We start from the raw sequence: 57,057 nt of genomic DNA, 5'->3' as shown, positions 1-57,057 counted from the left end.
GCCGGTTTCATGACGGTTTCCTGATTGTTGTAGGGTTTCCGTCGGCATGGAGCCGGTTCATGCGCGATGCGTGAACGCCGCCCGCTCGAGCGGGCGCGCGTCACGACACCGGTCAGCGCGGCCGCACGCCGACCGATGGTCGCGAATGCTTCCTTATCGGGTATATCGGCCGGGATGTCCCGGCCTTGAGGGTGGCGCGCGCCGCAGCGCGCTCACTTCACAGGAAATTCCTTGTGGCCGCCGAAGCCGAAACGCATCGCCGACAGCATGCGCTCGGGGAACGCCGCCGCATCGCGCGAGCGGAAGCGCGTGTAGAGCGCCGCCGACAGCACCTGTGCGGGCACCGCTTCCTCGATCGCGGCTTCGATGGTCCAGCGCCCTTCTCCGCTGTCCGCGACCTCGGTCGAGAAATGCTGCAGCGAGTTGTCCTGCGCGAGCGCGCCAGCGGTCAGATCGAGCAGCCACGACGACACCACGCTGCCGCGCCGCCAGACTTCCGCGACGTCCGCCAGATCGATCTGAAACCGCTGGTCTTCCGGCAGTTCGGCCATGTTCTTGTGTTCGAGAATATGAAAGCCTTCGGCATACGCCTGCATCAGCCCGTACTCGATGCCGTTGTGGACCATCTTCACGAAATGCCCGGAGCCGACCGGGCCGACGTGCATATAGCCGTTTTCGACACGCGCATCGCGTCCGCCGCGATCCGGCGTGGCGGGGATATCGCCGCGGCCCGGCGCCAGCACCGACAGGATCGGATCGATGCGCCGCACAATCTCGTCGTCGCCGCCGATCATCATGCAATAGCCGCGCTCGAGCCCCCAGATGCCGCCCGACGTGCCGACGTCCACATAGTGCAGGCCCTGTTCGCGAAGCTGCGCGGCACGGCGGATATCGTCCTTGTAAAAGGTGTTGCCGCCGTCGATCACCACGTCGCCCTTGCCAAGCAGCTTGCGCAGATCGGCAAGCGTGTCCTCGGTGATCTTGCCGGCAGGCAGCATCAGCCAGACCACGCGCGGCGCCGTCAGCTTCGCGACGAGATCGGCCAGATCTTTCGCAGGCGTCGCGCCTTCCTTCGCCAGGGTGTCGGTCGCCTGAGGATTGTGATCGTAAGCGACGCACTGATGCCCGCCGCGCATGAGGCGCCGTCCGATATTGCCGCCCATGCGTCCCAAACCGATGATTCCGATCTGCATGATGTGTCACTCCTTGCCGTTGGATTTCACTCGCTCGATCTGTTTTTTCGCTTCATCGACGACACGCTCCGGCGTAAAGCCGAACTTCGTTCTCAGCGCCTTCAATGGCGCGGAAGCACCGAACGTATGCATGACGATTTGCGAGCCGAGACGGCCGACGTAGCGGTCCCAACCCAGCGTGGCCGCCTGCTCGACCGCGACGCGCGCATGCACGTCGGGCGGCAGGACCGAGTCCTTGTACGCGTGATCCTGCTTTTCGAAAATCTCCCAGGACGGCATCGACACGACGCGCGCCGCAATGCCTTCCGCCTTGAGTTTCTCGTAAGCCTCGACACACAGCGACACTTCGCTGCCGGTGGCGAGCAGCAGCACCTGCGGCTTCTTGCCGCCGTCCGCATCCGCGAGCACGTAGGCGCCGCGCCGCACGCCTTCGGCGGCGCCATATTTCTTGCGATCGAAAGTCGGCAGCGCCTGGCGCGTCAACACGATGCAAGCCGGCTCGTGCGGACGGGACAGCGCGACCCGCCATGCCTCGGCGACTTCGTTCGCGTCCCCCGGACGCAGCGTCGTGAGCCCGGGCACGCCGCGCAGCGACGCGAGCTGCTCGATCGGCTGGTGCGTCGGACCGTCCTCGCCGAGGCCGATCGAATCATGCGTAAACACATAGATGACCGGCACTTCCATGATCGACGACAGGCGGATCGGCGGCTTCATGTAGTCGCTGAAAATCAGGAACGTCGACGCATACGGCCGCAGGCCGGACAGCGCGAGGCCGTTCGCCACCGCGCCCATCCCATGTTCGCGAATGCCGAAGTGCAGATTGCGCCCGCCGTAGCTGCCGTGCTCGAAGCTGCCCGCGCCTTCGAACTTGAGGTTGGTCTTGGTCGACGGCGACAGATCGGCCGCACCGCCGATCAGCCATGGAATGCGCTGCGCGAGCGCATTGAGCACCTTGCCTGACGATTCCCGCGTCGCGACGCCTTTCGGGTCCGCGTCGAAGGTCGGAATATCCGCGTCCCAGTTATCGGGCAGCTTCGCTTCGAGCATCAGGCGGAATTCTTTCGCGAGTGCCGGATATTGCTTGCCGTATGCGTCAAACCGCTTCGCCCATTCGCCATGCGCGGTCTTGCCGCGCGCGCCCATGCCCTGCGCGAGGTGCTGCATCACGCCGTCGGGCACGAGGAACTGCGCATCTTCCGGCCAGCCGTAAGCGCGCTTGGCGAGCTTGATCTCCTCCACGCCGAGCGGCTCGCCATGCGCGGCCGAACTGTCCTGCTTGTGCGGCGCGCCCCAGCCGATCACGCTCTTCACGATGATGATGGTCGGCCGGTCGGTGGTCGCTTTCGCTGTCGTCAACGCCGCTTCGAACGCGGCGCCATCGTTCGCGTCGTCCACGTGCAGCGCGTTCCAGTTGTAGCCTTGAAAGCGCGCGGCCACGTCGTCGCTGTATGCGAGATCGGTATGACCTTCGATCGTCACGCGGTTGCTGTCGTAGATCCAGATGAGATTGGACAGCTTCAGATGGCCGGCGAGCGACGCCGCCTCGTGCGACACTCCTTCCATCAGATCGCCGTCGCCGCACAGCGCATACACGCGGTAATCGAATAGCGGCGCATCGGCCTGATTGAAATGCGCCTCCTTCCAGCGCGCCGCCATCGCCATGCCGACGCTATTGCCGAGCCCCTGGCCGAGCGGACCGGTGGTGGTCTCGACGCCGGTGGTCATGCCGTATTCGGGGTGACCCGGCGTCTTGCTGTCGAGCTGCCGGAACTGCTTGATGTCGTCGAGGGAAACGGCGGGCTTGCCGGTCGGCTTGCCGTTCGCATCCACTTCCTTTACGCCAAACAGGTGCAGCAGCGAATAAAGCAGCATCGACGCGTGCCCGACCGACAGCACGAACCGGTCGCGGTTCGGCCAGTCCGGTGCGTCCGGATCGTAACGCAGGTGGTTCTGCCACAGATGAAACGCGATTGGGGCAAGCGCCATCGGCGTGCCGGGGTGGCCCGAATCGGCCTTCTGCACGGCGTCCATCGATAGTGTGCGGATGGTATCGATGGCGAGGCGATCGAGATTGGGTGCTGAGGACATGAGCAACGACTCCTTTTCAGAGTACGCTGCGGCACACTAGCATGCCGCAACGGGCAACCAGGTCGATTCACAAGTGTAGTGCCTTCACGCGGTCACTGCAGTCCTGATAGTCTGCGCCGCGCCCACTGTGGATGCGAGGACATGCCGCACCGTAATCGCGGTTGCGTCGACGATTCGCCGGTATGCGGTGTAAGCGCTCTAAGCGGCGCAAGCGGCCGCTTACGGGAAAAATTACCCGCGCAATGGTCACCGGGCGACGCACGACGCCGCGAAATACGCATTCAGGCATGGGCACAGCGGCATTTCAGGCAACGCGATGACGGCACGCGACGCACACTTCATATGGACCGCCGCTCGCGCGGTGTGTTCGCACTTGCTGCTAACATTTGGCGAATTGAATCTCGCATGGGACGTCCACATCGTGGCATCGGGCGGCATCGACGCACCGGCGGGCGCCGGTTGGCGGACGGGAAAATAGGGACATTAATGGAAATGAAACGGGAATTCACCGGATCCACCGGTGCGCGAGCGGAACTGCTGTGCTTTCTCGTCGCGATCGCGGCGGCATCGTATGCGCTCACGCAGGAGTGGCGCGTCGACCATGTGGTCGAGTGCTGCCGCCAGTGGCTGCGCAAGAACGAGATGAAGATGCACTGGCTCGACCGCGTGCGTACCGGTCAACTCGCGCTGAAGATCGCCACGCACGACCTGGAAGACGCCGGCATTGCCGTGCGGCTGTCGAGCGTGTCCGCCCTCTTCACCGACGAAATGGAACTGAACGAAGCAAGCACGATGGTGCAAAGAATGATGACGCTGTGTCACGATGCGCTTTGACTCACGTCGTCGAGACGCGCGGCCGGGAGCATCACGAAGAGGATGAAGGCGGCGCAGCGAGCAGGTTCATGCAAGCAGGTCGACGGAAAATTCAGACGTCACAATAAATCGCCTTCGGGGTAGGCCATGCATAAAGTTGCGCTTTTTACCGTAGCGGTGTCGGTTCTGCTGAGTGGCTGCAACCGTCACACCGACGATGCCAGAAATTGTGTCGCGGGCAACACGCAGTCGATGAATGTGGCTCAGGCCATGGCGGTGCTGAAGGCGGCGGGTTACGAAGTCAGGCAAGCGGGGGACGCGCCGGCCCCCACTGCGCAAACGGCTGTCCCGCCTCAAATCGCGGTCGCGCCGCCAATCCCGCCGCAAATCGCGCCTGCCCCGCAAACCGAAGCACCGGCGCAAACATCGGCACGACGCCAGTTCTCGCTCGTGTGCAATACGACGCTGCAAGGCCAGCGCGTTTCGCAGAATCTGTCGGTCGATCTCGATGCGGATACCGTCAACGGCACGAAAGCTCAGGTGTCGGACGCTGAAATCAAATGGAAGACCGACGCGCATGACCAGAACGGCACGGCGTTCAGCGGTGAAGTCCATACGCTGAACCGGTTGACCGGCGACTACCGCTTCTACGATGAAAGTGCGTTGTATTCGTCGGTGCCGGTCTGGCAGTGCGCGCCCGCGGCGACGCGCCTCTTCTGATAGTTCACCGGCCCACGGGTGCGCGCCGCCTGGTGCAAACACCCGATGGCGGATGCCGGCTAGTGCGGATGCCGGTGATGAACGTCCGGAAAATGCCCATGGGAATGCGTAATCGGCGGATGCACGTGCGCATGGGTATGCGGTTCGTCGCCGGAATACGGAAAATCATGCTCGTGCTGATGATGCGCATCGTGCGTGTGCCGATGCGTGTGTTCCAGCCATTCATGCGTATGTTCATGCTCGTGGCGCTCGCGAACATGCAGCACGATACCGAGCGTCATCAGCGCGGCCGCGACCCAGAACGCGACGCTCGGCCATTCCGGCCATAGCATGAACGACAGCGCGACGCCGATCAACGGCGCAAGCGCAAAGTACGCGCCGGTGCGCGCGGTGCCGAGTTCGCGCAGCGCGGCGACATACAGCACGAGACTCACGCCATAGCCGACGAGCCCCGTCAGCATCGCGGCGCCGATCGTGGGCGCATCGTGCCACGAGTGCGCCGCGAACCCGCCGGTAGCGAATGCAATCGCAAGGTTCACCGGCCCGGCGGTTAGCCCCTTCACGCACGCAATCATCATCGCGTCGTTGGCCGACACCTTGCGCGTCAGGTTGTTGTCGATCGCCCAGCACAGGCACGCACCGATGATCAACAGCGCGCCGAGCGACATGCCTATGTCGTCGGGGCGCCACGACAGCACCACGCTGCCCGCGACGATCGCCACCATGCCGAGAAACACCTGCACGTCGACATTCTCGCGAAACACGACCCACGCGATTACCGCGCTCAACACGCCTTCGAGATTGAGCAGCAGCGAACTGGCCGAGGCCGGCGTGATCGATAGCCCGAGCATCAGCAACGCGGGGCCCGCGACGCCGCCCGCGGCGATCGCGCCGATCAGCCATGGCAATTCGTCCCGGCTGATCCGGTGAGGCCGGCGTGTCGCAGCAGGTGTGCGCAGCCGCCGGATAATCATCGCGATGCCGAGCCCGAGTCCGCTGCCGAGATAGAAGAGCCCCGCCACCATGAATGGCGACATGTCGTCGAGCAGAGCCTTCGCGAGCGGGGTGGCGGCGCCGAACAGCGCAGCCGCGGCAAGCGCCGTCACTATCCCGCCGAATCGTGGGTTCATTGCAGAAACGTTCGCGCGACGCGGATCCAAAGCGACAGTGTATCGGCCACTGCCCAACAGATTCCCAACAACCTCCCTTTCGCAAGGGTGGAATGTCGAGATCACGCAACGGCGATCACTCGCGCACGGACTCGCACGCACGCGGGGCGCGGTTGGCGCGGCGCCGCTGCGCGAATTCGCGCGGCGTCACGCCATGATGGTCCTTGAACGCGCGGCTGAAGTGCGCGGCGTTCAGAAAACCGCACTGGTCCGCGACATGGCGAATCATCAGGTCCGGCGCCTCCGACAGCAGCCGGCCCGCGTGCGCGATCCGCAGCGCGTAGGCATAGCGCATCACCGACAGACCTTCCGCCTTGAACGCACGCGACAGCCCACTTGGCGAAACGTTGACGTCTGCCGCGAGGCTCGGCACATCGAGCGACGCGTCGCCGATGCGCCGTGCGATCGCCTGTCTGGCGAGCCAGACGATGGTCGCGCCCGAGCGGCGCGCAAACGCTGCATGGCTCGGCTTCAGCAGCACGTCCATCAGATCGATACATTGCGCGCTCATACGCTTGAGCAGCGATTCGCTCGCGCGGCCGACCTGCGCGGTCAGGTTCAGCACCAGTTCGCGCACCGCGCTCACGTCCGCGCCGATCGGCACCGGCTCGCACCCGCTATGAAGCCGATGCGCGAGGCCGCGCGCACGCAGCGAGGTCTTCGTCATCCGTACGATCGACAGCGCGGTCGGTTCGCGAAACGACTCCTCGAATTCGAACGACGGGTCGGTCAGCACGATATCGCCCGGACCGGCGCGCAGCGATCGCCCCTTCTGTTCGACCGACATGCTGCCCGAGCGGACGATGAGCAGACGAATTTCGTCGACTGCCCGGTATCCGGGCGCACGCAGATTCGGCGAGACGGTCTGCCCGGCGAGTTCGAAACGGCCGATCAGCATTTCTCCCGCATGCAGATAGGACGCCGTCGACTGGCCGGAATGCGACGCATCGAAGCGACAGGACAAGCCGATCGTCGACATCGCGTCGATCCAGCCTCCGCGGTCGACCGGCGTACCGCACCATGAATGCTGCCCAACCTGTAAGTCCATTGCAACGCTCCCTCCTTCACATGTGGTGCAGCTTCAGCAGTGCTCCGGCGGCCGGCCGGTGTGGGCAGGCGCGCCCGCGGGTTCTCCGGTGCGCCGGCACTTTTGCGTAGTGCAGACGATTCCGGTCGTCGCCGCCGCGCGGCAATCCTCATTCGACGTTGAGCCTCGTCGATATTACGGATCGTCATCGGGTGTCGACAGAATGTCAGCCATGTTAAATATTCGGCCGTTCGCTGAACAGTCGCCAGAATGGGATGCATTCGTGCAGATCTGGAATGATCGATCGTGCGATGGCGAGGTGGCGCAGCCCGCGTTGGCGGCGCGAAAGCGCGCCGCCTCGTCGCGGCGATCCGGTCGTGCCGCCCCGTGCCAAAGCGAATCGCCCGATTCACGCTGCCGCGACAGTGGCAACATACCGGTACGCATCGTTCGTTGCCGCACTCACCATCGTTTGCCTTCACCCTCATCGTTCGCCTTCGCCATGCCGCCTACGCCCAAGCCCACTGCCCTCGCCGACCCGGGACCACCGGCCCTGCGGATTCACGGCCCACGCCACACATTCGGCAACGCGGCGATCGCATTGCGCTGGGAGGTGAACGACGAGCGGCTCAACGGATTCACGTTGATCGATCATGTTCATGCGCGCACGCTGCGGATCACCACGCCGTTTGCGCTGACGTTTGCCGACGGCCGCACGCTGCAGGTTGCCGATCTTTTGCTCGACGCGCCATTGCATACCGAGACGCTCGCCGCGCGGGCGAGCGCGCCGCGCCGCGCGGAAACGGTGGCAGGCGTGCGTATCGTGGCGGCGCTGCACGACGCGCAGCGCAGCGTGCGCATTGTGTGGAGTGTCGAACAATGCGAAGGCGCACCGTATTTGCGCATCGCACTGGCGATAACCGCGCTGCAGAATGCGCTGCACGTCGTGGCCGTTTCGCTGCTCGACACACAGGCGATGGGTGCGCGCGCAACCGGTTCGCTCGATGGCCTGCCCGTGAGCGCGGGCAACGTCTATTTCGGCTGCGAACACCCGCTCGCGCAAATCGAATGGCGCCGCGCGTCGAACACCGTATGCTTCACCGTCAAGCGCGCGTTGCCTGTCGAACCGGGCAAGACGGTTGTCTCGTCGGCCGTCGCCGGCATCGCGCGCGATGGCCAGTTGCGCCGCGACTTCGCGTTCTATCTCGAGCGCGAACGCGCGCACCCGTCGCGCGCGTTTCTGCACTACAACTCGTGGTACGACATCGGCTACCTGACGCGCTATACGCAAGCCCAGGCGCTCGAGCGGATCGATGCGATCGGTCGCGCGTTGCACGACACGCGCGGCGTGCAACTGGATGGCTATCTGTTCGACGACGGCTGGGACGATTACAGCGGCCACTGGCGTTTCAGCGACGCGTTTCCGGACGGTTTCGAGCCGCTGCGCGACGCGGCCGCGCGCTACGGTGCGGCGCCGGGCATCTGGCTCTCGCCATGGGGCGGCTACGGGCCGCCACGCGAGGAGCGCGTCGCGCGTGGCGCAGCGGCCGGGTACGAGACGGTGGACAACGGTTTCGCGCTGTCCGGCGCGAACTACTATCGCCGTTTTCATCAGGTGACGCTCGACCTGTTGCGCCGGCATGGCATCGGTCATTTCAAATTCGACGGCACCGGCAATGCGGACCGCGTGGTCCCGGGCAGCCGCTTCGACAGCGACTGGGAAGCCGCCATCGAACTGATCGCCGATATCCGCCGCGAAGCGCCGCACGTGCTGATCAACCTGTCGACCGGCACGTTGCCGTCGCCGTTCTGGCTGCGCCATGCGGATACGATCTGGCGCGGCGGCGCCGACCACGGCTTTGCGGGCGCGGGCAGCGACCGCGAGCGCTGGATCACGTATCGCGATGCGCAGGTCTATCGCAACGTGGTGGCGCCGAGCCCGCTCTTTCCGCTGAATTCGCTGATGCTGCACGGCGTGATCTGCGCGCAGGAAGTCCCGCGGCTGCAAGCAAGCGGCGGCGATGATTTCATTCACGAAGTGCGCTCGTTTTTCGGCGGCGGCACGCAATTGCAGGAGCTCTACCTCACACCGTCGCTGCTCGGCGCGCGCGCGTGGGACACGCTTGCCGCCGCGGCGAACTGGGCGCGCGGCGCGGCGAGCGTGCTGCGCGACAGTCATTGGATAGGCGGCGCGCCGGACGAACTCGACGTCTACGGCTGGGCGGCGTGGTCGCCAAAGCAGGCGATCATCACGCTGCGCAATCCCGATCACCGCGCGCGCCGTGCGGTGATCGACCTGCGTACGCAGCTGGAATTGCCCACCGCCGCGACGGCGCGTTTCGCGGTCCATACGCGGTGGGCCGACCGCGCCCGTTCGCCCGCAATCACGCAGCTCGACGCTGACCAGCCGCAAACCCTCGAGCTTGCGCCATTCGAAGTGTTGACGCTGGAGTTGCAGCCGATAAATGCGGCCGCCCGATGAGCCTCGCCATCCTGACGGCTCATACCGTTTCAGATTCCAACGCGGATTTCAAACCAGCGTGCGCACCAGTTCGACAGGTTGCGGATCGGTCTGGTGCAGATCGAAGATCGTCACGACATTCTCGCCGACGTTGAGCCACGGCGCCGGGCAAAACAGCCGGAACTGCGGTCCGATCTGCCAGTAGCGCCCGAGATTGCGGCCATTGACCCAGACCATGCCTTTGGTCCAGCCGCGCATGTCGAGATAGGTGTCGCCGCTTGTGTCGAGTTGAAAATGCGCACGGAAGAACAGGCCGCTTCGATGCGGATTCGAGCAGACGCCGCGCAGATTCGCGATAAACGCTTCGTCCATCGGCAGCGGAAAAACGTCCCAGCCGGCGAGCGTGCGTCGCGTGCCGGCTGCGTCGCGCAGCACGACATCGCCGACGATGCCCTTGCGGTCGAGCATCGCATCGCCGGCCCCGTAGTTGACGCGCCCCATTCCCTCCACGAGGATGTCCAGCACCACGTCGGCGTCCGCGCTGGAAGCTGCTGCCGCGCGCGGGGCCGACGGCATCAACGGCAGCGGCACGCGATGCGCGACGTTCAACGGCTGCGCAAGCCGGGCGGGCACGGGTGCGCGCGACACAGCGCCCACGTAATGCTCGTCGACAAACACCGTCGCGTAGTCGCGCACGCAATCGGGCTCGAGCGCGGCATCGAGCAGGCCGCGCGGATCGGCGCCGCGCACCGTATGCCGGTAAAGCGCGAAACCGAACGCCTGCCCGGCCTGTTCGAAGGTCGGCGGGTCGACGCTTCGCGTAGCCGGCCCCGCCGCGGGCAGATTGTCCCAGATCGAAGCGAACACGCGCGGCTGCAACGCGGCGCGCCCGCGGCGTTCGATGGTCGGCGGCGGCGGCGGAATCTCGGGCAATGGCGCCGGCAGATAGCGCGCGATGATGTTCCGATACCGGATGAACTTCGACGTTGCGACGCCCTGTTCGCTGATCGGCGCCGCATAGTCGTAGCTCGTGATATCGGGCTGGTAATCGCCGCTTGCCGGATCGAGGTTCGCGCCCGCATGAAAGCCGAAGCTCGTGCCGCCGTGCGCAACGTACAGGTTGAACGACAGCGCGCGCTGCATCAGCGCGTCGAGCGTGCCGGACAGGTCGACCGCCGTGCCTTGCAGCGCGGCGTCGCCCCAATGCGTGAGCCACCCCGGATACACTTCGCCGGCCAGCACCGGCACGCCGGGAAATTCGCGCCGCGCCGCATCGATCTGCGCGGCGTCGCCGTTGCTGAGCGCAATTGCACCGCCCGCGACGGTGGTCCGGTTCTGCCGCAACTGCGCGAGCCCGTCTTCGGTATAAAACGGCCCGGTAATGCCGCACGCGAGCCACACCTGACGAATCTCCTCGAGATAAGCGGGGTTGCATGCATACGAGCCGAACTCGTTTTCGATCTGGATCATCAGAATCGGGCCGCCCTCGGCAGCCATCAGCGGTGCGACGCGCGTGGCGAGCGCGCGAATATAGCGAGTCGCGGCCGCCATGTAGCGCGGCTCGCTTGCCGAGTCGGTACGCAGTCGCATGTCCGGCTCGCAGAGCAGGTATGACGGCAAGCCGCCGAGATCCCATTCGGCGCACACGTAGGGCCCCGGCCGCAGCAGCACCCATAGGCGCTCCGCTGCGCAGGCGCGGATGAACGCTGCGATGTCGCGATTGCCGCTATGGAAATCGAAAACAGCGTCGAAGGCGGCGTCGGAATCAGCATTGAAAGCCCCCCCGCCCGTCTCGTGATAATTCCACATCACGTATAGCGCGATCGTATTCATGCCCATCGCTTTCGCCATGCGGATGCGATGCGTCCAGTATTGCGCCGGGATGCGCGCGGGATGCATCTCCGCGCTGCGGATCTGAAACGGCTGCCCGTCGAGCAGAAATTGCGCGCCGTCGGCAGAGAATGAAAAGATCGGCATCGGATCCTCGCTATGCGTTTTGCATGACAGCCGTGAGCCATGCAACCAACTGAATGCGAATGATCGATAAAGCCGAGTCGCATCGTTCGATGCCGACGCGGTCGCGTCGCGCGCGCCTTTTCACCGTCGGCTGAATGCAGCGTGGGCCGAACCCTATTCTGCGGCCGTTGACACAACGTGTGTGCAGCCTTCGAGCCACGTTCGCCGCACTGTGCCTGGCTGCGGGTAACCCGCGCTTGACTGTGCGTTGCCTGTCGCAGCGCACGGACAGGCCCCGGAATAAGCCCGCGCACTCCGGTGTTTTCCGAAACACGCTAATGACGATTCAAGCGCAAACGCAATCCGGATCCGGAGGAGCACACGCCATGTCGGAACTCATTCATCGCACCGTCAACGCGAACGGTATCAACATTCACGTCGTCGAGCAGGGCGACGGGCCAGCCGTGCTGCTTTGCCACGGCTTTCCGGAAAGCTGGTATTCGTGGCGGCATCAGATTCCCGTACTCGCGCAAGAAGGCTTTCGCGCGATTGCCGTCGATATGCGCGGCTACGGCCGCACGGATCGTCCGCATGAAATCGAGCAGTACACGATGCTGCATCTGGTCGGCGACATGATCGGCGTGCTCGACGCGCTCGACGTCGGCAAGGCGGTGATCGTCGGGCACGACTGGGGCGCGCCGGTCGCATGGCATGCGGCACTGCTGCGGCCGGACCGTTTCTCGGGCGTGGTCGCGCTGAGCGTGCCGTTCCGGCCGCGCGCGAAGGTGCATCCGTCGACACGGTTTCCGCGCAACGATGACGCGATGTTCTATCAGTTGTACTTCCAGCAGCCGGGCGTCGCGGAGGGCGAGCTCGAACGCGACGTGCGCCGCTTCGTGCGTAACGTGCTGTGCACGCTGAGCGGCGACAAGCAGGAAACGCCTGGCGACAGCGGCAAGCCGCTGCGCTTCGACATGGTGCCCCGCGTGGGCGGTCTCGCGGCAGTGCTACCGGACCCGCCCAGACTGCCGCCGTGGCTCAGCGAAGAGGACATCGACTACTACGCCGAGCAGTTTTCGCATACCGGCTTTCGCGGCGGCCTGAACTGGTACCGGAACATCGATCGCAATCAGGAGCTGCTCGCGCCGTTCGACGGCTTGCAGATCACCGTGCCGGCGCTCTTTATCGCGGGCGAGCGCGACCTCGTGCTGCACTTCGACGGCATGAGCGAAGTGCTCGTGACGCTCGCGCAGCGCGTGCCGCTGCTGCGCCGTTCGCTGATCCTGCCCGGCTGCGGCCACTGGACCCAGCAGGAGCGGCCCAACCAGGTGAACGCGGCGTTGATCGAGTTTCTCGACGAGCTCGGCTGAGCACGCGCGACACGCATCACGCAACAGCCACTGCACCACGCATTGCGCAGGTTGCCGGAGCCGCCCGCGTCGGGCTCCGGCATGTTCTCGTTTTATCCGACGCCAGCCACCCGCAACGAGGAGTCATACGATGCCGCTCATCACCGTCAAAGGAATCGAAGGCGTGTTTTCGCCTGAACAGAAGCGTCTGCTGATCAAAAAACTGACCGATGCGATGGTCGAAGTCGAAGGCGAAAAGATGCGGCCGATCACGTGGGTGATTTTCGAGGACGTGAAGTCCGGCGACTGGGGCATGGCCGGCAATGCACTCACGCTCGAGGACGCGCGCGCTGTGCAATCAGGCGCCGTCGCGGTGCGCGACGCGATCGGCGCGTAAAGGCCTGGTGTGAAGGCCTGATGAACACCACGTGATCAGATAATCAGCCGGGAAATTTTCGAGCCTTCGAGCGATACGCCGGCCATCAGGCCGGCGTTCGTCATCACGATCGCCTCGACCGGGCTCATTGCCGTCGACGTATCGACATTGCCGTTCGCGCCGATCTTCACCAGCGCGACCGTCGCATCGACGCCGGCGGCCCAGCCCTGACTGTGAACGAAATCGTCGAGCGCGGCTTGCGTCATGAAGAGCAGGATCACCGCTTTCGACTGCGCGCCGATCTGCAGGCCGAACGACGCGGCCGCGATGCTGTAGTAGCCGTTCGTCTGCGTGCCGACGCGCAATGCGCCTTGCCCGTACTGGCCGCCGATCCAGAAGCCGGCCGCGATGACCGACGGGAACACGAGCACGCCTTGCGCCTTGCCGACCAGCTCGCGCGAGCCATGCACGGTCTCGTACAGCCGGGTCATGGTCGCGTCGATATCCGCGTCGATGGTCCGGCGCCGCCCGGCGTTCGCGTCGGGTGAACCTTCCGATGAAGGCGGCGTGGTCGTGCATGCAGCAAGCGCGAGCGCGCCCGATGCGGCAAGCACAGGAGTGACAGCGATAAACCGACGACGATGCATGCGCCCTTTCCTCCGATGACACGGATTAACCGGCAGCCCGCTGGTCGTGCCGACTGCTGATCAAAGACCAGCTCGCGGGCGCCGGGTTCAAATTACCGTGCACGTTACTTGAAGGGCGTCGTTCAAAGCAAGCTTTACTATGCGTGGCGCCGTCGTCATGCTTCGACGTCCCGACGCCGCACACAGTCGCCTTTAGCCGGTCGGCATGGCCACGCGCTGCTGCCGGACACTGTTGTCAGGCGCAGTTTTCAGGCGCAGTTTTCAGGCGCAGTTTTCAAACGCAGTTGTCAAAATCACGCGTCCCATTCGGGCGCGCAGGGCGGCGACACATAGCGCTGGTCTTTCGGCAGCGCGGCGATCGCGCGCCGGTCTTCGTCATCGAGGCGAACCTTCAGCGCGCCGAGATTCGACTGCTGACTCTCCTTGCGCCGCGCTTTCGGGATCGCCATGACGCCGTCCTGATCGAGCAGCCACGCGAGCGCGATTTGCGCGGCGCTCGCGTCATGCTTTGCGCCGATCTTCGCGAGCACCGGGTCGCTGGCCGCGCGGCCCTGCGCGAGCGGCGCGTAGGCGACAAGCGGAATGCCCTTGGGCCGCAGGTAGCCGAGCAGGCCGGCCTGCGACAGGAACGGGTGATATTCGACCTGCACGCACGCGAGCGGCGCGCGTACGTCGTCGAGCGCAGTCTTCAGCATCGGCAGCGTGAAGTTGCAGACGCCGATCGCACGCGTGCGCCCTTCTTCCCGCAGCTTCTGCATCGTTTCGAGCAACGCGGGCAGGTTCATGTCCGGCGCCGGCCAGTGCACCATAAACAGATCGACGTAATCGAGCCGCAAGCGTTGCAGGCTGCTGTCGAACGAGCGTCGCAGCGCGTCCGGCTGCAGGCTGTCGTGCCACGCCTTGGTGGTGATATGCAGCGTGTCGCGCGCGAGGCCCGCGCTCGCGAGCGCGGCGCCGACCGCCTCTTCGTTCTGATACATCGTCGCGGTGTCGATATGGCGGTAGCCGAGCGCGAGCGCGCTTTCGACGACCGGCTGGCAGTCGGCGCCCGGCATGCGGAACGTGCCGAAGCCCAGACGCGGAATGCGGATGCCTTGTGTCTCGATCGTTTCGATTGTGTCGATGGTGTCCATCGCTGCTCCTTCAGGGTGTCGGAAGCGCGGCACGGCCCGCGCGCTGCGCCCGCATGCGAAGGCGCTGCGCCGTGTGCATCGCAATTCGATACACCGCTGCGGGGCCGGACCGCGGCTTGCGTCACTGTCGCACTTCAGCACCGTTGAATAAAGTACGTACGCTTCATATCAGCGATGATTAAAATCACGAATGCGCATGAAGAGGGCAAACCGTATATGGGATTCGATGGAAAACTGCTGTCGGGGGTGACGGTGCTCGCCGCCGTGGCGGAGACCGGCAGCTTCGTGCGCGCGGGCGATACGCTGGGGCTATCGCCGTCCGGCGTGAGCCGGGCGATCGCGCGGCTCGAGAAACGCATCGGCGTGCGGGTGCTCGACCGCACCACCCGCTCGCAAACCCTGACCGACGAAGGCCGGCGGCTCTATGAAGCGGCCGGCCCGCATCTGATCGGTATCGAGGAAGCGGCAATTGCGGCGTCCGGCGCGGCGAACGCGGTGCGCGGCAAGCTGCGCGTCAATATCGATCCGTTCTTTTCGCGCACGGTGCTGGCCGCGCGCTTGCCGGAGCTGCTGCGCCGTTATCCGGAGCTGTCGCTCGACCTGATCATGCGCGATGCGGCCGGTGATCTGGTCGCGGACGGTTTCGACCTCGCGATCCGTTTCGGACCGCCGCCCACGGGCACGTTAGTCGCGCGCAAGCTGCTCGATACGCGCGTGCTCACGGTTGCGGCGCCCGCTTATCTGGCCCGGCGCGGCGTGCCGGAACGCCCTGAAGAAGTCGAACAGCACGAGCGGATTCTGTTCTACAACCCGGTGACCGCCAAGCCGTTCGAATGGATGTTCCAGCGCAACCGGCAAGTGATCGAGATACCGGCAACCGGGCGCCTGCTGGTGTCGGATGTCGATACGATGCTCGGCAGTTGCACGGCCGGCGCCGGCATCGCGCAGATCATGGACCTCGGTGTCGAACATCTGATGTCGGCGGGTGCGCTTGCCGAGATTCTGACCGACTGGCAGGACGAGCGCTTTCCGTTGTACGCGCTCTATCCGTCAAGGCGTCATCAGGCGGCGAAGGTCAGTGCGTTTATCGACTTCTGCCTGGAAATGCTGGCGCCCGCTCTTGCGCCGCGCACGCGTGTGCGCAAGGATGCACCGCGGCCGGCGGCGGTGGCGTCACGCAAGCGCTGAAGATGGTTGCTTGGGCAACGAGTGACGGATGTTGAAGCGGAGCGAAAGGCCGTTCGTTGTGACGCGGGGCCGTTGGGTGCAGCGAAGCGGAATGGCGAAAGGGTCAGCGGCGGCTTGCGACCGGCAGGGGCCGCTCAAGGATGAGGCGGGGAATGCGGTGATGCGGTAACTCGCACACCATCAAACCGACGCGGTCTCTTTCTTCTTCTGAGCGCCCGCGTGTTGGGTTTCGGTCTTGCCATCCGCCGCGACGGGCGCATGTGCCCGTTCGCGCAGATCCTGCTCGACGCCGGCACGAATCTCCGCTTCGACGAGCGGCGCCTGCGCGACACGCAGTTCCTGCTCGGCCAGCACCGCGGCACGCCGCTGTGCTTCTTCATCGACATGCGTATCGCCGCCTGTATATAGACTCGCGAGCACCTCAGGCGTCGTGTGATATTGCAGCGCGAGCCATGCGACGCCCGGTGAGAGTTCACGCCAGAAGCAGACGAACACCAGCAGCACGGCAAGCAATGAGAACGCGATGACGGTCATAGACATGGCGAAATCCGAACCACCGAAAGTTGTGCGTCGGTTAGAGGCGATGGGGCGTTATGTCGCGCCGCCCTCAACACTTTTAACGCTTGACGATGATGGATATTCCGCGTGTCCGGATCACGCCTGCGGGCCGCAAAGGGCCAGCAGGCAAAGCGCTGGTGAGCCAAGCTGCGGCGCACTTTCGCAATTGACGAATTGGCGTTCTCTTAATGGCAACTGTGATGCGTTGGGACACGCGTATCGCGATGGCGCGTCGTCATGCAACAGCACGCTCGCTCGGTGGACAGCGAAGCGCGCTGCAGAAAAACGCATTGGCGAAGTGCCCTACGTCTAGCCGTCAATTGACGACTGCTGTTCGGTCTCTGCTATTCGGTCTCTGGTAATCGATCTCGGCTAACCGACCAGGTTGCGCACGCGTAACCAGTCGAGCACGAGCACGGCAATATCGTCGCTGTTGTCGTCGGCCATCGGCGCGCGGCTGTTGCCCTTGATACCGCGCGCCGGCAAGTCGATCCATTCGGCGTCGCTTCCGGCTGCCGCGAGCGCCTCGCACCAGCGGCGTGATTGCGGCAGCGAATGTACCCAGAACGCCTGCTGGTCGAGATAGTCGCCCCATACGAACAGAGGCGGCACGCCGCGCAGCCGCGCGGCATCGCGGCGCGCCGGGTCCGTCGTGACAATTCGATTGTTCTTGTACGATGACATATATAAGCAAGGCTGTTCAAACAGATGCCCCAAATCGCTCAAATCCGCTGATGCCCCGCCAATACGCGTGATAGACACGGGTTAACCCGCTGATTTCTTTTCCTCGACAACACACGATAATAGCGCTTGTTGTACGATGACTTATCACTTCGAATACAGGAGACATGAGTGGAGCACATCGATCAGGCCAAGCGCTCGCCCACCGGCATACCGTCGGGTCACTCGGCGGGAGCGCCCGCCGCCGGCGCGCAGGCCGCGCTCGCGAGTCTTCGCGAATCCGCCGCCGGGGCGGCCGTGCGCGACCAACGGCGCACGCGGGTGCGCTGGTTCATCCTGTTCATGCTGTTCTTCATCACGACCATCAACTATGCGGACCGCGCGAGCCTGTCGATTGCGGGCAACGCGATGCAGCACGCGCTCGGCCTCACGCCGGTCTCGATGGGCTACATCTTCTCCGCGTTCGCGTGGGCCTATGTGATCGGCCAGTTGCCGGGCGGCCGCCTGCTCGACCGCTTCGGCACCAAGCGCGTGTATGCGTTCAGCCTGCTCGCGTGGTCGATCTTCACGCTGTCGCAGGGGCTGGTCGCGGGTCTCGCCGCCGGCGCGGCCGTCACCGTGATGTTCGCGCTGCGCTTCGCGATGGGCCTCGCCGAAGCGCCCGCGTTTCCCGGCAACAGCCGTCTGACGTCGTCGTGGTTCCCGAGCGCCGAGCGCGGCACCGCTGCCGCCATCTTCAACGCGGCGCAGTATTTCGCCGCCGTGTTGTTCACGCCGATCATGGGCTGGATCGTGCACCGGTTCGGCTGGCCGTATGTGTTCGTCGCAATGGGCGCGCTCGGCATCGTGATGACCGGCGTCTGGCTGAAATCCGTGTACGCGCCGAAGGACCATCCGCGCGTAAACGACGCCGAGCTGCGCTATATCGAGGCAGGCGGCGCGCTGGTCGATCTGGAAACGCGCGAAACCCAGGGCAGCGCGGCTGCAGTGCGCGCGAACCAGCCCGCCAAAGTGCCGATGGGCGCATCGATTCGCGAAATGCTCGGCAGCCGCATGCTGCTCGGCATTTTTATCGCGCAGTACTGCATCAACGCACTCACCTACTTCTTTCTCACGTGGTTTCCGATTTACCTCGTCCAGCAACGTCATATGTCGATCTTGAAGGCGGGCTTCGTCGCCTCGATTCCGGCGGTATGCGGATTCCTCGGCGGCGTGCTCGGCGGCGTGATTTCCGATGCGCTCATCAAGCGCGGCCATAGTGCGAGCTTCGCGCGCAAGACGCCGATTGTGCTCGGCATGCTGCTGTCGACCTGCATGATCGCGTGCAACTACGTCGATTCAGAGTTCCTCGTGGTCGCGATCATGGCGGCCGCATTTTTCGGCAAAGGTATCGGCGCGCTCGGCTGGGCCGTCGTGTCGGATACCGCGCCGCTCGAAGCAGGCGGCGTGTGCGCATCGCTTTTCAACGCATTCGGCAATGTCGCCGGCATCACGACGCCGATTGTGATCGGATACCTCGTGCAAGGCTCGGGCTCGTTCAATTCGGCGCTGGTGTTTATCGGTGCAAACGCGGTGGTCGCGGTGCTCTGCTATCTGTTCGTGGTCGGCGACATCAAGCGGATGGTGCTGACCCGCTCGGTCGCGGCGCATTGAGCCCAGCACGCCGTTCAATCGCAAACAAGGAAAGGACGATGACGATGATAAAAAAACTGTTGATGGTGGTCGCAGCCGGACTCGCGTGCCCGGGCGCATGGGCAAGCACAGCCGACGAAAGTGCGGTGAACGACGCGATGAACCGCCTGTCAGCCGCGATGATCGCCGGCAACGCGCAGCAGATGAAAACGCTGACCGCCGACACGCTCACCTACGGCCATTCGAGCGGCAAGGTGCAGAACCAGGCGGAGTTTATCGATACGATCGCCAGCGGCCAGACGCGCTACAAGCGGATCGATCTGACGCAGACGGTGACGACTGTGACGGGCGGCGACGCGGTGATCCGCGATCACTTCAACGGCACGACCGAGTCGGCCGGCAAGCTCGCCGAGGTCGACTTCGACGTGCTGACGGTGTGGCAGAAGCAGAACGACGGCGCGTGGAAACTGCTTGCGCGGCAGGGTTACAAGCACTGACTTCAAGCGGCGCTTGCCGCGACCCGCGGCGCCATACCGCGGGTCGCGAGCCGGTGGCCCCACCCGGCATCGAACCGGCACACCGTTTACTTCGCGATACTGAAAATTGCGATCCGCACGCCCGTGAGCCGCTCGCCGCTGCCGCGTGTCCCAACGCGCCCAGGCACACCGGCCTCCTCCGTTCCGCCCACCCGCTTTAGGCAGGGCTTGCCTCACGGACCGCGTGCTGACCGTTCCCTGCAAGTGCTGCCGCGACCCGCTCCGCTTGCGCCGCCACCACGAACAGCGCGTTCGGCATGGGCACCCGCGCATGCGCAGGCGGCCCGATGAACCAGATGGACGTCGCGCCCGGCAAGCGGGACGAATCGGCCCTCAGTTCACGCGAGACACCGACCGCAGCTTTCGCCCCTTCACCGTTCTCGCTTATTTCCAGCTCGCCGGCGTCATTCACGACGAACTGCGGAAGGTGGAATCCGGCCGCAAGCACGAGCGCGTCAAAGCGTTGCGGGCCGTCGCCCCAATCCACGCGCCAGGGCGCACGTTCGTTCCTCAATACGTCCACACAAATCAATCGGCCCTTGTTGACGGTCAGCCTGCCCTCATCGATCAGGCTCATCAGTTTTTTCGCATTGGGTAGCGCAACGGCCGTCAGATAACGTTCGATGCTTTCAGCGAACGCGGGGTGAAATCCGCCGTCGAAACGCGGCTCGCTTCGTGTATAGGTCGCGTTGACTTTCTCAACCAGGTCGACAAGCAGATCCTGCCATCGATTCTGCCCTCGTTCGGCAAGGGCGATCTCGTCTCGCAGTCTCGCGTCATAGTGTTCCGAAGCCGCGAAGTGCTTGCGCCACGACTTCCCCACATAGCCGCAGAGCTGACGCGCGACGTACTTCAGGTACGCATGTTTGAGTGCCGCCGGGTACGTCGTGGCGGTGCCCGGCTTCCAGCGCGTGAGAAGCGCTTCGAGGGACGCCTGTTCAAGCTGATATCGCTCGTTGCGAAGCGAGTTGGCGCGCACCGCGGGCAACGTACCGGACGGCGACACCATCGCGACCCGATGCTGTTCGCGGCCAAGCAGAACAGCCGTATCGATCGCCGAAAGCCTGCTGCCGACCACCAGTACCCTGGAGTCGGCCGGAATGCGCTTCAGCATGTCTCTTTCGGGGTACGGACAGCCAATCAATGTGCGATGCCCCGCGTGACACTTCAGCGGCTCGGGAACGCGCGGAGCGCCGAAACCGGTACAGAAGACGACGGCGCTCACCGTGATCGAGCGGGTCATCACGGTGTCGCTCAGCTTCAGCGAGTAAGCACGCTCGTCGATTACGCGCAGCGACTGGAACCGATAAGGCAAGTCGATCACGTCGATGCCATATTGGGCGGCGATCCCGGTGTATTCGCGAAAGCGGTCGGTCAGGTACTCGCCTACCCACGCGCGCGGAGCGAAAGTTTCCGGCATCGCGTGGCGCCCCTTCGCTCGAAGATAGTCGAGAAAATCGTCGGGGTTGTCCTGAATCACCGACATGATCGCAACCGACGTATTGCAGAGCAGATCCTCGTCAAGACTGCCGAACACAATGCCGGCGCCGATGGGCCGAGGTTCGATGATATAAATCGTTTTTGCCGCGCGACGCCTGACCATCGCGATAAACGTCGCGACGCCTGCTGCGCCGCCGCCCACTATTGCCAGAGTTCTGCTTTGAGTCATCATTTCACTTCGCTGCCATTTCCGGATTGCTGAGAAACACGGTGTGCCGAGCGATGGCTTCAATGCCATCGTGATTCGGCGTACCGGTCGTGCGCCCGACTTGCAGCACAACCGTCGGGGGCCACGATAGTGGCGAGCATGTGAAGCCGTATTGAACAATCCTGCGGCGCGGCGTCCGTTCGTCGGCATCATGAAAGACGACGCGGCGAGCGACAGATCAGATGCTTCCCGCACCGGAGCCGCTTGCAGGATTCTTCAAGACAGCCCTGTGCGCCACGTGCTACCGTGGGCTGGCAAGCGATACCTGCCGGAGCGCGCGTGCGCGATTGCGTTGCGGGTGAAACGTGTCGGGACGGCCGTTTGATTAAATTGTTCGGACACGGCGCTCACGACAGGGATTCACGTTGACATGCACGGGAGACGCAAATACGCTTGAATGCCGGTAGTCGAATGGGGCTGGCGAAGTTCAGAGGTTAGTATGTCGAATGACACACATGTCAAGGTTTGGCGGCTGTCGGACCTTCGCGATGCGGAGATGCTCAAGGGCAACTACGTGGGCCACATTTATCCGTGGCACTCGCATGAAGAAGTGAGTCTCGGGCTGGTCGTGCAAGGTGCGATCAATCTTCGTACGCGCTCGCGGCAGGGCGTGGCAAAGGCGGGTTCCTTTACCCTTATCAACGCGGAAGAAGCGCACTACGGAACGCCCGCCGCACAGGAAGGCTGGCGCTGCCGGACCATCCATCTTCATCCGGAAATCGTGCAAAGCACGGCCGACGAGTTACGCAGGCATGCGCCGGCGTCCGCTGTCGTTTTTCGCGGACCGACATTCGAAGATGCCGACGCCGCACGCGAACTGCTCGAACTGCATATTCGCTCGGAGATCGAGACCTCGCCGCTCGAGCGGCAATCGTGGATGGTGACGCTCATTGCGCGGCTTTTGCTGAGGCATTCGGAGGTTTCAGTCTCCATGCCCGAACGTTCGCGCGAGCCCGGCGCGGTTGAAACCGTGCGCAGCTATCTCGAGGGACACCTCGCAGACAAAGTGACGCTCGATGAACTGGCGGCCACCACGTCCATTCCGCCGTTCCGGCTCTTGCGCGCATTCCAGCACACCTTGGGCCTCACGCCGCACGCCTATCAAACCCAGGCGCGCATCCGCGCTGCGCGCGACATGCTGCGCGACCATCGTTCGCTCGCCGATATCGCAGCCGTCACGGGGTTCGCCGATCAGGCCCATCTGACCCGGGCCTTCAAGGCGATCATGGGTATGACACCCGGTCAATACCGGGCGGCTGAATAAAGCGACCCGGTCAGGACGACGACTGCGCTCGCGCCAATAAAAGAGCGCGCACCGCCAGCGCGACGGAACACGCGCCGAGAGGGACTTGTTGAGACAAAATAAAGTTGTATAGCGATGGCTTTTCAGATCGGCTTTCGTGGTGGGCAGATATCGTGCAGCCGAGACGCGCGAGCTTCGTGAACGGCTGATCCGGCAGCGTCGCGGGCAAGGACACGGTGCGAGCTACCCGCCGTGGGTCAGACTCGGCGGATTCTCCAACTGCGGCAACTCGTTCCATGAGCTAAGTATTGCGCACCCAGAATTCGGCGGGCACGTCTGTTCCCTGACGACAGACTCGCTCCTGACCATCGACGACTGCCACACCCGACAGCAACTGGCGAAGGTGCCTGCCGCCGAAGCCGCACTGTATGGGTCAATCGCTACCTCAGCGGGAAGGCGAGCCGCATGGTGCGGCCCGCCTGTTGTCGGGACGCAAACAGCACGTCCTTGCCACGTCAAGTCCCGACTGCGCCATCGTCCTGCGAAGCGGCACTATCGGCGGTATCGGCAGCATCGCCTTCCTTCTTCTCGACAAGACCCTCGAGCGCCTTGGCACCTTCGAACCCTGCAACCGCTGCAACGGCCTTCGTCAGCAGACCAGCATCAGGATCGACCTTTTCCACCGCCTCCACAGCTGCGATGGCGCCACCAATCTTGCCGACTTCATCCAGGATTCCCATCATTGCCTCCATGTGATCGGACGCCCTATTACGTCCTGCCGTACTCTAACGGCTTTTCAGCCAGCAAATGGCAAACTGTCCTTCCCGGTCCGGCGAATTAACAATTGTTGACTGATTCCAATCTGGTTTTCGAAGTAGATTGGCGTCAACAAAATCGCTCGACGACTAAGGAAGTGAACAGGAGAACGTACCGGCGGTGACCAAAGCCTAAGCGGTGGGTGCACAGCGGCCTATCTGACAAGCGCCGGCCGCTTGTTGTCGAACCTCCAGTCCGGAATCAGATACTGCATCGCGACCGCATCGTCACGCGCACCGAGGCCGTGCTGCAGATACAACTGATGCGCCTCTTCGAGCCGCGCATGATCGACTTCAATGCCCAGCCCCGGCTTTTGCGGCAGCGCGATCTGCCCTTGCTCGATCAGCAGCGGCTCGCGCGTCAGGCGCTGGCCGTCCTGCCAGATCCAGTGCGTATCGATGGCGGTGATGCGGCCCGGCGCCGCGGCCGCGACGTGCGTGAACATCGCGAGCGAAATATCGAAGTGATTGTTCGAGTGCGAGCCCCATGTGAGCCCCCAGTCCGCGCAGGTCTGTGCGACGCGCACCGAGCCGCGCATCGTCCAGAAATGCGGGTCCGCGAGCGGAATGTCGACTGCGTTCAAGCGCAGCGCGTGGGTGAATTGCCGCCAGTCGGTCGCGATCATATTGGTCGCCGTCGGCAGGTTCGTCGCGCGGCGGAATTCGGCCATCACTTCACGGCCTGAAAAACCGTTCTCGGCGCCGCACGGGTCTTCCGCGTAAGCGAGCACGTCGTGCTGGTCGCGGCACAGGCGGATCGCTTCGGCAAGCGACCACGCGCCGTTCGGATCGAGCGTGATGCGCGCATCCGGGAAACGTTCCGCGAGCGCGGTGACCGCTTCGATTTCCGCATCGCCCTGCAACACCCCGCCCTTCAGTTTGAAATCGTTGAAGCCGTAACGCGCATGCGCGGCTTCGGCCAGACGCACGATCGCTTCCGCCGTCAGCGCTTCGTTACGACGCACCGCGTCCCATGCATCGCTCGGGTCCGCTTCACGCAGATACGGCAAATCGGTCTTGCCCGGATCGGCGATATAGAACAGGTAGCCGAGCACCGGCACCGACCGGCGCTGGATGCCTTCGCCGAGCAGCGCGGCGACCGGCACGCCGAGAAACTGCCCGAGCAGATCGAGCAGCGCCGCTTCGATCGCAGTGACCGCATGCACGCCGACGCGCAAGTCGAAAGTCTGCAGGCCGCGTCCGCCGTCGTCGATTGTGGAAAGTTGCGCGCGCACCGATTCGAGCACCGCGTTGTACGCGCCGAGCGGCTGGCCGATGACGAGCGGGCGCGACTGTTCGAGCGCCGCGCGGATCTTCTCGCCGCCGGGCACTTCGCCGATGCCGGTGCGGCCGGCGCTGTCCTCGATCAGCACGACATTGCGCGTAAAGAACGGACCATGTGCGCCGCTCAGATTGAGCAGCATGCTGTCGCGGCCGGCGACCGGTACGACGGTCAGCGCGGTGACGACAGGCGTATCAGCGGAGGGTGACGGCAGATTCATCGGTGTGGCCTATCAGGTGACCGGTTGACGCAATGTGGGGCTGCGTTCGAAGCAGTCTCGGTGTGAGCGGCGACCGGCGGTGCGTATGAAAAGCGTCGCACGGCCCGCCGCCGCCGTGTCAATTCAATGTGCGATTCGCTGCACGAGTTAACGCGTGAATTACTGCGCGCCGACTTTTTTGATCAGCGTGTCAAGCATCTCGAGCTCGGCGTCGGTCAGATCGGTCAGCGGCGCACGCACCGGGCCCGCGTCGCGGCCGACCAGCTTCGCGCCCGCCTTGACGATACTCACCGCATACCCCGCGCGGCGGTTGCGGATGTCGAGGTACGGCAGGAAAAACGTATCGAGCAGTTGGCCGATCGTCGCGTGATCGTCTGCGGCGAGCGCGCGGTAGAACTGCATCGCGGTCTTCGGAATGAAGTTGAACACCGCTGACGAATACACCGGCACGCCGAGCGCCTTATACGCGGCCGCATACACTTCCGCGGTCGGCAAACCGCCAAGATACGAGAAACGGTCGCCGAGCTTGCGGCGAATCTGCACCATCGCTTCGATATCGCCGACGCCGTCCTTGAAGCCGATCAGATTCGGGCAGCGGTCCGCGAGACGCGCGAGCACGTCTGCGCCGAGCTTCGAGTTCGCGCGGTTATAGACGATCACGCCGATATCGATTGCTTTGCACACCTGCTCGACGTGCGCGGCAATACCGTCCTGGCTCGCTTCGGTCAGATAGTGCGGCATCAGCAGCACGCCCTTCGCACCGACGCGCTGCGCTTCCTTCGCATACGCGATTGCGGTGCGCGTCGGGCCGCCCGCGCCCGCCAGAATCGGCACCTTGCCCGCACAGGTTTCGACCGCGGTGCGCACGACGTCCGTGTACTCGGCCGGCGTCAGCGAAAAGAACTCGCCGGTGCCGCCGGCGGCGAACAGCGCAGTGGCCCCGTACGGCGCGAGCCATTCGAGGCGCTCCGCGTAGGTCTTCGCATTGAAGTTGCCGTCGCGGTCGAAATCGGTGACGGGGAACGACAGCAGGCCCTCCGAGACGATCTGCTTCAGTTCTTGTGGTGCGGTCATGATGGTGGTGTCCTGTGGGCGCGGCTCGATCGCGCTCGACTGAATTTGAATAAGTGACTGGCAAGACGGCGCAGGCCGATTCATACCGGCGCGCCCTTGTTATATGTCATCGTACAACGTACGTTGCGGCGGATCAAGTGGTCGATAAGCAGATCATCAGCCGCGTGCAGCGCGGATACGCGTAAAAAACGGGGCAGCCGCCCCGTTCCATCAAGCGTTGCGCCGACCGATACGGCGGCACGCAACATCAGGTGGTCAAGCCGTCTCCGGCATCTTCCCCGCCGCTTCCTGCGCGCGACGCAAGCGCTCGCGGCTATTCGACAGGTGCATGCGCATCGCAGCGCGCGCCGATTCCGGATCGCGCCGCGCGATCGCATCGTAGATGTCTTCGTGCTCGCGATTCACGCGGTCGAGATAGGTCTCGGGGTCGTTCTGCGCGAGCGCCGCCGAGTTGACCCGCGTACGCGGAATGATCGCGTTGCCGAGCTGACTCAGGATGCTGTGGAAATAACGGTTGCCGGTGGCTTTCGCGAGCTCCAGGTGAAACGCGACGTCGGCCGCGACCGCATTGCCGGTGCGTTGCGCGACATGTTGCTGGAACTCGTCGAGCGCGCGGCGCATCTCCTTCAGGTTTTCGTCGCTGCGGCGCACGGCGGCAAGCCCCGCCGCTTCGGCTTCGAGGCTGATGCGCAATTCAAGAATCGCCATCACGTCGCGCACCGTCAGCTCGCTTGGCGCACCGCCGAGAAAACTCTCCTGCTCCTGCGGCTCGAGCACGAAGGTGCCGATGCCGTGGCGCGTCTGCACGAGGCGCGCCGCCTGCAGGCGCGAAATCGCCTCGCGCACGACCGTGCGGCTCACGCCGAGCTGATTCATGATCTCGGACTCGGTCGGCATCTTGTCGCCGGGGCGCAGCGCCCCGCCGCGGATGCGCTCGGACAGCTCGGCGACGACTTCCCCGGTCAGATTGCGCGCGCGGCGCAGCGGACGCGCTTCAGGAGCTTGAGGCATGGCGAGGGCCAACGAAGGGCGGGCGGTTCGGAAGTCCCCATTATAGAGGCGGAGCGAGGCCTTGTACGATGACTTCCGTGCAAGCCGGCCGCCTTTCACGCGTAACGCGGAGCGCTTCGCGCAGCCGGCCGGCACAGTCCCCAGGCCCGGCGCCACCGCCGTTCGGCCGCCACCTGGGGTTAGCCCGGATTGGTGCGCGCAGCACGACCCCGCACACTGATGTACGACAACATATAACTGGCAACCGTTGGGAACCGTTCAAGGCAGCCACCCGGCTATCGAAGCGGCCCGCTTCGCGCGGATTTCGACGTCGCCTGGTTTTCCGGAGATGCGCTGTGCCCGTCGCCCCTACCCTTTCCTCACCCGAGACGCTCGAGCGCGCGGTCAGCAAGGCGAAACGCCATCTGTTTCCGCTGCTGCTCGTGATGTTTATCGCGAACTACGTCGATCGCGTGAATCTCGGCTTCGTCGCATCGCATCTGAAAGTGGACCTCGGCATCGGTGCGGCGGCGTTCGGTCTGGGCAGCGGTCTGTTCTTCGTCGGCTATGCGATTTTCGAAGTGCCGTCGAACATGTTGATGCAGAAATTCGGCGCGCGCGCGTGGCTCACGCGAATCATGTTCACATGGGGCATCGTCGCGGCGGCGATGGCATTCATTCAAGGGCCCGCATCGTTCTACGCGCTGCGCTTTCTGCTCGGCATCGCCGAAGCGGGTTTCTTTCCGGGCGTCGTCTATTACTTCACCCAGTGGTTTCCGCGCCGGCATCGCGGCGAGGCGGTCGCGGTGTTTCTTGCCGGCTCCGCGTTCGCCTCGGTGCTGTCGGGGCCGATCAGCGGCGCCTTGCTGTCGGTGCGCGGCCTGGGCCTCGCAGGCTGGCAGTGGATGTTCCTGATCGAGGGCCTGTTCTCGGTCGCGTTGTGCGGCCTGTGCTGGCTGTTGCTGAAGTCGCGGCCCGCCGAAGCGCCGTGGCTCGCGCGCGATGAACGGCAAGCACTCGAAGACGCGCTTGCCGCCGAGCAGAACGAACGCGACGCGGCGCGCGGCGGCAAGCTGCCGGTCGGCGCGCTGCTGCGCGACCCGCAGCTGATCCTGTTCTGCCTGCTCTACTTCGCGATCCAGCTGACAATCTATGCGGCCACCTTCTGGCTGCCGACCATCATTCGCAAGATGGGCGGGTTGAGCGACTTCCAGGTCGGACTGCTGAATGCGGTGCCGTGGCTGCTTGCGATCGGCGGCATGTACGGGTTCGCGATGCTGTCGCGACGCTGGCGCCATCAGCAGGCGTGGCTCGCCACGTCGCTGATCGTCGCGGCGGTGGGGCTCTTTGCATCGACCAAAGGCGGCGCGGTGTTCGCGTTTGTCGGCATCTGCATTTCGGCGCTGGGGTTCAAGGCGGCCGCGTCCCTTTTCTGGCCGATTCCTCAGGACTACCTCGACGTGCGGATAGCGGCCGGCGTGATCGCGCTGATCAATTCGCTCGGCAATCTCGGCGGGTTCTTTGCGCCGGCCGCGTTTGGCTATCTGCACGAACACACGGGCTCGATTTCCGGCGGCTTGTATGGGCTCGGTGTGATTTCGGTGGTTGCCGCGCTGGCGGCCTTTCTGGCGCGCGATGTGCCGACCAGACGCACGCCGGGACCCGATGCGAACGGCGCGCCGCATTCGGCGAGTTGAAGCGCGGTGCGTCATGGCGGTGCGGTGCGGTGCGTCGCGCGCCGCGCCCTACCGCGCATGAGCAGTCAGTGCGTTTTGCCATCGTCCCGCTCATCGTCCACGGCTCGCCTGACGCCTCTGCGGGAATGACGTTTGCGCGCAATATTGCTCCAGCAGATGCAGGGGCAAAAGATGACAGCATCCGTTGTAATCGGCCTGATCGTTGCGGTGCTCGCGGCAGGCTTCGCGCATCACGAAATTCCGGCTTTCACGCAAGGCTTCGTCAAGAAAGAGATCGCACATCTGGTGCTGATCGTCGTCGGTTGCGCGTTCGGCGTGGTTTGCGCATGGCTGCCCGCGTTGCCGATGCCGCGTTGGGCGGCATTTGCGATCGGCTTCGGCGTCGTGCATCTTCCGGCGTCCGCGATTTTGCTGCTCAAGCGCTGGCGGCATGCGGGGCAGTCGTGATCCGCCGCATCTGATGCTTTCGTTCCGTCGCGCTGCTATCCCGGCAACCGCCCCGCGGACGGTCCGCCGCTTCGCGCGAGATCGGACGGCGGCTCCGCCCATTCGAAGCTCGGCGCCCCGTGCGGGCTGTCGGCGCGGTCATCGACAGGCAGGCTCATCATTTCAATGGCGATCGGCGTCAGTCGATGCATGCCGCCGGTGATCGCGTCATAGAGCACGGACGGTACGCCGTTCAACGCCGTTTCGATCTGCGTCAGCAGCAGCGAATATTGCTGGTTGAAATGCTCATTGAGCTCGGCCAGCTTCGAACCCGGCGCGTAGTCGCTATGCTTCGGATTGGTTTTGATCGGATACACGGCTTCGTAATCGACCCTGAGCGGCTCGCCGCCCGGCGGGTCGAACGCACTATCCCCCACACGATAGTGCCGGCCGCACCGGATTTCATTGAACCGGAAGTAGTGGGCGAATTCGGTCGGCTGATTGAAATCGATCGCATCGTCATCGTCGATTGAACCATGGCAGCCCTCGCCCTGGCTCACGATCGTTTCCAGCGCCTCTAGCGCGCTCGCCAGGTTGGACACCACGACAGGCTTGCCGCTGCCCGCCCAGTAGTATTGCTCGCCGACCTGTTTGCGCGAGTCGCCGCAAAACACGTGCGGCTCGCCATAGGCTTCGCACAGCTTGCGCAGCCGCTCGCCAAGCATGGTGTAAAACTCGCCGATCGTGAGGCCGGATATATCGAGGTCAGGCGCCGCGGCCGGCGAACGTCCGCGGGAAACGAGCGCGTCCGGAATCTCGATCTGCAGGAAGGTTTGCAGCGCCTCAGGACTGAAGCGTCGCAAGTCGACATCGAACTCGCGAAACCTGAACGCCTTGCCCTGAAACGCGAGCCGCACAGGAAAGCGCGGAACCTGCCCGCTGCCGAGCCGCACCCTGCCGCCAATGCTCGACATCAGATTGCCGACCAGCACCATATGCAGCATCTCTTCCATCATCACGCTGCGGATGAGTTCCGCACTGCCGCGATTCGCGTCCCGCCTGATGCTCAGCAGAGCGATCAGATAAGGCGGAATGGTGGAGAGTTCGAGTTCGAGCGCGGTCTGAAGCAGCGGATACAGCGCCTCTTTTTCGTCTTGCAGTGTCATGACGGGCTCCTCAGTGCGCACCGCGCTGTTGCGCGAGGTGTTCACCCAGCCGCAGCGCAAGCGCCGTGAGGGTCAACGTAGGATTGACCGCGCCCGTGTTCGGGAACACCGCGTTCGAGCACACATACAGATTCTCCATGCCGTGCACGCGCAAATCGTGGCCGGTGACGCCCTGTTCGGGCGCGTCGCTCATGCGGCACGTGCAGGCCGCGTGATCGGCACGCCATGAGATCGACGGCGCGCCGGTCAGCGTGGCGCCCATCGTTTCGAAGATGCGCTGCACCTGCTGCTGGACTTGCTGCATGCGCGCGGCAAACGATGGCGCCTGGCTGTAGTCCACCAGGGTTTCCTGCATGCCCATGCGGTTCGTCCTGTCGAAGTTCGCGATGCGATTCTCCGGTTCGCTGAACACTTCGAGCATGCCGTGCAATTGAATCTGCGTCGGCCCCGTGACATGCTGGTCGAGTTCGGTCCCGCGTATGCCGGCCTGCATCTGCGAGAGCAGGTCGACCGTCGAGCCGTTCGGCGGATTCACGAGAATGAACTTCCCGTCGCGCTGCTCCGCGGGACTGTCGAAATGGCGCGACACGAGCGTCGGAAAATTCATTTCCGCCTGCAGCCGCAATGCGTTGGCAGGCAGATTCGCGGTAAAAATGAAGTACGGGTGCGTGACGATATTGCGTCCGACCAGATCGTGGTCGTTGCCGATGCCGTTCGCCCAGAACGTCGATGTCGAGCGCAGCAGCAGCTTCGACGATTCGATGGTCCCGGCCGCGACGATGATCGTGTCGGCCTCGATCGTCAACCGCTCGCCCGTTTGCGCATCGCGGACGATCACGCCGGCGGCACGATCTTTCGCCGATACGATGATCTGCTCGACGATGCTTTGCAGGCGAACTTTCAAATTCGGGTAATCGCCCCACGACAGCATATCGTCGAGAAAGTTGTTCGCCGAGTAGCGCGCGCCGAACGGGCAGTACTTGCAGGTTCCGGTCGTCTGACACGGCGCATGGCGCGAAACCGTGTCGGTGATGCCATGGCGAGCGATCGGCAGGTGCGAATACTGCAGCTGCAACGCGTCCATCGCTTTGGCAACCGGCTGATCTTCAAGCGTGTACGGAAACGCGGGAAACGGATAGGCCCGGCTGCGCGGCACGGTTGGATCCTGCGCATCGCCCGATACGCCGATGTAGTGCTCGGCCTCGCAATACCACGGTTCCAGCGCGTCGTACGCAAACGGCCAGTCGAGACCGCGCCCGGCATTCGTATTGAGCGCGAAGTCTTCGGGCTTCAGCCGGAAAGCCCACCCGCCCCAGTGAATGGTCGAGCCGCCGTATGTGAACGCGCGCGCACCGTCCAGCGGAATGGTCGTCTTGCCGGCGTTCACGTTTTCGCCGGCATGATCGCGCTCGGGATAAGGCAGGTCGTAATACCGTGTGTAAGGCAGCTTGCCCGACACCACGTAGTCATGCCAGATGGCCGAGTCTTTCATCTGCACCTTTTGCCCGGCTTCCAGAAGCAGAATGTCCGCGCTTTTATCATGCGCAAGCAGACGGTTGGCAAGCGCGGTCGCCGCGACACCCGAGCCGATGATCAGCGTGTCGACCTTCATTGTTCCGCTCCGGATGAGCTGGGGAGATCGGGCGTGCGGTAAGGCGTTTGGGCGCCCGGAATATTGGGGCCGCCGATATAGCCGCAGTAATTGACGGCGCCCGATGCCTTGAAACCGCCGAGGCATAACTGCAGCGCGATGAATTCGTTCGACACCATCTGCCGCACCACCGCGAGCGGCGTTTCGGCGGGCACCCTGTTCGCATCCTTGTCCGTGAACAGGCGCGTGTACGCCGCTTCGCTGCCGAACTCGCGAATCAATTCCCGCATCACGTCGCGCGCGTTCGCGTAGTACTGGCCATAAATCGGCCGCAACCGGATGCGATCCAGCATAAAGCTGTAAAGCTCCGCGCGATGGGGCGTCGCATCGTCCATGTTGCCCCAGAACTTGCCAATGTTGACAAAGATGTCCCACATCGACGCGAAGACGTCATCGTCGATGGCGGGCACCGCGGGGCTCAGCGGGTGTTTTGCGATGGGCTGATACATCGACGTCTCCTCGCGATCGACTTGCCCTTGATTATCGGATCACAAACCGCGTGACGATATCGACTATGACGAAGATCAATGCAAACGGACGAATGACGTATCGAATCGCCCTATTCGGCAATCGGCCCGTTGCAAGGCCGTGGAAAGGCGAGGCGCGTGGCGGGTTTCAACTTCAGAGCCGGCTTTTCGATCCAGCGCCAGCTGAGAAAGGCAAACCCGGCGCTGGCGAGCAAGGTGGACGCAAAGATCATCCACGGACCGATACCGGGCACATACCACGTCAACAGCTTTTGAATCGGCCACCCGTAAAGATAGATGCCGTATGAGAGATCGGCGCGTCGATCCGTTTTCCGCGACTTCCACCACGCGGGAGCCGACGCGGCCGCGAACAGCGCATAGGCCCCCACCAACAGAACGGCCGGTCGCAGCAAAACCGGATCGAACATCGACGCGACGAACATGGCGCACGCCAGCATTGCCCGAACGGGTCCGAAACCGATACGGTCGCGAAAGCGCGCGTAGCAACTGCCGACCATAAACAATGCGGCGAACCAGGCGATCGAGTCGGACACTCTCAACGCGTTGATGCCGAACAAGACATGCTGCGGATGCGCGACGCCCGCAGGCGGCACATATCCGCCCACCGCGATTCCGATCGCAACGGTTAGCGCCAGCAGCAGATAGCGCTGGCTGAATAGCCCGGCGAGTCCGCACAGCAGCGCGAGCAGATAGCATCGGAATTCGAACGAAATGGTCCACATCGAACCATTGACCAGTTGCGCCGTGGTACCCGCAAACACCGGCGGTGTTTCGGGCATGTGAAGCAGCACGAGCCCTCGCAAGAACCGTCGGACATCGAGACCGGCAAAGTACGCGTGCGCGTCGGCGCCTAACGGTCCAACGACGAACACCGAGAATAGCGACGCCACGATAAACCCGGGATAGAGACGCAGCACTCTCCTTGCGAGGAATCGTTTCGCGGAAGGATCGGCAAGCCAGCTTTGCGTGATCAGATAGCCGCTGATGAGGAAAAATCCATCGACGGCGAGCCCGCCAGGATTGATCGCCAGGATTTTCGCCGCGTAGGGGTCGGCAACGCGCGTCAGCAGGAAGCTATGAAAGAAGACCACGACGCACGCAAAGAACAGCCGCAGAGAATCGAAGTTCGGTTGTTGCCCATGGTCAATGGCGCGCGCTAAAGGTGATGTCATGCGTAAAAGCCGCTTTCTGGAAAGACGGCATTATCGACGCGATTGACGTTTTATGTCCGTGAAAACAATCGCCATGCTTGAGATCCGGTCACTGACCGTTATCGACGAAAGCCCGTCGCGCCTTTTGTCGGAAAACCGGCACGGGCGGATCACGCGAAAGATCTGCTTGCCTGTATTATCTGGCCGTGACGGACGGCTGCCGCGGGCGTCCAGTCACGGGGCAGCCAGCATCCCGGCGAGAAACCCGATCAACGGCGTCACGCGCCGGCCTGGAGACGTAGACGTTCCCGGATAAACGGCGTACAGGAGCCTCACTTGAAAGTACTTGTCTGGTTGCACGTCGCATGTATGTTCATCGGATTTGCCGGGCTGGTGTCGAACGATTTGCTGCTGTGGGCGGTCTCTCGCGAGCGTGCGAGTACGGTCACGCGGGAGGTCGTGCGGCGCGTTGGAGCGATCGGCGTGCTCGGCAGGATACTGGTCGTCGTCGGCATTGCCATCGGCTTGCTTCTCGCTCGTCCGTTCGGATACGCAGCGTTCTGGTTGATCGCCACATACGTGCTTGTCGGATTGTCGATCGTCCTCGGCGCCGCCGCTTACGAACCTTTGAAGAAACGATTTCTCGATTCGACCGGCGATTCGACGCCTCGTCAGCGTAACTTTCTGATATCGGTCGTTTTCGTGAATTCGGTTCTCTGGGTCGCGGTAATCTGGCTCATGCTTGCAAAGCCATAAGGTTATTTCTACACCGCCCTATCGGGACGCATCGTACGTCCCGCCCTCCGCGAAACCGTCTTCACGAATTGGAAACAGACATTCGCGACCGCGGGTACATCGTCTGCTGAACTAGCTGCCACGAAGGCGACGGGACAGGTCGACACGCTGTTGTGTTGTGCCGCGATCTCGCAGCCGCGGTCGATTCGCCCAATCATTGAACGTTGCAGCCGGCGCCTGACGCGCAAGGGTCGGCGGCCAGGGTATGACGTTAACAACCCCGTTCACAAATCGCTTGTCTCGCGATTCACGAGATTGATTGAGCGATGCGACTCGACCGTACCCAATGCCCCGGACTAGTGAGGAACATCGTGTACAAGTCTCTCCAGGCCTGTCGAGCGGCAGCGGCTTTGTCGGTCGTACTGTTTCACCTCGGCACGCAGTTGGCGCTCGGTAAAACCTTTGGTATTGCCTGGTTCGGAGAACTGTTCAGGTTCGGCCGCGCCGGCGTGGATTTCTTCTTCGTGCTTAGCGGCTTTATTGTCGTCACGGCCCACCAAAGCGATTTTTTTCAGCCAGCTCGGCTCTTTGCCTACCTCCGCAAGCGTGTCACCCGGATTTACCCGATTTACTGGTTCATTTTCGTAACGACAGCCTGTCTGGCGATGACGATGCCTTCGACGCGCGCCGCCCTCCCGCATGACACGCCGCTGATCGTCAAATCGCTTGCGCTGGTGCCGCAGGATCCCACCGTGGTGGGCGGAACTGGCGCACCGGTGATCGTGACCGCATGGACCTTGCAGTACGAACTCGTGTTCTATGCCATCGTGGGACTCTTTATTTTCGGACGCGTGACGGCTGCCCTCGTGGTGGTCGCGATGCTCGCCAATTCGCTATTGTGCATGGACGTATGCAGGTTCCCATCGGAGTTCTTTGCGAGCCCGTATTTCCTGCTGTTCGGGCTTGGGGCGGCCATCGCGTTCGTATGCCGTGCGGCGCCGCGAATGCGTCACGCGCGCGTGGTCGCCGCGCTCGGCGGCATCGCATTTGCGCTGACAGCGGTGATCGAGACGGCAACACGCGCGCCGCTGGGAAGTCATGTATCGATCATCGCGTACGGCTTGTCGTCAGCGGCCGTTATCTTTGGCCTCGTCAAGGCCGAAGACGTCGGACAGGTCGTGGGCGGCCACCGCTGGACGCAGTTGCTCGGCGATGCGTCTTACTCGCTTTATCTGCTGCATTTTCCCGTCTTGAGCGTTCTGTGCAAGATCGCATTGGCGAGCGGCCTGCATGGCTTGCGAGGCGCGCTTGTGACGTTCGGGTTCGTATTGATCGGGTGTGTCGCGAGCGGAGTCTGCTTGCATGTCTGGGTGGAGAGGCCGGTGCTGCGATTGCTGCGTCGCTTTTCGTCGTCGCGCCGTGCAGTGCACTCGCGCAAGGTGAGCGGTGCGGAGGCGGAATCGTAGTGTTTTGTATGGCTGAGGAGAAGCTTCGAAAGCGAAGATTAGCTACCGCGGATTTTCTTTCATATTAATTACGTGCGGTGCCGACCCCAGCCAGATAAGGCTTTCTCACGGCTCATATTTTTCAAACCGGTTGAAGATAATTGTCAGCTTCGATACGGCGTGAATAACAGGCATTCGAAAGAAATCTTTCGGTATGTCTGGCGCGTCGATGCGGCCGTGCGCCACGACTGCGAGTACCATCGCGGAATCCGTGCCATCCGACGGACTCCTTCACCCCTCACCCACTTCAAAATTCACGAGGACACCATGGCAAAAGCTGGCTTTATCGGACTGGGCATCATGGGCACGCCAATGGCGGCCAATCTGATCAAAGGCGGTCACACGCTGTTTCTGCATAGCCGCTCGGGCGTGCCCGACGAACTCGTCCAGCAGGGCGGCAAGGCCTGCGCGTCGCCGGCCGAGGTCGCACGCGAAGCGGATATCGTGTTCCTGATGGTGCCGGACACGCCGCACGTCGAAGCGGTGCTGTTCGGCGAGCATGGCGTCGCAGCGACGCTCGGCAAGGGCAAGATCGTCGTCGATATGAGCTCGATCTCGCCGATCGCGACCAAAGGGTTCGCGAAGCGCATCAACGAACTCGGCAGCGACTACCTCGACGCGCCGGTATCGGGCGGCGAAGTCGGCGCGAAAGCCGCGTCGCTGACGATCATGGTCGGCGGCCCGCAACCGGTGTTCGACAAGGTCAAGCCGTACTTCGAACTGATGGGCAAGAACATCACGCTGGTCGGCAACAACGGCGACGGGCAGACCGCCAAGGTCGCCAATCAGATCATCGTCGCGCTGAATATTCAGGCGGTCGCCGAAGCGCTGCTGTTCGCATCGAAGGCAGGCGCGGATCCGGCCAAGGTGCGCGAGGCGCTGATGGGCGGCTTCGCGTCGTCGCGCATCCTCGAAGTGCACGGCGAGCGGATGGTCAAGCGCACGTTCAATCCGGGCTTCCGCATCAATCTGCACCAGAAGGATATCGCCCTCGCGAACGAAGGCGCGAAGGCGCTCGGCGTGTCGCTGCCGAACACCGGCGCAATGGGACAACTGATGAACGCCGCCGTCGCGCTGGGCCTCGGCGACCTCGATCACTCGGCGCTGTGCCAGGCGATCGAAACGTTGTCCGCGCATCGAATCGCGGGCTGATTCGAACCGGCTTTGCTCAAGCGTGATCGGCGCGCATCGGCTTGCGCTTCGATCACGCGAGGCAGCAACATGAGGCGGCAACCCGAGGCGGCGCGAACCCGCTTCATCGAGCTGTACCGCTACGCCATCGACCCGCCCAGCCGCTACAATCGCCGCTGGCCGACGGGCGCGCTTGCGCGACGATCACCGCACCGCTTCGGCCGTACGCTTACGACACCGGAGACGCAGTGCACCTTACAGCCACCTTTACCCCCTGGTCGTCTCACGACACGCGCCTGATTTTTTCCTGCGCGCTCGGCCTCGTGCTGATCATCGTCTTTATCAGTGCGCTCAAGCTCGCACCGTTCCTGTCGATTCTGGTCGGCACGTTTGCGGCCGGCTTTACCGCGGGCCTGCCGCTCGAAGCCGTCGCGAGCGCATTCAGCAAGGGCGCGGGCGCGCTGCTCGGCGACATCGGCATCATCATCGCGCTCGGTGCAATGCTCGGCGCGCTGATGACCGATTCAGGCGCCGCCGACCGGCTCGTCACCACCCTCCTCGAACTCGCGACGCCACGCCGCCTGCCGTGGATGATGGCGCTCGTCGCGATCATCATCGGTTTGCCGCTGTTCTTCGAAGTGGGCCTCGTGATGATGGTGCCGATCATCTTCGTGATGGCGCGCCGCTCGCAGCAGCCGATTCTGCGCATCGCCGTACCGGCGCTCGCCGGCATGACCACCTTGCATGCACTGCTGCCGCCGCATCCGGGTCCGCTGATCGCCGTCAGTGCGCTGCACGCGGATCTCGGCATCACGCTCGGGCTCGGCCTGATCGTCGCGATTCCGGCGGTCATTCTCGCCGGGCCGCTGTATGGCGGCGTGCTCGCGAAGCACATGCAAATCGCCGAACCCGAAGAGATGGGCAAGCTGTTCCGCTCCGACACCGCGCCCGCCGAATCGCCCTCGTTCGCGATCTCGCTGATCACGATGCTGATGCCGGTGATCCTGATGCTCGGGCGCACGGTCGCCAAACTGCTGCTCGCACCGCACACGTTGATGTTTGACACGCTTGACTTCCTTGGCGAGCCGCTCGTCGCGCTGGGGCTCACCGTGCTGTTCGCGATTGTCGCGCTCGGCTGGGCGCGCGGCATGCCGCGCGAGCGCGTCGGCGGCATCCTGCGCAAGAGCCTGCCGCCGATCGCCGCGCTGCTGCTGACGATCGGCGCGGGCGGCGGTTTGAAGCAGACGCTCGTGGTCGCCGGCATCAGCACGACGGTCGGCAAGATCGCGGTCGGCGCGCATCTGCCGCTGATCCTGCTCGCGTGGCTGATCGCGGTCGCGCTGCGTCAGGCGACCGGTTCCGCGACCGTTGCGACGACCACCACCGCGGGCATCATCGCGCCGGTGGTCGCGGGCTTGCCGGCCACGCACAATTCGCTGCTCGCGCTGGCAATCGGCGCCGGGTCGGTGTTCTTCTGTCACGTCAACGATGCGGGCTTCTGGATGGTCCGCGAATACTTCGGGCTGCAGTTGAAGCAGACCGTATTCGTCTGGTCGATTCTGCAGACCATCGTGTCGGTGGTCGGCCTTGCGTTGACGCTCGCGCTATGGGGCGTGCTGACCTGATACGGTATTCGCTGTGCGAAGCATCGTGCGGCTCACTGCATATCAAATGACGAAGCCGCGCGTGGCCACGCGGTTCTTATGATGTGACCGGAGACTGTGCATCAGCGCACACATCGTCGCAAGACGCCATTGCCTTTGAAAGGTAGACACGTTAATTTTCTTCGCTAACACGGCTTTCTCTCGAGCAAGACGACCTGAAAGGAGACCACCGTGCTGTGCACACACTGGCTACCTCCGGCGCCGCTCGCTGTACTGACGGCTGCCGTCGCAACGATTGCGCTGATCGCACCCGCGAGCGCATCGGCCGACAGTAACGACACCGCGGCAGGCGGCACGCAGGTTATCGGCAATTCGCCCGACGTCAATTCACCCGCGGCGGCTTCGCCCGGCGTCAACGCGGTCAGTGTGAATGCTCCTGCAACGGCCGACGACACGGCCGCTGCGCCGTCCGCAGCGTCTTCCGCCATCAATCCCGCCGATCCGAATCCGCCGAACCTTCCCGGGCAAGTCATTCTCGGCGATGGATTCGTCTACCAGGGCAGCTTGCGCAACGGCATGCCCGACGGCAAGGGTGTCAAGCGCTGGCCGAGCGGAGACTGGGTCGCCGGCGACTTCGCCGAAGGGCTGCTCGAAGGCAACGCGGCGATTCATCATTCGGATGGCGGCACGCTGACCGGCACGTTCAGGCGCAACGCGCCATGGGACGCGGTCGAAAAAGACGTCAACGGCAACGTGATCGCGATGTATCAGGGCGGCGTGATGCGCGCCGTCACGCAAACGGCGGCGCCTGCGCAAGGGGGTTCGGCTCCGGCAGTCCAGCAGGTTCGTTCGGGAACCGCTGTTTCCAATCAATAGCGGTATCGGTTACGCGAGGAGACGGTCTGCCGGAGTGGGATTGCGGCGGGTTTTCTCTGCGTGATATCAGCAAGCGCAGGCATGTCGGCAAATCGATGCCTGCGCTTGCATCACTGACTGGCTTGACGGTGATTCAGGTCGTGCGGTTTCTAAAACGTCGCATTCCAACTATAGCAAACCAAAGCACAACACCGGTCAGTGTCCACGATATGCATGAAACAATGAACGTCGCCATGATATCTGCTTCTTCGGTATGGTATTGCGGCTCGAGGCCGGTCATGCGTAGCCCGAATTCCGTCGCATAGCGAAGCCAGTCTGGCATCTCGATGGGTATTTCCAGATATATCCTGGCGAACAGCCCACCCGTCACATAGGTCCAGGCAAGGAAGCCGAAGATGCGCACCAGCTTTCTCACTGGACAATCACCGTTCCGTATGCCTTGTCCGTCGTACCCGGTACAGGCATGTCCGGTCGGCGTAACCGGATATAGCGTTCGAGCCTGTCAAACTCGACAGCCGACTGCACGGTAATGCAACCTTCGCTATAGTTTCCCGAACCAGCCGGATGCAAACGGAACTCCCCCCGCCTGACGCCATTGATGAAGGTTGAGTCACCGGTTCGCTCGTTCCACAACATGAACCATTTCGAGCGGTCAGTCGAGAACACACTCATCTGTGAAAACAGGTCATAAAGCCATCCCATTCGGCCGCCTGAATGCCGGTCGAGCAGATAGTATTTTCCTGGTGGGATCGGGCCAATCTTCTCAATGGCAATTGCCTGCGGGTTGTCACGACCATCCTTCTGCCCTGAGAATGCATTGACAGTGCCAAAGCCCGAACAAGAGAGCTTTGAGGTGAACTGGCCGTTAAGTCTGAATGTACACTGGATCGGCATAACGCACCCCGTTCAGACGGCGCGCCATGTGTCGGCAAAGAGCAGATTGCCGTCATGGTAGTTCCATGTAATTTCACCATACCTCAGCTCAACGACTTCGAAGTGGCTCCGGTGGGCGTTCTGATGTTCCTTGATGTTCAGCAGCCTCGGCGAAATCGACGCTACCCGCACGCTCTTCATGGACATCGTGAAATAGTTTTCTTCCAGGCCCGCATCGCTCGTTCGGTACCACCTGAGCACCGCGCTGTTGAGCATCATTCCGCGCACAATGCCCTGATACAGCAGCGGCGATGACCGGTCGATTTCCTTCTCGATCGTCAGCGGTCGGTGCGAGTGCAATCCCATAAGCCTGCCGGTGTGGTGATCGACGGGCGCGTCGATGCCATGCGTCACACTCAGGACTTCAATGCTTCCCTCGCGTCCGAGCACTTCACTGCCACCTCTAAGCGGTGCGTCGCCTTCATCGGTGAGCCAAAGATGCAATGGTGTTCCCATCCTGCTGTCCTCCTGTCGGTTGAAGTTTTACGGGTCTATAAGACACCGAAATTTCTAACACGGCAGTAAGGAACGCATGTAAAGATTCGTCGCGGCCTGTCTTTGAATAACGCTGCTTTCGATGTGTGTCACTCATTGACGTGATTCGGGATCAACAGCGGACGAAGCCTGCAGCAGGCTCAAACACAAAGGGCTGGCTTCTAACCGTCCAACTTCCCATGGCCGGTTCAAAAAACGCCCCCGCGCAGGCGCACTTCTGGAGTAACCGCGTGAATCCCGTTCCGCGGCTCTCGATAGCAACGCTGTGCATCGCAAGCCACCGCGCCAGCGTCAACGCATAAAAGCAGGCAATGCGCGCGCCGGCCAACGCCCGAACAAAGGGCCGACTCAAGCGCAATCAGGCTCAATCAAAGCTCGATCGGCTGCCCATGCGGCGTACGGCGCGCCGCACGATCCCACGCCTCGCGCCTGTCCAGCAAGCCTTGATGCGTCACGCAGCCTTTCGTCGCCGCGATGCGTTCGAGCGCGGTCAACCAGTGGCGGTAGTACGTGTCGCCGAGGTCCGGGTCGCCCGCCGCTTGCGCGTCGCGAATCGCGTCGTGCAGAAACGCGGCCCACTCGGCCCACGTGAACACGCCTTGCCGCTGCAGCGCAAGCGTCATCGCAAACGCTGCCGCTTCCCATGGCGCGTTGAATACCGGTGCATCGCCATCGCGCGGCAAGTCCGGCAAATGCGCAAACATCTCTGGCGACGCGTGTATTGCGAGTGTTGCGTCCGGCACGTGCGTCGCCGCGTTCTGCGCGTCCTGCGCATTCGCTGTCGCCGATGCGCCCGGCGCGGGCGGTCTGTGCGGTGCGTTCGAGGTCGGTATCATCGCAGTGCCGCCGTGCTCATCCATTTGCATCCACGGGTTCGAGATACGGCTCCCAGCAATCGACCCAGACCGACGCGGCGCTCGTATCGTCGCCCCACAGTTCCGTCGCCGCGAAGCGCACCGAATAGAGCCAGCGTGGCTGCTCGCCCTGCCCGAGCGCATTCGCGTCCGGCAACACGTGCGCGCCGCGCACCGCGACGATTTCACCGCGTTTGCCGCGGCAATAACGCGGCAAACGCGTATGCGTGGGCGGATTCATTTCCCGCGCGCGCACCGTATCGCCGATCGCGAACCGCGCGGGGTAACCCATCGGTCGGTCGTATGGAAAGCCGCGCGACAAGGTGGCCTGCACGTCCTTCGCCTGCAGGACGCGCGCAACCTTCGCGGCCGGCTGCATCGATATGCCCGCGTCGATTTCTTCCGCGCTTGCCAGGCCGTGTTCGATCACAAGCTTGCGCAAGCCTTCGAACCAGATCTGGTAATACGTGCTGGTCAGGTACTGACCAGGCGGCAGGCTTTCGCGCGCGGCGCGCGACGCGTCGATATTCCATTTGCCGGTCACCCCCATCGCGAGCGTCAATGCCAGCACGCGCGGTTCCCAGTCCGCGTGAAAGATCGGCTCGTCCGCTTCGGGCCGCACCGGGCCGAAGCCCTGCATGCCGCCCATATCCTGTGCGCCGTTCATGCGCCGCCCCCTTGTGATCCGCGCGCCGCAGCGGGTGCGCGCGGCAAACCGGTGCCGATCATCGAATCGCGCGTGACGAGTTCCGCCAGCGCCGCTTCGCTCCAGCCGCCGACGCCTTCCGGACGCATCGGCAGCACCATATAACGCACTTCGGAGGTCGAATCCCACACGCGAAATTCGACGTCCTCGGGCAATTCGAAACCGAAATCCTTCAGTACGCCGCGCGGGTCGATCACCGCGCGCGAGCGGTACGGCGCGGACTTGTACCAGACGGGCGGCAAGCCGAGCACCGGCCACGGATAGCACGAGCACAGCGTGCAGACGACCATGTTGTGCACGCGCGGCGTATTCTCCAGCGCAACCATATGCTCGCCGCCGCGGCCCGAATAGCCGAGCGACGCGATCGCGGCGGTCGCGTCTTCGAGCAGCCACGCACGGTAGGCCGGGTCGCTCCATGCGCGCGCCACGACGCGCGCGCCGTTACGCGGGCCGACCTGATGCTGATACGTATCGATCAGCGCATCGAGCGCTTGCGGATCGACATAGCCTTTCTCGACCAGCAGCGATTCGAGCGCGCGCACGCGCAGGTCCATCGGGGACAGCGTGCTGCCCTCGCGGCCGTGTTCGTGGTCATGGTGATGATCGTGCGCGACGTGATGGCCGTCGCGCTGCGTGTGACTGTCGTGGCTCATCGCAGTCCCTTTGAAGACGCGCAAAACACATCGACTTAGATGGCGGAATGAGGCAGCCAGTATGGTTTGCCGGCCCACCGATTGCAAATGCTTCATACGATGCGGTGCACACAGATAGCGGCGGGTAGGCGTTCCGCACGCACCCGGCCGGCGCGAGCGCAAGTATCTTTGACATTCGCTTCATACGGCATAAAGGCAGCACGCCTTTGCGGCGCGTAGTGCGGGCGCGATACTGCTCGTCTGCGGCATTCGAGACCGCGTCGGGCCGCGCACGCGCGCATCGCGCGGGCGGTACAATGCGCATTCCGTAAAACGGAGTCCCGGAAGACAAGCGCCTGCGTGCTGTACGCGCACCACGCACCGCGCCACGCGCCTCCGCAGGGGCAGGCGTCGCGTATCCGAAGCCGTTTCGAATAGCGCGATCGCCCGCGCGGCACGCTGAACGGCCCGCCGCCGGAGTGCCGGCCACCGGAGCGCCGCCCGCACAATCTGCATCACGCGACACGCCCGGGTCAGCCGCTTTTCACTTTTCCGCACTGTTGGGGACGCACCGGCAACCGAAGGAAATCCCTGTGCGCAGGACGCCCGCCGGCGTGCAACCGGTGCGCAACCTTTCCGACCGCTCTTTTCACGAGGTAATCGCGTGGCCCTGCAAGCCGCGCGCAGTAGCATATGGCTGACAAGAAATCGAACCACGGCACGCAGGCGTTTCGCAGCGTGCTCGCTTTTGCATTCGCCCACTGGTGCAAGCAGCCGGTGCGCGCCGGTACGGTCGCGATGCTCGCGTTGTGCGGCGCACTCGCCGACGTGATGACGCCGCTTTACGCCGGGCGGCTGGTCGACGCGCTGTCGGCCGGCGCCGCCAGCGCGGCGGCGAAGGCGCACGCGTGGCCTGCCGCATCGACCGCATTCAGCGCGCTGATCGCGCTCGGCTTCGCCGGCATGCTGCTGCGCCAGGCGGTGTACCGCAACATCATCACGATGACGCTGCGCATGATGAGCGAAATCGCCGCGAGCGGCTTTCACCGCGTGCAGCGCTTTTCGACCGACTGGCACGCGAACAGCTTCGCCGGTTCGACGGTGCGCAAGATCACCCGCGGCATGTGGGCGCTCGATCTGCTCAACGACACCCTGCTGATCACGCTGCTGCCGTCGTGCGTGATGCTGATCGGCACCACCGCGCTGCTCGGCGCGCATTGGCCGGTGATGGGCGTGATCGTCGGCGCGGGCTCGCTGCTGTATATCGCGGTGACGTGCACGCTGTCGCTGCGCTATGTCGCGCCGTCCGCGCGCCTCGCCAATATGTGGGACACGCGGCTGGGCGGCGCGCTTGCCGATGCGGTCAGCTGCAATGCGGTCGTGAAGGCGTTCGGCGCGGAGGACCGTGAAGAAACGCGGCTCGACCGGGTCGTCACGAAATGGCGCAAACGCACGCGCCGCACCTGGAAGCGCGGCACGACCAACGGCGGCCTGCAAAGCGGCATGCTGGTGCTGATGCAGGCGGCCATCGTCGGCACCGCGCTGTGGCTATGGATGCACGACAGCGCGAGCGTCGGCGACATCACTTTCGCGCTGACCACGTTCTTCCTGCTGCAAGGCTATCTGCGCGACATCGGCCTGCACGTGCGCAATCTGCAGCGTTCGGTCAACGACATGGAGGAACTCGTCGCGCTCGAGCATGAGCCGCTGGGTATCGAAGACCGGCCGGGCGCGGGCGTCATCGACATCCGGCGCGGCGAGATCCGCTTCGAGCACGTGACGTTCCGTTACGGCGCGCAGCAGGTGCCGCTTTACCAGGACCTGTCGATACGCATCGCGCCCGGCGAACGGATCGGGCTGGTCGGGCATTCGGGCTCCGGCAAGACGACCTTCGTGAAGCTGATCCAGCGGCTCCACGACATCGACGCGGGCCGCATCACGATCGACGGCCAGGACATTGCGCAGGTGCAGCAGGCGTCGCTGCGCCGGCAGATTGCGATCGTCCAGCAGGAGCCGGTGCTGTTTCACCGCTCGCTCGCGGAAAACATCGCGTATGCGCGGCCCGGCGCGAGCCAGGCCGACATCGAACGCGCCGCGCGCCTCGCAAGCGCGCACGAATTCATCGCCGCGCTGCCGCAAGGCTACGACACGCTCGTCGGCGAGCGCGGCGTGAAGCTGTCGGGCGGCGAACGGCAGCGTATCGCGATCGCGCGCGCCTTTCTCGCCGATGCGCCGGTGCTGATCTTCGACGAAGCGACCTCGAGCCTCGACAGCGAAAGCGAAGTGCTGATCCAGCAGTCGATGGAGCGGCTGATGACCGGCCGCACGACGCTGGTCGTCGCGCACCGGCTGTCGACGGTGCGCTCGCTCGACCGGCTGCTGGTGCTCGATAAGGGCCGCATCGTCGAGGAAGGGCCGCACGAACAGCTGATCGGGCGCGAAAACGGGCTGTACCGCCGGCTCTTCACGCGTCAGGCAATCGAACTCGCGAAAGGCATGCTCGACGACGGCGGGCACCACGATACCGCGGCGGCCGGCGGTGCGATCGACGAGGTCGGCGCGGTGAACGATGGGCCGCCTGTCAATTACGCCGGCGATCCGGCCACGACTCACGGCCTCGGGCCGATCGGCGCGGGGCGCTGAGGGGGAGCGAGCCCCCGGCCGCCGCGCAGAATGAACCGTCCGAGCATCGTTTTGCGCCGATCGATCATGCCCGCGCGACTTACCCTGCTCTACGATTCGTAGCAACCCGGGCGCGCTCGCGCCCGCTACGAAAACATCACGGAGGGTAAAGCGATGGCAACGATCGAACGGTTTGACTATGTGTTTCTCGGCGGCGGCAAAGGCGGCAAGACACTCGCGGTCGAACTCGCCCGCGCCGGCAAAAAAGTCGCGGTGGTCGAGCGCGGCATGATCGGTGGATCGTGCATCAACGTGGCGTGTATTCCGACGAAATCGCTGATCCAGACCGCGCGCCTGATGCACGCGGCGCGCGAAGCGGAAACGCTCGGCGCCGCGCCGCAGACCGGCGGCCTCGACATGAAGCGCGTGGTGCAGCGCGTGCGCGCCGTCGTCGACGGGATGGTCGACATCAATATGTCCGCGTTCCAGACGTCCGGTCTGGACCTGCTGATCGGCAACGGCCGCTTCGTCGCGCCGCGCACGATCGAGGTCACGTTCGCGAACGGCGAGCGGCGCGTCGTCGCCGGCGAGCATGCATTCATCAACACCGGCACCACCGCGGCGATTCCGGATATCGACGGGCTGCGCGATGCGGCGCCACTCACGCACGTGGAAGCGCTGGAGCTCGACACGCTGCCCGCGCATCTGGTCGTGTTCGGCGGCGGCTATATCGGCCTCGAAATGGCGCAGGCGTTCCGCCGGCACGGCAGCCGCGTGACCGTGCTGCAGGAAGCGCCGCGCGTCGCGATGCGCGAAGACCCGGACGTCGCGGAAGCGATCACCGTCGCGCTCGAGCATGACGGCATCGACGTGCGGGTCGATACGCGGGCCGTCAAGGTCGAGGGCCGCTCGGGCCAACAGGTGCAGATCACGCTGACCGACGGCGAAAAAATCGACGGCACGCATATTCTGGTCGCGGCCGGGCGCACGCCGAATACGCATGGCATCGGCCTCGAGGAAGCCGGCGTGACGCTCGATGCGCGCGGCTTTATCGTCACCGACGAACGGCTCGCGACCTCAGCGCCGAACACCTGGGCGATCGGTGAAGTGGCCGGCACGCCGATGTTCACGCATGCGTCGCTGGACGACTACCGGGTGCTGAAGTCGAGTCTCGCGGGCGGCACGTACACCACCGCGAAGCGTGTGATTCCGTATGCGCTTTTCATCGAGCCGGAACTTGCGCGCATCGGCCTGAACGAAACCGAGGCCGCCGCGCAAGGCATCAAGGTGCGCGTCGCGACGCTGCCGATGGCCGCGGTGCCGCGCGCCCGCACCAATCAGGAAACGGCGGGATTCATGAAAGCGCTGGTCGCCGTCGACTCCGACGAGATCCTCGGCTTCACGATGCTCGGCACGCAGGCGGGGGAAGTCGTGTCCGCCGTGCAGATGGCGATGCTCGGCAAGCTGCCGTACACGGCGGTGCGCGACGCGATCCTGAGCCATCCGACGATTGGCGAAGGACTGAACCTGCTGTTTGCGAAGGTGCCGGCCCGCGGGTGATGCGAGGGGCGATGCGCGGCTGATGTCTGGCTGCCGCATGCGTGTGCATCACGCATGAATCGCGCATGAATCACGCGGGATGCACGCGCGAAGCCAACCTGCGCAGTGCCGCCAGCCTCGCTCGCGGCACACAAAAACGCGCAGCAGATGCTTAAAAGCACGCGAGCCTATGCAATAATCGCGGCTTGTCCCCCTCGCATCGTTGCGTTCGCCGCTCATGCCGTCCGACCAGAAAGGTCTTATCGCTCCGATCATCGTCGCCTTCGCGATGTTCATGGAGACGGTCGACGCGAACGTCATCGTCACCGCGCTGCCGCAGATGGCGCGGACCTTCGGCGAAGACCCGGTCGCGTTGAAGATCGCGGTCACGAGCTATGTGCTCGGGCTCGGCGTGTTTATTCCGGTGTGCGGATGGCTTGCCGACCGGTTCGGCGCACGCACCGTATTTCGTACTGCAATCGGCATTTTCGTGGTCGGCTCGCTCGCCTGCGCGGCGTCGTCGTCGCTTGCGCTCTTTACCGTCGCGCGTTTCGTGCAGGGCATCGGCGGCGCGATGATGGTGCCGGTCGGCCGCATCATCATTTTCCGCAGCGTCGAGCGTTCGGACTTTATCCGCGCGATGAACTACCTGAGCCTCACGTCGCTGCTCGGCCCGGCGGCCGGACCGCTGCTCGGCGGCTTCATCACCACCTATCTGCACTGGCGGCTGATCTTTTTCATCAATATTCCGGTGGGCATCGTCGGCATCTACCTGACGAACCGGCATATCGCGAACACGCGCGAGCCGCATCCGGGGCCGCTCGACGTGATCGGCTTCCTGCTGTCGGCGGGCGGCGCGTCGGCATTCATGCTCGGCCTCGCGCTGGTCGGCAGCGCGCTGGTCGCCGACTCGACCGCGTGGATCATGACCGTCGCGGGCGCGGTCGCGCTCGTCGTCTACGTGTTCTATGCGCGGTACGCGACGCGGCCATTGCTCGATCTGCGATTCTTCCGCGTGCCCACATTCCAGGCGAGCGTGATGGGCGGCTCGCTGTTTCGCATCGGGCTCGGCGCGGTGCCGTTCCTGTTGCCGCTCGTGCTGCAGGAAGGACTCGGCATGAGCGCGTTCCAGTCGGGGCTGATTACCTGCGCGTCCGCGATCGGCGGCCTCTTTATGCGCACGCTCGCGTCGCGCACGCTGCACCGCTGGGGCTTCCGCACGGTGCTGATGTACAACGCCGCGTTCTCGGGCATCGCGATCGCCGCCTGCGGCCTGTTCTTCCCCGGCACGCCGACGTGGGTCATCTGGATCGTCGTGCTGCTCGGCGGCTTCTTTCCCGCGCTGCAATTCACCAGCCTCAATTCGATGACGTACGCGGAGATCGAAAGCCGCGACGTCGGCCGCGCAACGAGCCTCGGCAGCGTCGTCCAGCAGATGTCGCTCGGCCTCGGCGTCACTATTGCCGGTATCGTCGTGCAGATCACGCGCGCGCTGCATGGCCATGCGCAGATCGAATGGTCCGATTTCTGGCCCGCGTTCCTGACGGTCGGTTTGTGCTCATTTGCGTCGATTGCGGTCACGCGCCGTCTCGCGCCCAACGCCGGCGATGAGATTGCGCGCGGCAAGCGCATCGAGGTTCCCGCGAAGCATTGACCGACACGCCGTAACGCGGCGTGGGCAAGTGTGCCGGATGTGCACGCTTCGCCGCGGCCGCGCACCGGCGATCGAGGCGGTTCGGATCGGGAGATCGAGCGGCGGCGGTGCGGGCGCTGGCCGGCGGGCTCAGGTGGCTGGTGTTCGCGTATCCGATGCCGCCACGGCCCACACGGACACCCCGCGCGGATCGATCCGAAGGGAGCACGCGTGGTGCACGTCGGGCGGTGCATGTTCGTCATCGCCGATATCGAAGCGATGGCCGCCGATGTCGAACACCGCGTAGCGATCGCCATGACGCAGCTCGCTGCCCGTCAGCGTGCCGCGATACACGCCGCCTGCACCGGCGCCTTCCGCAGGGTTTGTAGCGTTCGTGCCGTCTCCGTCCACATGGTGCATGCCGTTGCCGGCTTGCGCCTGATGCACGCCGTTCGCGCTCGCGTGCGCCACGCCATCGGGCAGTACCGTGATCGCACGCGGCGACACGCGCCACATCACCGGCTGGCCGGCTGCGAGCGCGTGCCCGCCGGTGTCGAGCACAAGACCGCGCGGCGTCTCGACACGCCCATCGGCACGCATCACACCGACGCCAACGTTATGCAGCCCGAGCAGTTCGGCCACCCGCAACGACGCCGGCCGCTCGAATACCTCGCGAATCGCGCCCGTTTGCAGCACGCGGCCATGTTCGATTACCAGCAGTTCATCCGCGAGCAGCGCCGCTTCGTCCGGATCGTGCGTGACAAGCACCGTCACCGCCGCAATTTCGCGCTGCAACGCGCGCAGCGATTGCTGCAAACGCCGCCGTCTCGGCGTATCGAGCGCGGAAAACGGTTCGTCGAAGAGCAGAAGCGGGCAATGCCGCGTCAGCGCGCGCGCCAGCGCGACCCGCTGCCGCTGGCCGAACGACAACTGGCGCGGCAGCCGCGCGGTCAACCCCGCGAGCCCCAGATGATCGAGCCAGTAACGCGCGCTCGCCGCATCCGCATCGACCGGAAACGACAGCTGTTGCGCGACGCTCATATGTGGAAAGAGGCCGTAGTCCTGCGGCATATAGCCGATTTGCCGCGCCTCCGGCGCCAGCGGCGCGAGCTCGCGTTCGCCGAGCTTCACCGTGCAGCCGTCGTTGCGCTCGAGCCCGGCGATCATCCGCAGCGCCAGCGACTTGCCCGACCCGGACGGCCCGATGATCGCGAGCCGCCGCGTGGCCGGCGCCCAGGCCACATCGAGATCGAAGCCGCCGAGATCGCGGCGCAACGAGAACGACAGCCGCGTGTTCGGCATCGCGGGCAGCACGGCGGCGGGCATCGCGGGTTCGTCGCCATTTTCCTGCGGCGCATCGGCGAGCGCCACGCCGCCGCGGCCGGTCAGCGACAGCACCGCGCACACCACCGCGATCGCCAGCGTCGGCAACAGCAGCGGCATCATCGCGGGCAGGCCTTCGCCGCCGAACACCACATACGTATAGACCGGCAGCGAATACGGGTGATACGCGACCATCACCGTCGCGCCGAATTCGCCGAATGCGCGCAGCCACGCAAGCGCAAGACCCGCGCGAATCGCGGGCCACGCGATCGGCAGCGTGACGCGGAAAAAGCGGCTGCCCGCGCGATGGCCGAGCGTCGCGGCGACGTCGTCGAACACCGGGTCCACCGCCGAGAATGCCGAGCGCGCGGCGACGATCAGAAACGGCGCGGCGACGAAGGTCTCGGCCAGCACGATACCGGTGAACGAATCGGTCAGCGTGCCGCCCGCGATGCGTCCGATCCAGCTATACGGGCCGAGCAGGAACAGCAGCAATATGCCGCTCGTGAGCGGCGGCAGCGCAAGCGGCAACTGTACGATAAAGCCGAGCACCGTCATCGCGCGCGACGACGAACGCGCGAGCGCATAACCAAGCGGCACGCCGCCGATCAGGATGAGCAGCGCGGCGACGCTCGCGCTCGCGACCGATACGCCGACCGCCGACCCCATCGTGTGCCAGTCGACGCCGGTCCAGTCCGCGTGACCGAGCTGCGGCAGCGCCGCGAAAAACGGCGCGCACAGATAAATGGCGAGCAGGCCGCCAAGCCATCTCAGCGGCCGTGCGGCATCGCGCGTCATGACGGGCGGCCCGGCGCTATTGCGCGGCGTCGATCACCGCCTGCACGGACGGCGGGACCGCCTGCACATTGCCCACCACCGACGGCTTCACGACGTCGACGCCGTGCTGCTTCAAAAGCGCGCGCCCCTGCTCGCTCATCAAAAAGTTGACGAAGCGCGCAGCACCCTTCGCGTCGGGTGCGTCATTCAGGATGGTCAGCGTGTAGCTTGCCTTCGCCTTCAACTCCGGCGCCGGCTGGAACGCCGGAATCTTCAGGTCTGAGGTTTCGGTCGAATAGAAGAAGCCCGCATCCAGCTGACCCGATTGCAGACGGCCGACCAGCGTCTCTTCCGGCAACACCTGCGCCGGATTGTCCGGTGCGCCGAGCGTCTTCTGCACGAGGTCCGGCTCGTGATAGAGCGCGGCGGCCTTGTTCATCATCTCGACCGTGAAGGCGCCCTTCGGGTCGAGCTTCGGGTCCGTGCGGCCGATGCGGATGCCCGGCTCCTGCAGCACCTCGTCCCAGCGCTTCGACTTGAATTGCGCGGCAAAACGGCTTTGCGGGTTGTAGCCGATCATCAGCGGCGACTCGGCGAAGTTCACATACCAGCTCACGTGGTCGCCGTTGTCCGCGCCCATCAGGCTCGTGTTCACCTTCGGGCTCGCGCTGATAAACACATCGCCGCGGCGCAGCTTGCCCTTGATTTCGTTGGCGATCTTGTTCGAGCCCGCCGCGTAGCCCTGGAAGTGCAGCCCGGTCTCCTTCTCGAACGCGGGTCCGACGCTGCGCTCCATCAGGTTCACGAGCGAACCCGCGTACAGCACGTTCACCGTGCCCTCATCCGCCGACGCGCGCTGCGCGCCGAGCATGCCTGCTGCCACTACCACGACTGATGCGACCAGCTTCCGGATCATGTGATTCCCCGTACCGTTATTAAGGCGTCTATATTACGACGACTACATACAACGCTGCATCCAATCGGGTGATCGTGATGCGGCGTTTTCCCTTTCCCTGCGCGACGGCTTGCCGGTAGACTCGTTGCAACCGCGCCGGCGCCGCGATGTCCGATTCGTGTGCGTGCGCACACGCGTCGCGCTTTCGCGCCGCCTGCTCAGGTTTTCAACTCAGCAGGTTGTCGACTCAGGCTTCGCTCTGATTCACTGCTCACTGTCACGCTCAAGGAGAACACCATGCGCACCAGCGCCCGTAACCAGTTTGCCGGTACCGTCGCCGATGTGAAGGCCGGCGCGGTCAACGACGAAATCACGCTGCGCACCCAGGACGGCCTCGAAATTGCCGCGATCATCACGCACGGCAGCGCGGCTGCGCTCGGCCTTGCGGCCGGCAAAGCGGCGTTCGCGCTGGTCAAGGCGTCGTCGGTGCTGGTGATGGTCGACGCGGATGCGAGCAAGGTGTCCGCGCGCAATTGCATCGCAGGCACGGTCGCGTCGGTCACCAAGGGCGCCGTCAACGCGGAAGTCGTGATCGCCGCGAAGGGCGGCGCGCAGATCGCCGCGATCATCACCAACGACAGCGTCGATCGCCTCGCGCTCGCGAACGGCAAAGCCGCGAGCGCGATCTTCAAGGCGTCGAGCGTGATCATCGGCGTCGATCAGTAAGCGCACGCGGGCTCGCGGTGTGTCAGCGCAGCGGCAGCACGCGCACTTCGCTCGTGCCGCGCGGGGTCGCCTGCGTGCTGTCCGGGTTGCGGTCCGGGTTGCTGTGCATGTGGTTCGTGCTGTTCGCGTCTTTCGGGTCTGCGCCTCGCGGGGTTTTGGCTTCTTTCGCGCGGTCGATCACGTACAGCACGCCGCGCGTTTCATCGAGCGCAACGCCGCGCGCATCGTGAAAGTCGTCGGCGATCTGCGTGACGGTGCCGTCCGCCGCGATTTTGCAGAAGCCGGTCTTGCCGCACTTCGTGTAGAGCGTGCCGTCATGACTTGCGGCGAGCAGATCGGGGCCGTCGATGCGCGCGACGACCGTCGCGGCTGAAGCCGGTTGCGGCGCGGCGCGCAGTGCGTCGATGCGTGCTTTCAGAATGCGGTTGCCGGCTTCGTCGCTGACATAGACATTGCCACCCGCCACCGCGACGCCGACCGGCTTCTGCAATCCCGTCAGCCAGTCCTGCTCCGTTGCGCGGGCGGTCGCGGCGTCGTACGTCAACAGGCTCAATCCACCGTACTGCGGCGCGTTGCCGCTTTTGACAAACCACGTCGACAGCACCTGGCCCGGCGCGAGCACCGCGAGTCCTAGCCTGCGGCGCGCCGGATCGGGTCCGCTGAACGTGGTGATCCGCGGCGGGCCGCCGTCTTGCGGCACGAGCGCGATCAATGCGCCTGCCGTGCCGAAGCCGAAGCGCGCGACCAGCAGCAGACGCGGGTCCGCGAACACGAGTTCGCTGAGGCTGTTGCGATCCTGCCCGGCGACAGGCGGCAGCGCCGCAAAACGCGTGAAGCCGCGGCCATCGGGCGCGGACAGCACGCTGTCTGTCGCGTCGTCGGCGATAAATAGCGTGCCGGCGCCGGGGCGCACCGCGATGCCGTTCGGCCGCGCGTCGACCGCAATCCGCCGCGGCGCGCTCGCGCCGGTATCCGCTGCGCAGCCCGCCAGCGCGCCGGCGATGAGCCACATGCCCAGCGCGACGCTTACGCCCTTCCATTTCGCCGACACCAACATCACCGCTCCTGTTCGAACCTTCGACGCGATTGTGCGCGCGGCGCATCGTGCCCACGCGTCCACGACGCGCGCCTGCCTGATAAGCGCAACGATATGACCGTTATCGATCGATTGTGCGCGACGCTCCAGCCACTCGCAGCGTAATATACCTACCGATATATCGACGGGCAAGCGCTGTAGGCAAGCCCTATGGGCAAGCGCGGCGGGTAGGCGTGACGGACTCACGCGACGAGCACGCGCAACACGTCAGGGTGACGGGCCAACGCGATGAACACGCAACAGGCAGAACAGGCAGGCGTGGTGACTGGCCAATGCGATGGACGGCGGTAACAGGCAAGCGTGACGGGGCAAGCGGGATGGACACGCGGGACGGGCAAACCTCACGCGCCGTGCACGCGCCTCGGACCTTGACACCCGGTCGGCAACGGAGAGCGGCAATGGAGCCAATGGAGCATTCAGGCACGACGGCGGCACACGCAACGGACGGTGCGAAGCGCGTGGAACATGACTCGTACGAGTGCGGCGCAACGCTTTCGCTGACAGGCGACTTTCAACGTCCGCTGACGTTGACGCTCGACGCATTGCGCGCGCACGCGAGCATCGTCGCGGACCCGTTCGACTTGCGCTGCTTCACGACCAACCGCTTTATCCGCAAGGTGGACAGCTACCGCGGCGTGCTGCTGAAAGACCTGATCGACCTGGCGGGCCTGCGCAACGAGCGGCCCGGCGACTTCAAGCGGACCATTTTCATTGCGGTCGCGCATGACGGCTACGCGGTCACCTTCTCATGGCATGAGCTCTTCAACACGCCGGTCGGCGAACAGGTGCTCGTCGCGTTCGAGCGCGGCGACGCGCCGCTTTCGAGCGAAGACGGCGCACCGTTGCTGTTTTCCGCCGCGGATATCCTGCCCGCGCCGCGGCACGTGAAGCGCCTTGCGCGCATCGTCGCGCGGGTGGTCGCGCCGTAGCGCGAATTTACGATGCGACGATGCGCTGCGTCGGGTTGCGATGCGCTATGCGGCGCGCCGGAACCCGCCGCCTCACGCGCCGCATCAACACCCTCCGCCTAGAACCGGTGCCGCATGCCAACGCGCGCCGCGACCTGATGATTCGCCCCCACCCCCGACGTGCCGAGCATGCCCGGCGTCGTGCCGATCTGCGCCTGCACCGGCACGTTGACGCCTGCGACCGTATTGCTGCCGGAGGCGATCTGATAGACCGCGAGCAGATAGACGTCCGTGCGCTTGGACAGCGCGTAGTCGAGCGCGCCCGTCACCTGATGCCATTTGCCGTTGAAGCGCTCGTCGAGTTCCGAGAACGTGTAGCCAAGGCCTGCCGTGAACGCGGGCGTAAAGCCGTAGCGGCCGCCGATCTCATAGTTGTTCAGCCGCGAGGATGCCCCCGCGAGCGGCTCGAACGTCGTATGCGTCCAGTTGCCCCATACGAGCCCGGCGCCGAGCGCGACGCGCGCGCCGATGCCATAGGTTTCGAGGTCGCGCAGCCCGCCGGTATTCACGTTCGCGATGCTGACGCTGAACGGCGGCGTGGCCCCGTTCGGATAGCGGATGTTGGTGTACGCGGCGCCGATGCCGAACGGGCCCTGCGCATAGTTCGCACCGAAGCTGTACGCGCTCGACGCGCCCTGTTGCGCCGCGCCGCCCGCGGTGACGGTCGGTGCGCCGGCAAACTCGCCCGCACGGTTCGAGAAGCCGTACATCGCGCCGAACGTGAGGCCCGCGAAATTCGCGCTGCTGAACTTGACTGCATTGTTGATACGGCTTGCGCTCAACTGGTCGAGGTCGTTGATATGCCAGCCATAGTTGCCCGCCGCCGTCTGGCTGCCGATCGTATAGTTCGCGCCGAGGTAATCGGTCGAGAACGAATACTGGCGGCCGAACGCGAGCGTGCCGACGCCGTCCTTCGACAGACCGACGTATGCCTGCCGCCCGAACAGCGCGCCGCCCTGCCCGGCCGTGCCGTCGGCGCTGCTAAAGCCGTTTTCGAGCACAAAGAGCGTCTTCAGACCGCCGCCGAGATCTTCGGCGCCGCGCACGCCCCAACGGCTGCCGGATGCGACGCCATCGGCGTATTTGACAAGGCTCGCGTGCCCGCCGGGCGTCGCCGAATTCGACACGTAGCTGATACCCGCGTCGATGATGCCGTACAGCGTGACACTGCTTTGCGCGTGCGCGGCGCTGCTTGCCGCTGCGACGGCGATGGCGCTCAGCGCGCCGAGCGTCTGGGTGATGGTGGTTATTTTTTTCATTTAGTGATCCTTCAATATCAAGCTGCGCGTCCTGCCGGAGGTGGTCGAATTGCGCGATGGTTCAAGACAAGATCGCCGTCTCGCCAGCCGTGACGAACCGCGGCGCGAACAGGCGCGCCGGCCGGACGAAACGGTCGGGACGGACGAAACGGGTTGGAATGTGACGGTCGCTTTCAGCGCGAACGCAGCGAAGGCGCGGCACGCATGTGGGTCGACGCACGCGGCAACCCACTGTGCGATGCACGATTCGATAGCGCATGCCGCGCACGGCATTTGCCGGAACGGCAATGCAAATGCGGCGGTGCACATGCAGCGACGCGAATGCGGCGGTTCGCATGCAGCAATGCGGATGCAGCAATGCGAATGCGGCGGTCCGAATGCGGCAATGCGGATGCAACGATGCGGTTCGGCGAGAAAGCTTGTCGGCCTGTGTCGCCCGGCTCGGGCGGCCCGCGCTTAGACCAGGGTATGGCGCCCACGCGGTGCGTTATGTGACCGGCAATGTAGCGCGGGCTTATGTCTCAATAAAGGGGATGCACGTGCTCTGTATCGTTTTGCCGACAGCGCACGCGTGATGGCAGGAAACGTCCGTGTGTGTCGCGTCGACACGCGTGACGCAAACGTGCGCTGCGTGTGTCGCGCGTCGTGTATCCTTTCGCAGATATCAAACCGGCAAAAGAACGCGGCACGCGCCGCGGCGAATAATCGACGATGAAGACTTCGACAAGCGCACGACCTGAGGTCAGGTTCCGCATGCGCATCCAGCACGCCGGCGCGATCGCGCTCGGCCCGGGCAAGGTCGCGTTGCTGGAAGCGGTCAGGGAGCACGGTTCGATCTCGGCCGCGGCGCGCAGCCTCAATATGTCGTACCGGCGCGCATGGCTGCTGATGGATGAACTGAACCGCTCGCTGAAGTCGCCTGCAACGATTGCCGAGCATGGCGGGCAAAGCGGCGGCGGCTGCGCGCTCACGCCGGTCGGCGAGGAAATCATCCGGCTGTATCGCGATATCGAGACGCAGGCCTACGAGGCCTGCGCGGCCGATATCTCCGCCTTGACGCGGATGATCAAGCGGTGAGATAACGGCGCCCCTTCGACTGAGCGTCGATGTTGCGGGTTGCCAGTTGCCGGTTGCCGGTTGCCAGTTGCGAGGCAACTCCCAGGTCCGCGGCTCACGGCGGCTCACAGCTGCTATCCGCGCTGCGGCCGCCCGCTGCACTCACCACGCCACCGGCCGCAGCGCGCTTCGGCAACGCTGCATCAACTGCTCTTTATCGGCTGCAAGAAGGAGACCGCATGACCACTACCCCT

52 protein-coding genes (1 of these 52 running past the window's edge) are annotated in these 57,057 nt (G+C 64.3%); 22 read left to right on the top strand and 30 right to left on the bottom strand.

The genetic code is table 11. The features are described 5' to 3' along the window. The 3 genes from HV675_RS11345 to tkt all read right to left on the bottom strand — a co-directional run. On the bottom strand, window positions 1-11 hold the start of the coding sequence (locus tag HV675_RS11345; protein WP_175110990.1) for a TolB family protein. 652 nt of this gene lie to the left of the window's left edge; only the first 11 of its 663 coding nucleotides appear in the window; the start codon lies at window positions 9-11; the stop codon falls past the left edge of the window. A gap of 201 nt (window positions 12-212) precedes the next feature. Continuing rightward, entirely contained in the window at window positions 213-1,193 is a 981-nt protein-coding gene (gene gnd / locus HV675_RS11340; protein ID WP_175110989.1) for a phosphogluconate dehydrogenase (NAD(+)-dependent, decarboxylating), read from the bottom strand. Between the two features lie 6 nt (window positions 1,194-1,199). Further along, entirely contained in the window at window positions 1,200-3,281 is a 2,082-nt protein-coding gene (gene tkt, locus HV675_RS11335) for a transketolase (RefSeq protein ID WP_175110988.1), read from the bottom strand. Window positions 3,282-3,773: 492 nt separating this feature from the next. On the opposite strand from tkt, the gene HV675_RS11330 reads away from it, so the two are divergent. Then, the gene (locus tag HV675_RS11330) at window positions 3,774-4,115 is read left to right on the top strand and encodes a hypothetical protein (protein WP_175110987.1); all 342 of its coding nucleotides are present in this window, start codon (window positions 3,774-3,776) and stop codon (window positions 4,113-4,115) included. 126 nt (window positions 4,116-4,241) lie between these two features. Further along, the gene (locus HV675_RS11325; RefSeq protein ID WP_175110986.1) at window positions 4,242-4,814 is read left to right on the top strand and encodes a hypothetical protein; all 573 of its coding nucleotides are present in this window, start codon (window positions 4,242-4,244) and stop codon (window positions 4,812-4,814) included. A 59-nt stretch (window positions 4,815-4,873) separates the two neighbouring features. On the opposite strand, the gene HV675_RS11320 is transcribed toward HV675_RS11325, so the two are convergent. Together HV675_RS11320 and HV675_RS11315 are read right to left on the bottom strand one after the other, a co-directional pair. After that, complete coding sequence (locus HV675_RS11320) at window positions 4,874-5,944, bottom strand: DMT family transporter (protein WP_175110985.1); 1,071 nt, start codon at window positions 5,942-5,944, stop codon at window positions 4,874-4,876. A gap of 115 nt (window positions 5,945-6,059) precedes the next feature. Further along, window positions 6,060-7,031: an AraC family transcriptional regulator gene (locus tag HV675_RS11315; protein ID WP_175110984.1), complete on the bottom strand. Its 972-nt coding sequence runs from the start codon at window positions 7,029-7,031 to the stop codon at window positions 6,060-6,062. 481 nt (window positions 7,032-7,512) lie between these two features. Here HV675_RS11315 and HV675_RS11310 point away from each other — a divergent pair, with 481 nt between their 5' ends. After that, on the top strand, window positions 7,513-9,492 hold the full coding sequence (locus tag HV675_RS11310; RefSeq protein WP_175110983.1) for an alpha-amylase family protein: 1,980 nt from the start codon (window positions 7,513-7,515) through the stop codon (window positions 9,490-9,492). 48 nt (window positions 9,493-9,540) lie between these two features. On the opposite strand, the gene HV675_RS11305 is transcribed toward HV675_RS11310, so the two are convergent. Continuing rightward, window positions 9,541-11,448 (bottom strand): glycoside hydrolase family 35 protein, encoded by a 1,908-nt coding sequence (locus tag HV675_RS11305; protein WP_175110982.1) that lies wholly within the window; start codon window positions 11,446-11,448, stop codon window positions 9,541-9,543. A gap of 365 nt (window positions 11,449-11,813) precedes the next feature. Here HV675_RS11305 and HV675_RS11300 point away from each other — a divergent pair, with 365 nt between their 5' ends. Both HV675_RS11300 and HV675_RS11295 read left to right on the top strand, forming a co-directional pair. Further along, window positions 11,814-12,797 carry an alpha/beta fold hydrolase gene (locus HV675_RS11300; protein ID WP_175110981.1) on the top strand — a complete coding sequence of 328 codons (984 nt, stop codon included), beginning with the start codon at window positions 11,814-11,816 and terminating at the stop codon, window positions 12,795-12,797. 130 nt (window positions 12,798-12,927) lie between these two features. Then, entirely contained in the window at window positions 12,928-13,173 is a 246-nt protein-coding gene (locus HV675_RS11295) for a tautomerase family protein (protein ID WP_175110980.1), read from the top strand. A 35-nt stretch (window positions 13,174-13,208) separates the two neighbouring features. Here the strand turns inward: HV675_RS11295 and HV675_RS11290 are convergent, their stop codons facing one another. Next, window positions 13,209-13,799 carry a BPSL1445 family SYLF domain-containing lipoprotein gene (locus HV675_RS11290; protein ID WP_175110979.1) on the bottom strand — a complete coding sequence of 197 codons (591 nt, stop codon included), beginning with the start codon at window positions 13,797-13,799 and terminating at the stop codon, window positions 13,209-13,211. A 293-nt stretch (window positions 13,800-14,092) separates the two neighbouring features. After that, window positions 14,093-14,932 carry an aldo/keto reductase gene (locus HV675_RS11285; protein ID WP_246270188.1) on the bottom strand — a complete coding sequence of 280 codons (840 nt, stop codon included), beginning with the start codon at window positions 14,930-14,932 and terminating at the stop codon, window positions 14,093-14,095. A 216-nt stretch (window positions 14,933-15,148) separates the two neighbouring features. On the opposite strand from HV675_RS11285, the gene HV675_RS11280 reads away from it, so the two are divergent. Continuing rightward, the gene (locus HV675_RS11280; protein ID WP_175111013.1) at window positions 15,149-16,120 is read left to right on the top strand and encodes a LysR family transcriptional regulator; all 972 of its coding nucleotides are present in this window, start codon (window positions 15,149-15,151) and stop codon (window positions 16,118-16,120) included. A gap of 180 nt (window positions 16,121-16,300) precedes the next feature. Here HV675_RS11280 and HV675_RS11275 read toward each other — a convergent pair whose 3' ends face one another. Next, on the bottom strand, window positions 16,301-16,660 hold the full coding sequence (locus HV675_RS11275) for a hypothetical protein (RefSeq protein WP_175110978.1): 360 nt from the start codon (window positions 16,658-16,660) through the stop codon (window positions 16,301-16,303). A 390-nt stretch (window positions 16,661-17,050) separates the two neighbouring features. Then, a complete protein-coding gene (locus HV675_RS11270) occupies window positions 17,051-17,362 on the bottom strand; it encodes an alpha/beta hydrolase family protein (protein WP_175110977.1) in 312 nt (103 codons plus the stop codon). A gap of 339 nt (window positions 17,363-17,701) precedes the next feature. Between HV675_RS11270 and HV675_RS11265 the strand changes: the two genes are divergently transcribed. Together HV675_RS11265 and HV675_RS11260 are read left to right on the top strand one after the other, a co-directional pair. Beyond that, a complete protein-coding gene (locus tag HV675_RS11265) occupies window positions 17,702-19,012 on the top strand; it encodes an MFS transporter (RefSeq protein ID WP_175111012.1) in 1,311 nt (436 codons plus the stop codon). A gap of 38 nt (window positions 19,013-19,050) precedes the next feature. Next, window positions 19,051-19,488, top strand: coding sequence for a nuclear transport factor 2 family protein (locus HV675_RS11260; protein WP_175110976.1), 438 nt, complete (start codon window positions 19,051-19,053; stop codon window positions 19,486-19,488). Window positions 19,489-19,684: 196 nt separating this feature from the next. Here HV675_RS11260 and HV675_RS11255 read toward each other — a convergent pair whose 3' ends face one another. Then, the gene (locus tag HV675_RS11255) at window positions 19,685-21,199 is read right to left on the bottom strand and encodes an FAD/NAD(P)-binding protein (protein WP_175110975.1); all 1,515 of its coding nucleotides are present in this window, start codon (window positions 21,197-21,199) and stop codon (window positions 19,685-19,687) included. 475 nt (window positions 21,200-21,674) lie between these two features. Between HV675_RS11255 and HV675_RS11250 the strand changes: the two genes are divergently transcribed. Further along, window positions 21,675-22,499: an AraC family transcriptional regulator gene (locus tag HV675_RS11250; protein WP_175110974.1), complete on the top strand. Its 825-nt coding sequence runs from the start codon at window positions 21,675-21,677 to the stop codon at window positions 22,497-22,499. A 494-nt stretch (window positions 22,500-22,993) separates the two neighbouring features. On the opposite strand, the gene HV675_RS11245 is transcribed toward HV675_RS11250, so the two are convergent. The 4 genes from HV675_RS11245 to HV675_RS11230 form a co-directional block, all read right to left on the bottom strand. Beyond that, a complete protein-coding gene (locus HV675_RS11245) occupies window positions 22,994-23,218 on the bottom strand; it encodes a hypothetical protein (protein ID WP_175111011.1) in 225 nt (74 codons plus the stop codon). Between the two features lie 230 nt (window positions 23,219-23,448). Then, window positions 23,449-24,795: an enolase C-terminal domain-like protein gene (locus HV675_RS11240; protein ID WP_175110973.1), complete on the bottom strand. Its 1,347-nt coding sequence runs from the start codon at window positions 24,793-24,795 to the stop codon at window positions 23,449-23,451. A gap of 159 nt (window positions 24,796-24,954) precedes the next feature. After that, entirely contained in the window at window positions 24,955-25,869 is a 915-nt protein-coding gene (gene kdgD / locus HV675_RS11235; RefSeq protein WP_175110972.1) for a 5-dehydro-4-deoxyglucarate dehydratase, read from the bottom strand. Between the two features lie 255 nt (window positions 25,870-26,124). After that, on the bottom strand, window positions 26,125-26,880 hold the full coding sequence (locus HV675_RS11230; RefSeq protein ID WP_175110971.1) for a FadR/GntR family transcriptional regulator: 756 nt from the start codon (window positions 26,878-26,880) through the stop codon (window positions 26,125-26,127). A gap of 425 nt (window positions 26,881-27,305) precedes the next feature. Here HV675_RS11230 and HV675_RS11225 point away from each other — a divergent pair, with 425 nt between their 5' ends. Beyond that, window positions 27,306-28,556: an MFS transporter gene (locus HV675_RS11225; RefSeq protein ID WP_175111010.1), complete on the top strand. Its 1,251-nt coding sequence runs from the start codon at window positions 27,306-27,308 to the stop codon at window positions 28,554-28,556. 171 nt (window positions 28,557-28,727) lie between these two features. After that, a complete protein-coding gene (locus tag HV675_RS11220; RefSeq protein ID WP_175110970.1) occupies window positions 28,728-29,003 on the top strand; it encodes a hypothetical protein in 276 nt (91 codons plus the stop codon). Between the two features lie 35 nt (window positions 29,004-29,038). On the opposite strand, the gene HV675_RS11215 is transcribed toward HV675_RS11220, so the two are convergent. The 4 genes from HV675_RS11215 to HV675_RS11200 all read right to left on the bottom strand — a co-directional run bounded on the left by HV675_RS11215 (window position 29,039) and on the right by HV675_RS11200 (window position 33,459). Continuing rightward, window positions 29,039-30,148 (bottom strand): ferritin-like domain-containing protein, encoded by a 1,110-nt coding sequence (locus HV675_RS11215; RefSeq protein WP_217478101.1) that lies wholly within the window; start codon window positions 30,146-30,148, stop codon window positions 29,039-29,041. A gap of 10 nt (window positions 30,149-30,158) precedes the next feature. Next, window positions 30,159-31,760: a GMC oxidoreductase gene (locus tag HV675_RS11210; RefSeq protein WP_175110969.1), complete on the bottom strand. Its 1,602-nt coding sequence runs from the start codon at window positions 31,758-31,760 to the stop codon at window positions 30,159-30,161. Continuing rightward, a complete protein-coding gene (locus HV675_RS11205) occupies window positions 31,757-32,248 on the bottom strand; it encodes a hypothetical protein (RefSeq protein WP_175110968.1) in 492 nt (163 codons plus the stop codon). Before HV675_RS11205 ends, HV675_RS11210 begins: the two co-directional genes overlap by 4 nt. A 110-nt stretch (window positions 32,249-32,358) precedes the next feature. Next, on the bottom strand, window positions 32,359-33,459 hold the full coding sequence (locus HV675_RS11200) for an acyltransferase family protein (protein WP_175110967.1): 1,101 nt from the start codon (window positions 33,457-33,459) through the stop codon (window positions 32,359-32,361). Window positions 33,460-33,807: 348 nt separating this feature from the next. Between HV675_RS11200 and HV675_RS11195 the strand changes: the two genes are divergently transcribed. Further along, entirely contained in the window at window positions 33,808-34,194 is a 387-nt protein-coding gene (locus HV675_RS11195; protein ID WP_175110966.1) for a hypothetical protein, read from the top strand. Window positions 34,195-34,499: 305 nt separating this feature from the next. Further along, a complete protein-coding gene (locus HV675_RS11190; protein WP_246270187.1) occupies window positions 34,500-35,639 on the top strand; it encodes an acyltransferase family protein in 1,140 nt (379 codons plus the stop codon). A 105-nt stretch (window positions 35,640-35,744) separates the two neighbouring features. Here HV675_RS11190 and HV675_RS32750 read toward each other — a convergent pair whose 3' ends face one another. Next, entirely contained in the window at window positions 35,745-35,879 is a 135-nt protein-coding gene (locus HV675_RS32750; protein ID WP_281364048.1) for a hypothetical protein, read from the bottom strand. Between the two features lie 15 nt (window positions 35,880-35,894). Between HV675_RS32750 and HV675_RS11185 the strand changes: the two genes are divergently transcribed. The 3 genes from HV675_RS11185 to HV675_RS11175 all read left to right on the top strand — a co-directional run bounded on the left by HV675_RS11185 (window position 35,895) and on the right by HV675_RS11175 (window position 39,289). Further along, the gene (locus tag HV675_RS11185; protein ID WP_246270192.1) at window positions 35,895-36,830 is read left to right on the top strand and encodes a 2-hydroxy-3-oxopropionate reductase; all 936 of its coding nucleotides are present in this window, start codon (window positions 35,895-35,897) and stop codon (window positions 36,828-36,830) included. Between the two features lie 227 nt (window positions 36,831-37,057). After that, entirely contained in the window at window positions 37,058-38,434 is a 1,377-nt protein-coding gene (locus HV675_RS11180) for a GntT/GntP/DsdX family permease (protein WP_175110964.1), read from the top strand. A 210-nt stretch (window positions 38,435-38,644) separates the two neighbouring features. After that, a complete protein-coding gene (locus HV675_RS11175; protein ID WP_175110963.1) occupies window positions 38,645-39,289 on the top strand; it encodes an MORN repeat-containing protein in 645 nt (214 codons plus the stop codon). A gap of 133 nt (window positions 39,290-39,422) precedes the next feature. Here the strand turns inward: HV675_RS11175 and HV675_RS11170 are convergent, their stop codons facing one another. The 6 genes from HV675_RS11170 to nthA form a co-directional block, all read right to left on the bottom strand. Beyond that, complete coding sequence (locus HV675_RS11170; RefSeq protein ID WP_175110962.1) at window positions 39,423-39,704, bottom strand: hypothetical protein; 282 nt, start codon at window positions 39,702-39,704, stop codon at window positions 39,423-39,425. After that, window positions 39,701-40,183, bottom strand: a complete 483-nt coding sequence (locus HV675_RS11165) for a DUF2778 domain-containing protein (protein WP_175110961.1) — start codon at window positions 40,181-40,183, stop codon at window positions 39,701-39,703. Before HV675_RS11165 ends, HV675_RS11170 begins: the two co-directional genes overlap by 4 nt. A gap of 12 nt (window positions 40,184-40,195) precedes the next feature. Beyond that, entirely contained in the window at window positions 40,196-40,678 is a 483-nt protein-coding gene (tssD, locus tag HV675_RS11160) for a type VI secretion system tube protein TssD (protein ID WP_175110960.1), read from the bottom strand. 407 nt (window positions 40,679-41,085) lie between these two features. Next, on the bottom strand, window positions 41,086-41,421 hold the full coding sequence (locus HV675_RS11155) for a nitrile hydratase accessory protein (RefSeq protein ID WP_175111007.1): 336 nt from the start codon (window positions 41,419-41,421) through the stop codon (window positions 41,086-41,088). Between the two features lie 148 nt (window positions 41,422-41,569). Then, window positions 41,570-42,238 carry a nitrile hydratase subunit beta gene (nthB, locus tag HV675_RS11150; protein ID WP_175110959.1) on the bottom strand — a complete coding sequence of 223 codons (669 nt, stop codon included), beginning with the start codon at window positions 42,236-42,238 and terminating at the stop codon, window positions 41,570-41,572. Beyond that, a complete protein-coding gene (gene nthA, locus HV675_RS11145; RefSeq protein WP_175110958.1) occupies window positions 42,235-42,930 on the bottom strand; it encodes a nitrile hydratase subunit alpha in 696 nt (231 codons plus the stop codon). The genes nthB and nthA overlap by 4 nt, the downstream gene beginning before the upstream one ends. Before the next feature lie 672 nt (window positions 42,931-43,602). Here nthA and HV675_RS11140 point away from each other — a divergent pair. From HV675_RS11140 to HV675_RS11130, 3 genes are all read left to right on the top strand, one after another. Beyond that, window positions 43,603-45,552, top strand: a complete 1,950-nt coding sequence (locus HV675_RS11140; protein WP_246270186.1) for an ABC transporter ATP-binding protein — start codon at window positions 43,603-43,605, stop codon at window positions 45,550-45,552. A gap of 153 nt (window positions 45,553-45,705) precedes the next feature. Then, entirely contained in the window at window positions 45,706-47,091 is a 1,386-nt protein-coding gene (locus tag HV675_RS11135; RefSeq protein WP_175110957.1) for an FAD-dependent oxidoreductase, read from the top strand. A gap of 217 nt (window positions 47,092-47,308) precedes the next feature. Next, window positions 47,309-48,724, top strand: a complete 1,416-nt coding sequence (locus HV675_RS11130) for an MFS transporter (protein WP_175110956.1) — start codon at window positions 47,309-47,311, stop codon at window positions 48,722-48,724. A 129-nt stretch (window positions 48,725-48,853) separates the two neighbouring features. Here the strand turns inward: HV675_RS11130 and HV675_RS11125 are convergent, their stop codons facing one another. Further along, window positions 48,854-50,824: an ABC transporter ATP-binding protein/permease gene (locus HV675_RS11125; protein ID WP_175110955.1), complete on the bottom strand. Its 1,971-nt coding sequence runs from the start codon at window positions 50,822-50,824 to the stop codon at window positions 48,854-48,856. 16 nt (window positions 50,825-50,840) lie between these two features. Further along, window positions 50,841-51,719, bottom strand: a complete 879-nt coding sequence (locus HV675_RS11120; RefSeq protein WP_175110954.1) for an extracellular solute-binding protein — start codon at window positions 51,717-51,719, stop codon at window positions 50,841-50,843. A 276-nt stretch (window positions 51,720-51,995) separates the two neighbouring features. On the opposite strand from HV675_RS11120, the gene HV675_RS11115 reads away from it, so the two are divergent. Continuing rightward, window positions 51,996-52,424 (top strand): TOBE domain-containing protein, encoded by a 429-nt coding sequence (locus HV675_RS11115; protein ID WP_175110953.1) that lies wholly within the window; start codon window positions 51,996-51,998, stop codon window positions 52,422-52,424. A 22-nt stretch (window positions 52,425-52,446) separates the two neighbouring features. On the opposite strand, the gene HV675_RS11110 is transcribed toward HV675_RS11115, so the two are convergent. Beyond that, window positions 52,447-53,481 (bottom strand): NHL repeat-containing protein, encoded by a 1,035-nt coding sequence (locus tag HV675_RS11110; protein WP_175110952.1) that lies wholly within the window; start codon window positions 53,479-53,481, stop codon window positions 52,447-52,449. A gap of 446 nt (window positions 53,482-53,927) precedes the next feature. Here HV675_RS11110 and HV675_RS11105 point away from each other — a divergent pair, with 446 nt between their 5' ends. Beyond that, entirely contained in the window at window positions 53,928-54,449 is a 522-nt protein-coding gene (locus HV675_RS11105; RefSeq protein ID WP_175111006.1) for a molybdopterin-dependent oxidoreductase, read from the top strand. Window positions 54,450-54,547: 98 nt separating this feature from the next. On the opposite strand, the gene HV675_RS11100 is transcribed toward HV675_RS11105, so the two are convergent. After that, window positions 54,548-55,747, bottom strand: a complete 1,200-nt coding sequence (locus HV675_RS11100; RefSeq protein WP_377700492.1) for a porin — start codon at window positions 55,745-55,747, stop codon at window positions 54,548-54,550. Window positions 55,748-56,458: 711 nt separating this feature from the next. On the opposite strand from HV675_RS11100, the gene HV675_RS11095 reads away from it, so the two are divergent. Continuing rightward, on the top strand, window positions 56,459-56,824 hold the full coding sequence (locus HV675_RS11095) for a winged helix-turn-helix domain-containing protein (RefSeq protein WP_246270184.1): 366 nt from the start codon (window positions 56,459-56,461) through the stop codon (window positions 56,822-56,824). The last annotated feature ends 233 nt before the right edge of the window (window positions 56,825-57,057 follow it).

The organism is Paraburkholderia solisilvae, assembly GCF_902859875.1.
GTDB classification, from domain to species: Bacteria; Pseudomonadota; Gammaproteobacteria; order Burkholderiales; family Burkholderiaceae; genus Paraburkholderia; species Paraburkholderia solisilvae.
This window is presented reverse-complemented; position numbering and strand designations above follow the sequence as displayed.

Coding starts and splice junctions, on each gene's coding strand:
- gnd (WP_175110989.1), bottom strand. CDS start 1,193: ATGCAGATCGGAATCATCGGTTTGGGACGCATGGGCGGCAATATCGGA.
- tkt (WP_175110988.1), bottom strand. CDS start 3,281: ATGTCCTCAGCACCCAATCTCGATCGCCTCGCCATCGATACCATCCGC.
- HV675_RS11330 (WP_175110987.1), top strand. CDS start 3,774: ATGAAACGGGAATTCACCGGATCCACCGGTGCGCGAGCGGAACTGCTG.
- HV675_RS11325 (WP_175110986.1), top strand. CDS start 4,242: ATGCATAAAGTTGCGCTTTTTACCGTAGCGGTGTCGGTTCTGCTGAGT.
- HV675_RS11320 (WP_175110985.1), bottom strand. CDS start 5,944: ATGAACCCACGATTCGGCGGGATAGTGACGGCGCTTGCCGCGGCTGCG.
- HV675_RS11315 (WP_175110984.1), bottom strand. CDS start 7,031: ATGGACTTACAGGTTGGGCAGCATTCATGGTGCGGTACGCCGGTCGAC.
- HV675_RS11310 (WP_175110983.1), top strand. CDS start 7,513: ATGCCGCCTACGCCCAAGCCCACTGCCCTCGCCGACCCGGGACCACCG.
- HV675_RS11305 (WP_175110982.1), bottom strand. CDS start 11,448: ATGCCGATCTTTTCATTCTCTGCCGACGGCGCGCAATTTCTGCTCGAC.
- HV675_RS11300 (WP_175110981.1), top strand. CDS start 11,814: ATGTCGGAACTCATTCATCGCACCGTCAACGCGAACGGTATCAACATT.
- HV675_RS11295 (WP_175110980.1), top strand. CDS start 12,928: ATGCCGCTCATCACCGTCAAAGGAATCGAAGGCGTGTTTTCGCCTGAA.
- HV675_RS11290 (WP_175110979.1), bottom strand. CDS start 13,799: ATGCATCGTCGTCGGTTTATCGCTGTCACTCCTGTGCTTGCCGCATCG.
- HV675_RS11285 (WP_246270188.1), bottom strand. CDS start 14,932: ATGGACACCATCGACACAATCGAAACGATCGAGACACAAGGCATCCGC.
- HV675_RS11280 (WP_175111013.1), top strand. CDS start 15,149: ATGGGATTCGATGGAAAACTGCTGTCGGGGGTGACGGTGCTCGCCGCC.
- HV675_RS11275 (WP_175110978.1), bottom strand. CDS start 16,660: ATGTCTATGACCGTCATCGCGTTCTCATTGCTTGCCGTGCTGCTGGTG.
- HV675_RS11270 (WP_175110977.1), bottom strand. CDS start 17,362: ATGTCATCGTACAAGAACAATCGAATTGTCACGACGGACCCGGCGCGC.
- HV675_RS11265 (WP_175111012.1), top strand. CDS start 17,702: ATGCTGTTCTTCATCACGACCATCAACTATGCGGACCGCGCGAGCCTG.
- HV675_RS11260 (WP_175110976.1), top strand. CDS start 19,051: ATGACGATGATAAAAAAACTGTTGATGGTGGTCGCAGCCGGACTCGCG.
- HV675_RS11255 (WP_175110975.1), bottom strand. CDS start 21,199: ATGATGACTCAAAGCAGAACTCTGGCAATAGTGGGCGGCGGCGCAGCA.
- HV675_RS11250 (WP_175110974.1), top strand. CDS start 21,675: ATGTCGAATGACACACATGTCAAGGTTTGGCGGCTGTCGGACCTTCGC.
- HV675_RS11245 (WP_175111011.1), bottom strand. CDS start 23,218: ATGGGAATCCTGGATGAAGTCGGCAAGATTGGTGGCGCCATCGCAGCT.
- HV675_RS11240 (WP_175110973.1), bottom strand. CDS start 24,795: ATGAATCTGCCGTCACCCTCCGCTGATACGCCTGTCGTCACCGCGCTG.
- kdgD (WP_175110972.1), bottom strand. CDS start 25,869: ATGACCGCACCACAAGAACTGAAGCAGATCGTCTCGGAGGGCCTGCTG.
- HV675_RS11230 (WP_175110971.1), bottom strand. CDS start 26,880: ATGCCTCAAGCTCCTGAAGCGCGTCCGCTGCGCCGCGCGCGCAATCTG.
- HV675_RS11225 (WP_175111010.1), top strand. CDS start 27,306: ATGTTTATCGCGAACTACGTCGATCGCGTGAATCTCGGCTTCGTCGCA.
- HV675_RS11220 (WP_175110970.1), top strand. CDS start 28,728: ATGACAGCATCCGTTGTAATCGGCCTGATCGTTGCGGTGCTCGCGGCA.
- HV675_RS11215 (WP_217478101.1), bottom strand. CDS start 30,148: ATGACACTGCAAGACGAAAAAGAGGCGCTGTATCCGCTGCTTCAGACC.
- HV675_RS11210 (WP_175110969.1), bottom strand. CDS start 31,760: ATGAAGGTCGACACGCTGATCATCGGCTCGGGTGTCGCGGCGACCGCG.
- HV675_RS11205 (WP_175110968.1), bottom strand. CDS start 32,248: ATGTATCAGCCCATCGCAAAACACCCGCTGAGCCCCGCGGTGCCCGCC.
- HV675_RS11200 (WP_175110967.1), bottom strand. CDS start 33,459: ATGACATCACCTTTAGCGCGCGCCATTGACCATGGGCAACAACCGAAC.
- HV675_RS11195 (WP_175110966.1), top strand. CDS start 33,808: ATGTTCATCGGATTTGCCGGGCTGGTGTCGAACGATTTGCTGCTGTGG.
- HV675_RS11190 (WP_246270187.1), top strand. CDS start 34,500: ATGCGACTCGACCGTACCCAATGCCCCGGACTAGTGAGGAACATCGTG.
- HV675_RS32750 (WP_281364048.1), bottom strand. CDS start 35,879: ATGGTACTCGCAGTCGTGGCGCACGGCCGCATCGACGCGCCAGACATA.
- HV675_RS11165 (WP_175110961.1), bottom strand. CDS start 40,183: ATGCCGATCCAGTGTACATTCAGACTTAACGGCCAGTTCACCTCAAAG.
- tssD (WP_175110960.1), bottom strand. CDS start 40,678: ATGGGAACACCATTGCATCTTTGGCTCACCGATGAAGGCGACGCACCG.
- HV675_RS11155 (WP_175111007.1), bottom strand. CDS start 41,421: ATGTTTGCGCATTTGCCGGACTTGCCGCGCGATGGCGATGCACCGGTA.
- nthB (WP_175110959.1), bottom strand. CDS start 42,238: ATGAACGGCGCACAGGATATGGGCGGCATGCAGGGCTTCGGCCCGGTG.
- nthA (WP_175110958.1), bottom strand. CDS start 42,930: ATGAGCCACGACAGTCACACGCAGCGCGACGGCCATCACGTCGCGCAC.
- HV675_RS11140 (WP_246270186.1), top strand. CDS start 43,603: ATGGCTGACAAGAAATCGAACCACGGCACGCAGGCGTTTCGCAGCGTG.
- HV675_RS11135 (WP_175110957.1), top strand. CDS start 45,706: ATGGCAACGATCGAACGGTTTGACTATGTGTTTCTCGGCGGCGGCAAA.
- HV675_RS11130 (WP_175110956.1), top strand. CDS start 47,309: ATGCCGTCCGACCAGAAAGGTCTTATCGCTCCGATCATCGTCGCCTTC.
- HV675_RS11125 (WP_175110955.1), bottom strand. CDS start 50,824: ATGACGCGCGATGCCGCACGGCCGCTGAGATGGCTTGGCGGCCTGCTC.
- HV675_RS11120 (WP_175110954.1), bottom strand. CDS start 51,719: ATGATCCGGAAGCTGGTCGCATCAGTCGTGGTAGTGGCAGCAGGCATG.
- HV675_RS11115 (WP_175110953.1), top strand. CDS start 51,996: ATGCGCACCAGCGCCCGTAACCAGTTTGCCGGTACCGTCGCCGATGTG.
- HV675_RS11110 (WP_175110952.1), bottom strand. CDS start 53,481: ATGTTGGTGTCGGCGAAATGGAAGGGCGTAAGCGTCGCGCTGGGCATG.
- HV675_RS11105 (WP_175111006.1), top strand. CDS start 53,928: ATGGAGCATTCAGGCACGACGGCGGCACACGCAACGGACGGTGCGAAG.
- HV675_RS11100 (WP_377700492.1), bottom strand. CDS start 55,747: ATGAAAAAAATAACCACCATCACCCAGACGCTCGGCGCGCTGAGCGCC.
- HV675_RS11095 (WP_246270184.1), top strand. CDS start 56,459: ATGAAGACTTCGACAAGCGCACGACCTGAGGTCAGGTTCCGCATGCGC.